The sequence below is a fragment of the Hymenobacter glacialis genome (genome assembly GCF_001816165.1).
Lineage (GTDB): Bacteria > Bacteroidota > Bacteroidia > Cytophagales > Hymenobacteraceae > Hymenobacter > Hymenobacter glacialis.
On sequence record NZ_MDZC01000101.1, the window covers coordinates 115,343 to 173,013 of the forward strand.

The 57,671-nt window shown below is 59.4% G+C and carries 47 protein-coding genes (2 of these 47 running past the window's edge); 22 read left to right on the forward strand and 25 right to left on the reverse strand.

The window, feature by feature from the left end:
- Positions 1-188: the 3' end of a hypothetical protein gene (locus BEN48_RS15280; protein ID WP_070735802.1), read on the forward strand. It extends 280 nt beyond the left edge of the window; 188 of the gene's 468 nt are visible here — the last part of the coding sequence; its start codon lies beyond the left edge, outside the window; its stop codon occupies positions 186-188.
- A gap of 260 nt (positions 189-448) precedes the next feature.
- Here the strand turns inward: BEN48_RS15280 and BEN48_RS15285 are convergent, their stop codons facing one another.
- Both BEN48_RS15285 and BEN48_RS15290 read right to left on the reverse strand, forming a co-directional pair.
- Positions 449-1,885, reverse strand: coding sequence for a RagB/SusD family nutrient uptake outer membrane protein (locus BEN48_RS15285; RefSeq protein ID WP_070735804.1), 1,437 nt, complete (start codon positions 1,883-1,885; stop codon positions 449-451).
- Positions 1,886-1,909: 24 nt separating this feature from the next.
- Complete coding sequence (locus BEN48_RS15290) at positions 1,910-4,906, reverse strand: SusC/RagA family TonB-linked outer membrane protein (RefSeq protein ID WP_070735805.1); 2,997 nt, start codon at positions 4,904-4,906, stop codon at positions 1,910-1,912.
- Positions 4,907-5,252: 346 nt separating this feature from the next.
- Here BEN48_RS15290 and BEN48_RS15295 point away from each other — a divergent pair, with 346 nt between their 5' ends.
- The 4 genes from BEN48_RS15295 (at position 5,253) to BEN48_RS15310 (ending at position 10,452) form a co-directional block, all read left to right on the forward strand.
- Positions 5,253-6,419, forward strand: a complete 1,167-nt coding sequence (locus BEN48_RS15295; RefSeq protein ID WP_070735807.1) for a ribonuclease D — start codon at positions 5,253-5,255, stop codon at positions 6,417-6,419.
- 158 nt (positions 6,420-6,577) lie between these two features.
- Positions 6,578-7,615 carry an endolytic transglycosylase MltG gene (gene mltG, locus BEN48_RS15300; RefSeq protein ID WP_070735809.1) on the forward strand — a complete coding sequence of 346 codons (1,038 nt, stop codon included), beginning with the start codon at positions 6,578-6,580 and terminating at the stop codon, positions 7,613-7,615.
- Between the two features lie 146 nt (positions 7,616-7,761).
- The gene (locus BEN48_RS15305; RefSeq protein ID WP_070735811.1) at positions 7,762-9,003 is read left to right on the forward strand and encodes an OmpP1/FadL family transporter; all 1,242 of its coding nucleotides are present in this window, start codon (positions 7,762-7,764) and stop codon (positions 9,001-9,003) included.
- Between the two features lie 30 nt (positions 9,004-9,033).
- Positions 9,034-10,452, forward strand: a complete 1,419-nt coding sequence (locus BEN48_RS15310) for a hypothetical protein (RefSeq protein WP_070735813.1) — start codon at positions 9,034-9,036, stop codon at positions 10,450-10,452.
- Between the two features lie 12 nt (positions 10,453-10,464).
- Here the strand turns inward: BEN48_RS15310 and BEN48_RS15315 are convergent, their stop codons facing one another.
- On the reverse strand, positions 10,465-11,985 hold the full coding sequence (locus tag BEN48_RS15315; protein ID WP_070735815.1) for a hypothetical protein: 1,521 nt from the start codon (positions 11,983-11,985) through the stop codon (positions 10,465-10,467).
- A gap of 89 nt (positions 11,986-12,074) precedes the next feature.
- Here BEN48_RS15315 and dtd point away from each other — a divergent pair, with 89 nt between their 5' ends.
- Both dtd and BEN48_RS15325 read left to right on the forward strand, forming a co-directional pair.
- Positions 12,075-12,521, forward strand: coding sequence for a D-aminoacyl-tRNA deacylase (dtd, locus tag BEN48_RS15320; RefSeq protein WP_070735817.1), 447 nt, complete (start codon positions 12,075-12,077; stop codon positions 12,519-12,521).
- Positions 12,522-12,542: 21 nt separating this feature from the next.
- A complete protein-coding gene (locus tag BEN48_RS15325) occupies positions 12,543-12,869 on the forward strand; it encodes a nucleotide pyrophosphohydrolase (RefSeq protein ID WP_070735819.1) in 327 nt (108 codons plus the stop codon).
- A 198-nt stretch (positions 12,870-13,067) separates the two neighbouring features.
- Here the strand turns inward: BEN48_RS15325 and BEN48_RS15330 are convergent, their stop codons facing one another.
- The 10 genes from BEN48_RS15330 to BEN48_RS15375 form a co-directional block, all read right to left on the reverse strand.
- Positions 13,068-13,790, reverse strand: coding sequence for a 2-phosphosulfolactate phosphatase (locus BEN48_RS15330; protein WP_070735821.1), 723 nt, complete (start codon positions 13,788-13,790; stop codon positions 13,068-13,070).
- Positions 13,791-13,981: 191 nt separating this feature from the next.
- Positions 13,982-15,085, reverse strand: a complete 1,104-nt coding sequence (gcvT, locus tag BEN48_RS15335; protein ID WP_193408685.1) for a glycine cleavage system aminomethyltransferase GcvT — start codon at positions 15,083-15,085, stop codon at positions 13,982-13,984.
- Positions 15,086-15,295: 210 nt separating this feature from the next.
- Positions 15,296-16,357: a branched-chain amino acid aminotransferase gene (locus BEN48_RS15340; protein WP_094122970.1), complete on the reverse strand. Its 1,062-nt coding sequence runs from the start codon at positions 16,355-16,357 to the stop codon at positions 15,296-15,298.
- A gap of 163 nt (positions 16,358-16,520) precedes the next feature.
- Positions 16,521-17,069 (reverse strand): cob(I)yrinic acid a,c-diamide adenosyltransferase, encoded by a 549-nt coding sequence (locus BEN48_RS15345; RefSeq protein WP_070735825.1) that lies wholly within the window; start codon positions 17,067-17,069, stop codon positions 16,521-16,523.
- Between the two features lie 64 nt (positions 17,070-17,133).
- Positions 17,134-17,853: an ABC transporter ATP-binding protein gene (locus BEN48_RS15350; protein ID WP_070735827.1), complete on the reverse strand. Its 720-nt coding sequence runs from the start codon at positions 17,851-17,853 to the stop codon at positions 17,134-17,136.
- Positions 17,854-17,865: 12 nt separating this feature from the next.
- Entirely contained in the window at positions 17,866-19,578 is a 1,713-nt protein-coding gene (locus BEN48_RS15355; protein WP_125932680.1) for a tetratricopeptide repeat protein, read from the reverse strand.
- A complete protein-coding gene (locus BEN48_RS15360; protein WP_125932681.1) occupies positions 19,569-20,639 on the reverse strand; it encodes a hypothetical protein in 1,071 nt (356 codons plus the stop codon). The genes BEN48_RS15355 and BEN48_RS15360 overlap by 10 nt, the downstream gene beginning before the upstream one ends.
- Before the next feature lie 12 nt (positions 20,640-20,651).
- The gene (gatC, locus tag BEN48_RS15365; protein WP_070724715.1) at positions 20,652-20,939 is read right to left on the reverse strand and encodes an Asp-tRNA(Asn)/Glu-tRNA(Gln) amidotransferase subunit GatC; all 288 of its coding nucleotides are present in this window, start codon (positions 20,937-20,939) and stop codon (positions 20,652-20,654) included.
- Positions 20,940-20,965: 26 nt separating this feature from the next.
- The gene (locus BEN48_RS15370; protein ID WP_070735832.1) at positions 20,966-21,793 is read right to left on the reverse strand and encodes a lysophospholipid acyltransferase family protein; all 828 of its coding nucleotides are present in this window, start codon (positions 21,791-21,793) and stop codon (positions 20,966-20,968) included.
- Positions 21,794-21,900: 107 nt separating this feature from the next.
- On the reverse strand, positions 21,901-22,476 hold the full coding sequence (locus BEN48_RS15375; protein WP_070735834.1) for an NUDIX domain-containing protein: 576 nt from the start codon (positions 22,474-22,476) through the stop codon (positions 21,901-21,903).
- Positions 22,477-22,921: 445 nt separating this feature from the next.
- Between BEN48_RS15375 and BEN48_RS15380 the strand changes: the two genes are divergently transcribed.
- Both BEN48_RS15380 and BEN48_RS15385 read left to right on the forward strand, forming a co-directional pair.
- Positions 22,922-23,185, forward strand: a complete 264-nt coding sequence (locus BEN48_RS15380) for a hypothetical protein (protein ID WP_070735836.1) — start codon at positions 22,922-22,924, stop codon at positions 23,183-23,185.
- A gap of 148 nt (positions 23,186-23,333) precedes the next feature.
- Positions 23,334-23,909 (forward strand): ribonuclease HII, encoded by a 576-nt coding sequence (locus BEN48_RS15385; protein WP_070735889.1) that lies wholly within the window; start codon positions 23,334-23,336, stop codon positions 23,907-23,909.
- A 21-nt stretch (positions 23,910-23,930) separates the two neighbouring features.
- On the opposite strand, the gene BEN48_RS15390 is transcribed toward BEN48_RS15385, so the two are convergent.
- From BEN48_RS15390 to BEN48_RS15405, 4 genes are read right to left on the reverse strand one after another with little or no spacing between them, the layout of a single operon-like run.
- Positions 23,931-24,374 (reverse strand): response regulator, encoded by a 444-nt coding sequence (locus tag BEN48_RS15390; protein WP_070735838.1) that lies wholly within the window; start codon positions 24,372-24,374, stop codon positions 23,931-23,933.
- 57 nt (positions 24,375-24,431) lie between these two features.
- Positions 24,432-24,830 carry a sensor histidine kinase gene (locus BEN48_RS15395; RefSeq protein WP_070735839.1) on the reverse strand — a complete coding sequence of 133 codons (399 nt, stop codon included), beginning with the start codon at positions 24,828-24,830 and terminating at the stop codon, positions 24,432-24,434.
- Complete coding sequence (locus BEN48_RS15400) at positions 24,785-25,987, reverse strand: sensor histidine kinase (RefSeq protein WP_070735840.1); 1,203 nt, start codon at positions 25,985-25,987, stop codon at positions 24,785-24,787. Before BEN48_RS15400 ends, BEN48_RS15395 begins: the two co-directional genes overlap by 46 nt.
- A gap of 23 nt (positions 25,988-26,010) precedes the next feature.
- The gene (locus tag BEN48_RS15405; protein WP_070735841.1) at positions 26,011-26,385 is read right to left on the reverse strand and encodes a CZB domain-containing protein; all 375 of its coding nucleotides are present in this window, start codon (positions 26,383-26,385) and stop codon (positions 26,011-26,013) included.
- 228 nt (positions 26,386-26,613) lie between these two features.
- Here BEN48_RS15405 and prfB point away from each other — a divergent pair.
- Positions 26,614-27,691, forward strand: a protein-coding gene (gene prfB / locus BEN48_RS15410; protein WP_125932682.1) for a peptide chain release factor 2 whose coding sequence is annotated in 2 segments (ribosomal slippage) — positions 26,614-26,673 and positions 26,675-27,691 — 1,077 coding nt in all. Because the reading frame shifts where the segments join, the coding sequence is not laid out codon by codon here.
- Between the two features lie 342 nt (positions 27,692-28,033).
- Here the strand turns inward: prfB and BEN48_RS15415 are convergent.
- Together BEN48_RS15415 and BEN48_RS15420 are read right to left on the reverse strand one after the other, a co-directional pair.
- A complete protein-coding gene (locus BEN48_RS15415; protein WP_158010213.1) occupies positions 28,034-29,368 on the reverse strand; it encodes a RagB/SusD family nutrient uptake outer membrane protein in 1,335 nt (444 codons plus the stop codon).
- 83 nt (positions 29,369-29,451) lie between these two features.
- On the reverse strand, positions 29,452-32,430 hold the full coding sequence (locus tag BEN48_RS15420) for a SusC/RagA family TonB-linked outer membrane protein (protein WP_070735847.1): 2,979 nt from the start codon (positions 32,428-32,430) through the stop codon (positions 29,452-29,454).
- On the opposite strand from BEN48_RS15420, the gene BEN48_RS19250 reads away from it, so the two are divergent.
- From BEN48_RS19250 to BEN48_RS15445, 6 genes are all read left to right on the forward strand, one after another.
- Positions 32,365-32,520 (forward strand): hypothetical protein, encoded by a 156-nt coding sequence (locus tag BEN48_RS19250; RefSeq protein ID WP_162274739.1) that lies wholly within the window; start codon positions 32,365-32,367, stop codon positions 32,518-32,520. The two genes, BEN48_RS15420 and BEN48_RS19250, sit on opposite strands and share 66 nt — an antisense overlap.
- Before the next feature lie 919 nt (positions 32,521-33,439).
- On the forward strand, positions 33,440-36,607 hold the full coding sequence (locus BEN48_RS15425; RefSeq protein ID WP_070735849.1) for a SusC/RagA family TonB-linked outer membrane protein: 3,168 nt from the start codon (positions 33,440-33,442) through the stop codon (positions 36,605-36,607).
- Positions 36,608-36,627: 20 nt separating this feature from the next.
- Positions 36,628-38,088, forward strand: coding sequence for a SusD/RagB family nutrient-binding outer membrane lipoprotein (locus tag BEN48_RS15430; RefSeq protein WP_070735851.1), 1,461 nt, complete (start codon positions 36,628-36,630; stop codon positions 38,086-38,088).
- A gap of 73 nt (positions 38,089-38,161) precedes the next feature.
- Positions 38,162-38,992, forward strand: coding sequence for a hypothetical protein (locus BEN48_RS15435; protein ID WP_070735852.1), 831 nt, complete (start codon positions 38,162-38,164; stop codon positions 38,990-38,992).
- 825 nt (positions 38,993-39,817) lie between these two features.
- Positions 39,818-42,976, forward strand: coding sequence for a SusC/RagA family TonB-linked outer membrane protein (locus tag BEN48_RS15440; protein ID WP_262490092.1), 3,159 nt, complete (start codon positions 39,818-39,820; stop codon positions 42,974-42,976).
- Between the two features lie 321 nt (positions 42,977-43,297).
- On the forward strand, positions 43,298-44,401 hold the full coding sequence (locus BEN48_RS15445; protein ID WP_206599873.1) for a RagB/SusD family nutrient uptake outer membrane protein: 1,104 nt from the start codon (positions 43,298-43,300) through the stop codon (positions 44,399-44,401).
- 349 nt (positions 44,402-44,750) lie between these two features.
- Here BEN48_RS15445 and hslU read toward each other — a convergent pair whose 3' ends face one another.
- The 3 genes from hslU to lon form a co-directional block, all read right to left on the reverse strand.
- Positions 44,751-46,157: an ATP-dependent protease ATPase subunit HslU gene (hslU, locus tag BEN48_RS15450; protein ID WP_070735855.1), complete on the reverse strand. Its 1,407-nt coding sequence runs from the start codon at positions 46,155-46,157 to the stop codon at positions 44,751-44,753.
- Positions 46,158-46,312: 155 nt separating this feature from the next.
- Complete coding sequence (porQ, locus tag BEN48_RS15455) at positions 46,313-47,374, reverse strand: type IX secretion system protein PorQ (RefSeq protein ID WP_083321111.1); 1,062 nt, start codon at positions 47,372-47,374, stop codon at positions 46,313-46,315.
- 163 nt (positions 47,375-47,537) lie between these two features.
- Complete coding sequence (gene lon, locus BEN48_RS15460) at positions 47,538-49,961, reverse strand: endopeptidase La (RefSeq protein WP_094122971.1); 2,424 nt, start codon at positions 49,959-49,961, stop codon at positions 47,538-47,540.
- A 342-nt stretch (positions 49,962-50,303) separates the two neighbouring features.
- Here lon and BEN48_RS15465 point away from each other — a divergent pair, with 342 nt between their 5' ends.
- Positions 50,304-52,421 carry an OmpA family protein gene (locus BEN48_RS15465; protein WP_241502293.1) on the forward strand — a complete coding sequence of 706 codons (2,118 nt, stop codon included), beginning with the start codon at positions 50,304-50,306 and terminating at the stop codon, positions 52,419-52,421.
- Positions 52,422-52,495: 74 nt separating this feature from the next.
- A complete protein-coding gene (locus tag BEN48_RS15470; RefSeq protein WP_070735861.1) occupies positions 52,496-52,936 on the forward strand; it encodes a hypothetical protein in 441 nt (146 codons plus the stop codon).
- 10 nt (positions 52,937-52,946) lie between these two features.
- Here the strand turns inward: BEN48_RS15470 and BEN48_RS15475 are convergent, their stop codons facing one another.
- The 3 genes from BEN48_RS15475 to BEN48_RS15485 form a co-directional block, all read right to left on the reverse strand.
- Entirely contained in the window at positions 52,947-53,396 is a 450-nt protein-coding gene (locus tag BEN48_RS15475) for a 3-oxoacyl-ACP synthase (RefSeq protein ID WP_070735863.1), read from the reverse strand.
- Between the two features lie 225 nt (positions 53,397-53,621).
- Positions 53,622-54,086, reverse strand: a complete 465-nt coding sequence (locus BEN48_RS15480; protein ID WP_070735893.1) for a nucleotidyltransferase family protein — start codon at positions 54,084-54,086, stop codon at positions 53,622-53,624.
- Positions 54,087-54,257: 171 nt separating this feature from the next.
- Entirely contained in the window at positions 54,258-55,751 is a 1,494-nt protein-coding gene (locus BEN48_RS15485) for a GH3 family domain-containing protein (RefSeq protein WP_070735865.1), read from the reverse strand.
- Positions 55,752-55,895: 144 nt separating this feature from the next.
- On the opposite strand from BEN48_RS15485, the gene BEN48_RS15490 reads away from it, so the two are divergent.
- The 4 genes from BEN48_RS15490 to BEN48_RS15495 form a co-directional block, all read left to right on the forward strand.
- Positions 55,896-56,330, forward strand: a complete 435-nt coding sequence (locus tag BEN48_RS15490) for an OsmC family peroxiredoxin (protein WP_070735867.1) — start codon at positions 55,896-55,898, stop codon at positions 56,328-56,330.
- A 178-nt stretch (positions 56,331-56,508) separates the two neighbouring features.
- Positions 56,509-56,814: a transposase gene (locus BEN48_RS18295; protein ID WP_083321112.1), complete on the forward strand. Its 306-nt coding sequence runs from the start codon at positions 56,509-56,511 to the stop codon at positions 56,812-56,814.
- A complete protein-coding gene (locus tag BEN48_RS18300; RefSeq protein ID WP_125932684.1) occupies positions 56,792-57,190 on the forward strand; it encodes a hypothetical protein in 399 nt (132 codons plus the stop codon). Before BEN48_RS18295 ends, BEN48_RS18300 begins: the two co-directional genes overlap by 23 nt.
- A 9-nt stretch (positions 57,191-57,199) precedes the next feature.
- On the forward strand, positions 57,200-57,671 hold the 5' portion of the coding sequence (locus BEN48_RS15495; protein ID WP_083321114.1) for an IS3 family transposase. The gene runs 23 nt beyond the window's last position; only the first 472 of its 495 coding nucleotides appear in the window; its start codon is at positions 57,200-57,202; the stop codon falls past the right edge of the window.

Genomic DNA, 57,671 nt, shown 5'->3' on the forward strand with positions numbered 1-57,671 from the left:
GCCGCGAAGCCCGCCTGTTTGACCGGCTCTATGAGAACCTATATGTAAACGAGGAGGGCGAAGAGTTGCTTAATCTCTTCGGCCGCACCCTCGACGCCGATGCCCCGCAGCTGCTGGAGGAGGTGGCCCAGGAAGCCGTCGACTTAGCGCGCACCCTCGACTTCAGCACCGACGAAGAAGAGGACTAAAGCACGTCCTCAGATTTAGGCAGTCTTGCGCCTTATGGGAAGTAACTAGGTTTTGGCCAGCGCGTTATGCTAAGCTTGCCGAAGCATCTCTACCGCTTCGTATGAGTCGGTAACGTAGCGGTAGAGATGCTTCGACAAGCTTAGCATCACGTTCTTTTTGCTTTCAAACAGCTTCATGCCAAGCCCACCAAACGACTCCCCCCAGACGCAAAAAAGCCGCTCCGGATACCGGAGCGGCTTTTTTGCGTCTGGGGCTGTGCTTAGTAGCCGGGGTTCTGAATGAGCACCGGATTAGCGGGGTCGTTCAGGTCGGTTTCGCGCTTGGGAATGGGCAATACCAATCGGTTATCGGTTATTAGAATGACGGTGCCATTCGAGGTAACGAGGTTGGTGCCGGTCCGCTTCAGGTCGTGGATGCGGAAGCCTTCGAAAGCCAACTCCAGCTGACGCTCGCGCAGGATGGTGGCCAACCCGTTGGCTGGGGTCAAATCGGCCAGGGTGAGCGGCGTGGCACCGGAACGCGTGCGGATGCGGTTGAGGTCGGCGAGGGCCGTGGTCAGGTCGCCGGCACGGAAGGCAGCCTCGGCCCGAATCAGGTACATCTCAGCCAGGCGAATGACCGGAATGTTCTGACCGAACGTGGTGTACTTACCAGTCCGCAGGGCAACGTTCGGAGCCGACACCCGACGGGCACCCGTGCTGTTGTACAGCAGCGGGTCTTTGCCCCGGGCATCGTTCGGTCCGTACTGAGCAGCAAATGCTGGCAGCACCAGTACGTCGCCACGGCCTACGCCGCCAAGGCTGGCGTAGTGGGTAGCCAAGCCGCTGTTGGCGGTACCGGCGTTGTTCTGGTCGTTCTGCTGAATCTCCAGCAGCGTCTCGGAACCGTTGCGGCCGCGGAACACCGCTTCCAGTGTAGGCGCCAGCGACTTGCCGCTGGTTTTGATAACTTCATCGGCCTGCACGCCGGCTTCCGCGAAGCGGTTCTGCTGCAGGTACACGCGGGCCAGCATGGCCTTGGCAGTGAAGCGAGTTGCCCGGTTGCCGTTGGTGGTGGGCAATAGGGCGATAGCCTTGGTCAGGTCGTCGATGGCCTGCGCATAAACCTGCGCCACCGTAGAACGGGCAATCTTGCGGTTGGCCTCTTCTACCGTACGCACCGGAACCAGGCTGATGGGTACGCCCAGGTCAGTAGCAGCAGTGGCAGCGTTGTACTGCTTGCCATACAAACGCACCAGTTCAAAGTACATGGTGCCCCGCACGAAGCGGGCCTCGCCTTCGAAGCGGGTTTTCGACGCAGCATTCTGCACCACTGGCAGGGCGTCAATCACCAGGTTGGTTTGGTTGATGGCCTGATAGGCTTCACGCCAGATGGTTTCCGCCGTGCTGTTTTCAGCCCGCGTATTGCGGTTTGCGATGTCACGGAAGTTACCGAACGTGCCCTGGAAGCGGATGTAGGTGTCCACGGTAGCCAAGAGCTCGGGCACCAGAATGAGGTTGGTACCGTACAGGTTGGAGTTGCCCAACTGGGCATACAAGCCTACCACGGCACTGGTCACGTTGGCCTCCGAGTTGAGGGCCGTGCCAGCATCAACCGACTGGAGCGGGTCAATGTCAAGTTGCTTGTCGCACGAGGTCAGAACCAGGGCCAGGCCCAGGGTCAAGACAGTCGCCGAACGGGAAAAGAAATTTTTCATCGATGTCGTTGCTAATGCGGATGATTAAAGGCCGAGGTTGATGCCAACCAGGAAGGTTTTGGCAAGGGGCGGCGTGTAGAAGTCGTGACCGATGAGGAAGTTGGCAGCGCCGAATGCGGCCGTGTTTACCTCTGGGTCGTAGCCTTCGTACTTGGTGAAGGTGAACAGGTTCTGGGCCGAAACATAAACCCGAGCCGACTTCAGGAAAGCCCGCTTGGCCAGATCCGAAGACAGGTTGTAGCCAAGGGTCACATTCTTCACGCGGAAGAACGAACCGTCGGTTACCCAACGCGACGACTGCGACGTGCCATTGCCGCCGTAAAGACGCAGCTGTGGAACATTGGTCATATCGCCGGGGTTCCGCCAGGCATTCAGCTGGTCAAGGGTCTGGTTGTCGAAGTAGTCACCGCTGGCCGACTGGTAGATACCGGCGGCGTTGTAGAGGTCGTTGCCCGACACAAACTGGCCGAGCACGCTCAGGTCCACGCCCTTAAAGGAGAACGTGTTGGTGATACCGCCCGTGAAGTCCGGGTTGGGGTTGCCCACCACCTGCAGCGCTGCCTGGGACACGTTGGCAGTAGTGCCTCCGTCGGCATTGAAGTAAAGAGCATCGCCGTTAGCGGGGTCTACACCGGCAAACTTGCGGCCGTAGAAAATGCCGATGGGCAAGCCTTCGCGCACGCTACCCAGGTACTGGCTCTGGATGGGCGCCGCCAGCGAAGTGATTTTGTTGCGGTTGAACGAGATGTTGAAGTTGGTGCTCCATTTGAACGCCTTGTCGAAGTTGCGCGTGTTGAGGCTAAACTCCAGACCGCGGTTGTTCAGGGTGCCCACGTTTTCGGTCACGTTGCTGTAGCCGTTCACATAAGCCAACGGACGGTTCAGCAGCAAATCGGTGGTTTTCTTCTCGTACACGTCGATTTCACCCGAAATACGGTTGTCAAAGAAGCCAAATTCCAGGCCCAGGTCGGCTTGGGCAGTGCTCTCCCAGGTCAGGTCGGGGTTGCCCACCCGGTCGCTGGGCTGAATGCCCGCCTGGTCGGCGTAAGGCAGGGCGTTGAACAGGCCGCGCGACGAGAAGTTACCGATTTCGGCGTTGCCCGTCAGGCCGTAGCTGGCGCGCAGCTTCAGGAAGTTCAGGATGCTGTTATCCTTCAGGAAGCTTTCTTCCGTGACAACCCAGCCAATGGAACCAGCCCCGAAATTGCCGTACCGGTTGTTGGCACCGAAGCGCGAAGAGCCGTCGCGGCGCACGCTACCCGAAACCAGGTACTTGTTGCGAAACGAGTAGTTGACACGGGCAAACTGCGACAGGAAGGCAAAGCCTTCCTGCGAGGAGCTGGCATTGGTCTTGATGGCCGCGCTGGCAATTTTGGTAAACTCTGGGTTGGGGAAGCCCCGTCCTTCTGCCGACGTGCGCTTGCTGTCGGAACGCTGGAAGGAGAAGCCGAGCAGGGCGTCGAAGTTGTGGTCTTCGTTGAGGGTAAAGTTGTAGTTGGCGGTGTTGTTGGTGGTGTAGTTAATAACCTGCACCTGGTTGCTGTAGCCGTAGCCGGTGTTGCCACCGGTCTGGGTACCGGCACCGCGGTAAATCTCCTCGTTCAGGTTCAGGAAGTCGGCACCGATTTCGGTACGCACCGTCAGGTTCTTGATGGGGTTGAACGAAAGGAACGCCGTGCTGAACGAGCGGTAGGTACCGGCCCGGTTCGAGCCCTTGTCCAGATCAATCAGGTTGTTGTAGTAGAGGGTGTTGTCGTTGAGCTTCGTGCCCTGGGACGGGTCATTTGGATCTACCGGAATGCGCAGTGGCTGCAGGGGCGGCAGGGCGTTGAGCTGCAAGGGGTTAGTAAAGGCGTTGTCGTTGGGCGTCCGGTCGTTTACCGAGCGGGTCAGCGACAGGTTCAGGCCCACTTTCACCCGGTCCGTAATGGAATGGTCGAGGTTGATGCGGGCACTGCCCCGGCGGTAGCGGTTGCCCACAATAATACCCGTCTGGTCGTTGAAGGTCGAGCTCAGGAAGAAGCGGGTTTTGGCATCGCCGCCGCTCACGTTGAAGTCGTACTGCTCCACGCGGCCTTTGGTGAGAGCCTCCGAAGCCCAGTCCGTATTAGAAGTCGAGTTGATGTCGATGCCGTTGCCTTCAAATTCTTCAGCGGCGTCATAGCCCTCGTTTTCGGCTGCCTCGGTAAACAGCTGCTTGTATTGCGCCGCGTTCAGAAAGTCACGCTTGCGTGTGGCGGTGCTGGTGCCCACGTAGTAACCCGCGTTCACCTTGGTCACGCCCTGGCGGCCTTTCTTGGTATTCACGAGAATTACCCCGTTGGAAGCCCGCGAACCGTAGATGGCCGCCGAAGAAGCGTCCTTCAGGATGGTGATGCTCTCAATGTCGTTCGGGTTCAGGTCGGCCAGCGGGTTCAGCGGCTCGGTGTCCGAGCCCACGTCGGTCGACGTGGCGGGGATGCCGTCAATTACATATAGGGGCTGGTTGGAAGCCGTCACCGACGACGAACCCCGCACGCGGATTTGCACGCCAGCGCCGAGCTTGCCCGAGCCCTGGTTGATTTGCACGCCGGGCGTGCGGCCCTGAATGGCCTGCTCAAAGCTGACCGTGGGCACGTTTTCCACGTCCTTGGCGGTGAGCTGGGTTACGGAGCCGGTCAAGTCAGCCTTCGACTGCGTGCCGTAGCCTACCACTACCGCCTCGCTGAGCTGGGTAGTCGAAACGGTCAGCGTCACGTTGATGGTGCTCTGGTTGCCCACGGCAATGGACTGGGCAGCGTAGCCCACCGAGCTGATGACGATGGTTGCATTGGGCTGCACCGTGAGGTTGAAGGCACCGTCGGCGTTGGTGCTCACACCGTTAGTGGTACCACGCTCCAGCACGGTAGCACCGGGCACGGCCCCGCCGTCAGAGCCCTTCACGCGGCCGCTAATGGCCTGCTGTGCCCAGGCGGGCACTGCAAACAGGCATATAGCCAGCAGCGAAAATAGTTTGAGATGAGTAAAGAATTTGTGTTCCATGGGGGAAGGAGAAAGGTTGGTGAATCGTTAAAAATGCAGCGCTCTGTTAAAAAAAGCCCTGTTGACAGGCAATGGCACCCTTAAAATTTCGGAATGGTATCCGTATTATCACATAATGCCACAGCGAAGGTAATTACACATGGCTATTTTATTCGTTTAAATTGGTGTAACCGCTTTAATTATTGCCAGTAACCGATACCAAGTATCACTTTTATAGTAATATGGCTACCCATACCCGCCACTGTGCAGGCAGTCGTTGGTAGCAGCGCCTGCTGTGCGTGCCTACCTTTACCGTGCTAACCTTGCCGCGACCATAACCGGCGCCGCTGTTTCGTCATTCGCCTCAATGCCACTCATTCAGTACCTCACCACTGCCGACGCAATTGCCACTGCGGCTGCCCATTTTGCTACCCTGCCCCGCATCGGCATCGACTTGGAGTTCGACGACATGCGCCACCGCTACGGGCGCCACCTGGCCCTGATTCAGATTTTTGATGGCAAGGAAGCATACCTAATCGACCCACTGCCACTCCCCGACATGGCTGCTGGCTTGGAGCCACTGTTTGCCGTGCTCCGCGACCCTGCCGTGGCCAAAGTGTTTCATTCGTGTAAGTCGGATATTCTCCTGCTGGATGAGGTATTCGGGGTCAACTGCCTCAATATTGTTGACACCAGTGTACAATTTACATTACTTGCGGCAGAAGACAATAACATCTCTCTGGGCCGGCTCATTCAGGCCGAGCTCGGCTTTGAAGTAGACAAAGGCGAGCAGAAATCGAACTGGTTGAAACGCCCCCTCACCGAAGCCCAGAAGGAGTACGCTGCCAACGACGTGCTCTACCTTTTTGAGCTCACCGACCGTCTCACTGCCCGCCTCACCGAGCTGGGCCGCAGCGACTGGGCTGCCCAGGAAAACCTGGCCCTGGAAGCCGTGCGCTACGGCCGCGACGACCCGCGTCCGTGGTCGCGCAACGCCGCCAAATACAAGATTTCGGCCCAGGAAATGCCCATTTTCCGGGAGCTGTACATGCTGCGCGACACCATAGCCCGCCAGCTGGACCGCCCGCCCTACCACGTGGTGAGCAACGACCGCCTGGCGGAGCTCACGCGGCAGCCCATCGAAACGCCCTTGCAGCTGCGCACCGCCAATGGCCTGCACCCCGAGCTGAAACGTTCGCCCTACGCCGAGCAGCTTTTGGCCATCGGCACCACCGACCTGGAGCCCGATGCACCGCTGGCGCCCGAGCAGCGCAAGTTTCCGTTCCGGCGCCGGCTCAACGGGCCCGCCGCTACGCGGGCCGAAGCGCGCGAAACCCTGTTGAACACGCTGAAGACCCTGCTCATAACCGACCACGGCAGCACCCTGGCCAATATGGTGCTCAGCAACCGCCTCATTGCCGAAATCATCGAGCAGGGCGCCGAGTTGGCCCTGCGGCCCTGGCAGCAGCAGCTCCTCCGCGAGTCGGCTGAGCGCCACAACGAGGATTACCGGCAGATTGCGGAGCCCTTCTAGACCAAAAATCATCCCGCCGAACACGTGAACGAAACCGGCGAGCGCTGCCCTTTTGTTAACTGTGAATCGCGGGCGGCCGCGCCGGTCAAAATTGAGCGGCAGGCTGCGCGGGAAGAATTTGAGGCCGCGGTGGCCGAATCAGTACAAACCAGTTGAGTATGCGCCAAGGTCTTTTATTGGGGGGGATACTGCTGCTATTGGTGCTGGCGGCGGGCGGCTATGCCGCCTGGCGCCTGCTGTACCGGCCCAACGTGCGGGCTTTGGCCGAAGGCCCGGCGTACCTCTACATCCGCAGTGGCACCGGCTTCGCGGCCGTGCTCGATTCGCTGCAAAAACACGAGTTGCTGCTGGAGCCCGGTAGCTTTGCCTGGGTGGCGGCGCAGCAGAAGTACCCGGCGCAGGTGAAAGCCGGGCGGTACCGGCTGGACGCCGGTATGGGGAATCTTGACCTGGTGCATATGCTGGCGGAAGGCCGGCAGGACACGATGCAATTCGAGCTGAAGCCATTTCACTACCTCGACCGGCTGCCGCGCCAGGTGAGCCGGCAGCTGGAAACGGACTCCTTTAAGCTGCAACTGCTGCTGGGCAACAACGCCGGCCTGCAGGGCCGCTATCAGCTGGACACCTGCACCATTCGCACTATGTTTATTCCCGGCCGCTACCGCTTGCTATGGAATACCGGCGCCGAAGCCTTTCTGGACACCGTGGCCGCCACCCACCGCCGCTTCTGGACCAGCGAGCGCCGCCGCCGGGCCGATTCGCTCAAGCTCACGCCCGTGCAGGTGAGCGTGCTGGCCAGCATTGTGCAGCGCGAAACTGCCCAGGCCACTGACAAGCCCCTTATTGCCGCCGTGTACCTCAACCGCCTGCGCAACGGCCAGCCTCTGCAGGCTGACCCCACGCTGCTGTGGCCCCTGCACGGCCTGGGCACCCGCAAGCGCGTGCTGAACGTGGATAAAAAGGTGGATTCACCCTACAACACCTACCGGCACAAAGGCCTGCCCCCCGGCCCCATTACCACGCCCCTGCCCAGCTCCCTGAACGCGGTGCTGCGCCCGGCCCACAACAAGAACCTGTTTTTCTGCGCCCGTTCCGACGGCAGCGGGTTCTCGGATTTTGCCGAGACTTACGCCGAGCACAAGCGCAACGCCCGCCGCTACCATCGCCGGCTCGACAGCCTTGGGGTGAAGCGGTAGGTAGCGCTTAAAGGCGACTTCGGGGGCGCTGGGATTGCGGCTGCCAAGAACAGTTTATTGCCTGCCGAACCATGCAGGCAGGCTGCTAAGGTGCTAGCGCTGGGCTGCGTACTTTTGTTTCCCCAATTTCCCGCAAAAGCGTCCGTATGCGTCCACTTCTCCTCTTTATAGTACCTGTCTTCTCTGGATTAACGGCTTCGGCCAACGGGTTTGAGACTGGCCCGCAGGGTGCCCGCGTGTTGGGCCTGGGTGGAGCCAGCACGGCCTACATCAACAGCATTGCAGGCCTGAGTACCAATCCCGGCCTGCTGGGCCAATGGGGGGATTCGCTCACCCGCATCAGCATCGGCCACCTAAGTCAGTTTCGGCGCTCATCGTTTGTGGGCCAGGACACCTACCGGCGCACCGACCAGGAGCTGACCGTGCAGCCCGGCGGCTACTTTTACGCCACCCATGGCGTGGGCAAGCGCGTGGCCGTGGGCCTGGCCGTGACCATGCCCTACGGCTATCACACCAAGTGGCCCAATACCTGGGAAGGCCGCTCGGTTATTCAGGAAAGCCAGCTATCCACCTACTTTGTGCAGCCCACGGTGGGCTTCCGGCTGAATGATAACTTCAGTGCCGGCGTGGGCTTCGTGTACGCCTACGGCAAGTACAGCCAGCGCCGCGCGCTGGGCCAATACGACGACCCGGCCGCACAGTCGAAGTTTAGCAGCAGCGGCCAGGGCTACGGCGTGAACGTGGGCCTGTATGGCCGCACCGGCGAGACCCTCGCCTTCGGCATCAGCTACCGCAGCGGCCTGAACCTAAAAATGAACAACGGCAAGCTGACCACCGCCGGCGTGCCCGAGCGCGACGACTCGCTGTACCCCAGCACGGCCGACTTCAAAACCCAGATTAACCTGCCCAGCACGTTGTCGGTGGGGGTTTCGGACCGCATCACCAAGAACCTGCTGCTCACCTTCGACTTCACCCTCAGCGGCTGGAGCTCCTTAGATTCGTTGAAGCTGGATGTGGCAGCCAGTGGCACGGCCCCGGCCCGCAGCATCAGCACCGCCCGCCGGTATGAGGACGCCCTGGCCTTCCGGGTAGGCGCCGAGTATCAGGCAACCCCCAAGTTAACCGTGCTCGGTGGGTTGCGCTACGCCGATACGCCCGTCCGCGACGAGTTCATCAACCCCGAATTTGTGGATACCAACACCCTTGGCGCCTCGGCGGGTGCCGTTTACCAGCTGGGCCGCCTGGCGCTGGAAGCCGGCTATGCCTTCGACTACGGCCAGCGCCGCACCGCCCGCGCCAATCCCGTTATTGACCGGGTGGCCAACGTGAGCGGCACCTACCGCACCGGCACGCACATGGCGTCGGTGGGCGTAGCAGTGGCTTTTTAACTCAACTCCCTGCTGATTTCGAATTTCGCGATGAATACTTTTTACTTCACTCAGTTGGGCCGCACAGGCTTGGTAGCCGTAGCTACTGCCGTGCTCAACGCCTGCGCGCCGGGCCAGGATACGCCTACGCCCACCACGAGCGTGGATGTGACCCGCTACGTGGCGGTGGGCGACAGCTATACGGCCGGAGTGAGCGCCGGGGGCCTCACCCGAGCCAGCCAGGAATATTCCTTTCCCAACCTGCTGGCCCGGCAGTTTCAGGGGGCTTCGCGCGAGGCCGTTTTTACCCAGCCGCTGTTGGAGGCAGGCACGGGCTCCGGCTTTATTGAGCTAGTGGACTTCCCGGCTACGGGACTGCCCAAAACGCGCCGGGTGGCGGGGCAGGCCGTGCGGCGCACCATCATCAATCCCGGCACTTGCGCTGGCCCCGACACCGTACGGGTCCTCACCCGCAACAACCCCAGTAGCACCCTGCCCCAGAACCTGGGCATTCCAGGCCTGGCCCTCAGCCAGATTGAAACGGCTGGGTTGGGCAACGAGGGGTCGGCCGTGGCCAGGGCTCCATTTAACCCCTATTTTGAGCGCCTGCTGCCCCCGGCTACCACCCGCACTTATCTGCAGGCGGTGACCGATGTGGCGGCTTCCGCTACTTTTTTCACCTACTTCCAGGGGCTCGACGACCTCCTGCCTTACGTGCAAAGCGGCGGCCAGTGCGGCGGCCGCTACGACAGTACCGCTTTCCGAAACCAGGCCCTGCTGACCATGCGCACCAATGCCCGCAAGGTGCTGGACCGGCTGGCGGCTGGCGGCCGGCCCGGCATTATTGCCAAGCTGCCGGCCCTCACCACGCTGCCCCTGCTGCGGCTGGGCAACGGCACGGCCCTGCTGGAACGCTTCAGCGCAGCACCCGGCGTGTTCATCACCGTGGGCAACCCCTTCCGGCCGGCGCAGGTGCGGCCCATTACGAGCCGCGACTACGTGCTGGCGCCCCTGCTCTCCCGGGTGGGCCAGCCCACGGCAGTAGTGGTAGGCGGCGCTACTCTTATGCTCCCCTATGGCCTCGACAGCCGCAACCCGCTCCGCGACGCCGATGTGCTCGACGAATCGGAGCTGACCTTCGTTTCCTTCGTGCTCAACGGCTATAATAATGAGCTGGAGACGCTGGCCCGCGACGTCTACAAAATGCCGGTAATTACCCCCGATGGCAACCAGCGGGCGCTCAACCTGGACGTGGTTCTGTTTGACCAGGTGGCGGGTCTTATATCGGTGGGCGGCGTGGTGTATTCTCCCGAACTGGTGCGAGGCAATTTTTTCTCGCTTGACTACTACACCCTCACGCCTCGCGGAAACGGGTTGCTGGCCAATGCCTTCATCACCGCCATCAACAAAGCCTACCGGGCCAACATCCCGGCCGTGGATGTGAACAGCCTGCCCACGGTAGCGCAGTAAGCGCAGCCTGCGCTACTGCAGGCGGTAGAGACGCAGGGCCAGCGTGTCGGCAGTGGCGCGCCGGGCGGCCAGTAGCGTGCGCTCGAAACCAAGGCCCATGTATTCGGAGTGCTCCAGGAATAATAGCGAGCTGTGCAGCTGCGGGGCGGGCCACGCAACCACGGGTGTCTGCTTCTGCAGCGAGTCGAACCGGTGCACGCCGGCCACTCGCCAGTAGCCATCGAGGAGAACGTATTGGTAGCCCTGGCGGCGCAGGCCGGCTAGCTCGCGCTCGTCGTACACCACGGTGAGGCACTGATTGGAAGCAAGGTAAGGCGCCACACCCAGGCCCACGGTGCTGGCTACTTTGGTGGCGCCGTGCGCCTGCAGCCAGGCGCCCACCTTAGCGTAGGGGTTGGGCAAAGGAGCGAACAGCTCCCGCTGAATCAGCCGCAGGTTCAGGCCTGCGGCCATCAGCACGCCCCCAACCAACGCCCAGCCCGACACCACGCGCCGGAAGCTCAACACGGCCAGCGCGGCGAGCGGCGTGTAGGCAAATAGCAGCCCCCGCGGGGCTTTCACTAGCAACGACATGCCCCCTACCAGGCACACGGCCCACACCAGCAGGTACGGCAGCAAGGCGGTGGGCAGCACGCGCCAATTGGTGCCCGCCCGCAGGCTGCGCCACACCTGCCAGGCAGCTACCACCAGGCCCGCCAACAACAGCAGCGACTCGTAGCGGAGCAGGTAGTGAAAGTAGTAAAACAGGTCCAGGTCGAGGGTGAGCTGGCGGCCGGCAGGGTTAGCTGCAGTTGGTACCACCACGCGCACATAAAACGCCAGCCAGCGGTACCACGGCAGCCCGGCGGCCACGCCCACGGCACCCAGCACCACAAAAGGCACCAGCAGCACCAGCAGCACCCGGCCCCAGATACCGCGCTTCCGCCACAGGCCATCGGCCTGCCACACTTCCAGCACCACCAGAATGGGCACCGCAAACAGGAACTTGTAGTCGAAGCTCAGCCCCAGTGCCAACCAGCCCGCTACCAGCAGGATAGCCGCGGCACTGGGGCGCTGCAGGCGCTGGAAGTGGCTGCGCAGCAAGCATGCGAAAACCAGCAAATCAACCGAATTCATGGTGAAATCTCGGCCGGCGAAAGTGAGTAGCAGCGACGTGCCCGCCAGCGCCACCAGGGCGGCGGTTTCGGGACCCGCCAACTGGCTGCGCCCAGACACCCACCCGCAGAAAAACCCTAGCGCTGCCACGCCCAGCAGCGCATTGATGGTTTGGAAAACGAGAAAGTCCCGGATAAAAAATGCCACCGGGGCATAGAGCAGAAAGAACCCTGGGCTGCCGTGCTGGAACATATTTGCAAAGTCGCCATGGGCTACCTGCTGCACTATCTGCCAGTTGAGTACCGAATCGAAGTCAGGCGGGCCAGCTTCGGGGAGGCGCCACAGCCGCAGGCCTGCCACGGCCAGCAGCGCCCCTACGAGCCAGAAGGAGCGGCTTGGGGCTGGCTGTTCGTTATTTGTAGCCGCAAATGGATGCATGCAAAAATCGGCACTGGTTGCCGCGAAGGTCGGGCACGGCCCTGCAACATTGGCACAAGTGCTCAACTTATTCCCTAAAATCACCTTTTATGCGTCTCGTTATTCAGCGCGTCAGCCAGGCCCAGGTCACCGTCGATGGCCAGGTTACGGGCCGGATTGGCCCGGGCCTGCTGGCCCTGGCCGGCTTCGCCCCTACTGATACCACCGCCGCGCTTACGTGGATGTGCCGCAAGCTGGTGCAGCTCCGCATTTTCGGCGACGAGAACGGGCAGATGAATCGCAGCGTGGCCGACGTAGGCGGCGAAATCCTGGTGGTGAGCCAGTTCACGCTGCTGGCCGATGCCCGCAAAGGCAACCGCCCCAGCTACATCGGGGCCGCGCCCCCACCCGTTGCCGAACCTCTTTACGAGCAGTTTGTGGCCCTGGTGGTCGCGGAGCTGGGCAAGCCCGTGCCCACCGGCATTTTCGGCGCCGACATGAAAGTCAGCCTACTCAACGACGGGCCGGTAACTATTGTGCTGGATTCGCCAGCCTAGCTTTCATATTCCCCCTTGACCATGACCATCAAAGAAGCCCAAAAGACCGTTGACACCTGGATTACGACCACGGGCGTGCGTTATTTCAACGAGCTGACCAACATGGCCATTCTCACCGAGGAAGTGGGCGAAGTGGCCCGGCTCATTTCCCGGCAGTATGGCGAGCAGTCCTTCAAGGAATCCGACAAAGGGCGCGAGTTAGGCGACGAGCTGGCCGATGTGCTGTTCGTGGTCATCTGCCTCGCCAACCAGACCGGCGTAGACTTGACCGACGCTCTCACCCGCAACCTAGCCAAAAAGACCCAACGTGACAACCAGCGCCATCAGAACAATGAGAAGCTGAGATAATAGTGGTTATGGTTAGCTAAACATCCGACGTTACGCAGGCACTTGCTGGCGCGCGTCTGCGACGCGCTGCCGACTGGCTGCGAGCCTGTGGCTCGGGTTGGGGCCGTTGATAAGGGCCCACTATCGGTTGTTCGCCCCCGCGTCGCAGACGCGAAACCAGAAGGCAGCGCGTCGCAGACGCGCGCCAGCGCGGTACAACTAACCGTTATTTATGAGCCGGTCGTGCTGCCAGCGGGGCAGCACTTGGGCGTAGGCGTCGATTTGCAGGCAAAACTCAAAGTCCTTGCTGGCCTCCAGTGAATTGAGGCGGCGCACATGCGCTGACTGCAACAGGTAATTGGACAGGTTTGGCTCACCCTGCTGCCAGAGGTGCAGCGCGGCCAGGGTAGCATCGGAGCTGCGCACGTCAAAGTCCGGCGTCAGCCGCGCCGCCAGGGCACCGCCAAATACGGTGTCTTCGAGGCAGAACTGGCCTTTCCAACCGGCACATACCACCAGCACGTCGCGGCCCTGCGCCCGGACAAAATCGGCCACGGCCGCCAGGTTTAGAAAGGAACCCACTACCACGGCATCGGCGGCCAGGGAACGACGCAGGGCCATGGTGCCATTGGTGGTGCTGATGGACAAGGCGCGGCCCTGAACCGGCCGCCGGGCATCCAGAAACCCAAACGGAGAGTTACCCAGGTCGAAGCCGGCGGCGGGCAGGCCGTCGCGCTCGGCGGCGGTCAGGCAGCCGTGTTCCTGGCCATAGGCGGTGCATTCGTCCAGCGTGGCCACCGGAAAAACATGCGTCACGCCCTCCCCCAATGCCGTGACTATGGTGCTGGAGGCCCGCAGAATATCCACGATAACGGCCACTTTCCCCCGCAGGTCATACAGGTGCAGCAGCTCCGGCGAAAAGCAAATATCTACTTTGGGCACTTTTTAGTGGTTAGGGATTAGCAAGTAATAGACTTATTCACGAGTAAAAAAGAACGTCATGCTGAGCGCCGTCGAAGCACCTCGCTTGCTGTAGGTAGTCCAATCGATTGGGTTTACTACCACACTCGAGGTGCTTCGACGGCGCTCAGCATGACGTTCTTTTATTCAGAAACAATCTGATTAATAACCGTTTATACTTCTGCTCCTTTGGTCAGGGGCAGCTTGTTCACCGTAGCGGGCAGGTTCTTGCCGCGAATCTGCACGAAAATCTGGGTGCCGGGCGCGGCAAATTCGGTTTTAACATAGCCCATGCCGATGCCTTTGCTGAGCGAAGGCGACTGGGTGCCGCTCGTCACGTCGCCAATCTTCTGGCCTTCGGCATCTACCAGTTCGTAATGACCGCGGGGGATGCCGGTGCCGTCCATGATGAAGGCGACGAGCTTTTTGTTGACGCCCGCTTCCTTCTGCTTTTTGAGGTTTTCAGCGTTGGTGAAGTCTTTGGTAAATTTCGTAATCCAGCCCAAACCAGCTTCCAGCGGCGAGGTAGTGTCGTCGATGTCGTTGCCATAGAGTGCAAAGCCCATTTCCAGGCGCAGGGTATCGCGGGCCCCGAGGCCAATGGGCTTGATGCCGTATTCTTTGCCTGCGGTCATGATTTTATCCCACACCGCCGCAGCGCTTTCGTTCGGGATGTACAGCTCAAAGCCGCCAGCGCCGGTGTAGCCCGTGGCCGAGATAATGACGTTGGGTGCCCCGGCAAAGGTGCCCTGCACGAAGGAGTAGTACGGAATGCTGCTCAGGTCCACGTCGGTGAGAGCCTGCAGTGCGGCCGAGGCTTTGGGCCCCTGCACCGCAAACAAGCTAGTGCGGTCCGAAATGTCTTCCATTTCCGCACCGTCGTGGTTGTGCTGCTGAATCCAGTTCCAGTCTTTTTCAATGTTGGAGGCGTTCACCACCAGCAAGTAGTCTTCATCGGCCAGCTTGTACACCAGCAGGTCGTCCACAATGCCGCCGTCCTGGTTAGGCAGGCAGGAATACTGGGCTTTGCCATCGGTCAGCTTGCTGGCATCGTTGCTGGTCACGCGCTGAATGAGCGGCAGGGCCTGCGGGCCGCGCACCCGGAACTCGCCCATGTGCGACACATCGAAAATGCCCACTGCGCGCCGCACGGTGTGGTGCTCGTCCAGGTCAGAAGAGTACCGCACGGGCATGTCGTAGCCGGCAAAGGGCACCATTTTAGCACCCAGCTTGCGGTGGGTTTCGTCGAGGGTAACGGTTTTCAGGGAAACGGTCATAAGAGTGACTGAGTGGCGGGTTGGCTGTGTGGGAATGTACTTGATGGTGCAAAGGTGCGGCAAAAAAGAAAAGCCGCCTCTGAGCGAAGCGGCTTTTGATTATAACCCGTCATGCTGAGCTTGTCGAAGCATCTCTACCGCAGCAGTAAATCTGATTATTTACGGGGTAGAGATGCATCGACAAGCTCAGCACGACGGCCTACTCACTCGCTACACGCGCACCATCCAGTTGTGCACGTCGGCACCTTCGCCGGAGCGAATGGCATCCAGGGCCGCTCCCACGCGCTTCGAGAAGGCATTGGGGGCCACTTCGGGCAGATGGTAGTCCTGGCCTTCGTAGCCGATGGTGGCAATGGGCGCAATGGTAGCGGCCGTGCCTACACCGAAAGCTTCTTCCAACTTGCCGGCAGCCAGCGCTTCCATTATTTCGCGGCTGCTCACTTTGCGCTCCTCTACCACTAGGCCCATGTCGCGGGCCAGCTGCAGCACGCTACGGCGCGTGATGCCATCGAGGATGGACGTGCTAAGCGCGGGCGTCACCACGCGGCCGTCAATGACAAAAACGGCGTTCATCGTGCCCGACTCTTCCACGTACTGGTGCTCCGAAGCATCGGTCCAGATGAGCTGGTTGTAGCCTTCTGCCTGGGCCAGCTTGGTAGGGTACATGGCCGCGCCGTAGTTGCCGGCGTTTTTGGCAAAGCCCGCGCCGCCTTCGGCCGAGCGCACGTACTTCTGCTCGAAGCGCACGCGCAGGGCCTTGTTGTAGTACAGGCCCACGGGGCTCGTAAAAATCATGAAGCGGTAGGACTCCGACGGCCGCACGCCGATGAAGCCATCGGTGGCAAACATAAACGGACGGATGTAGAGCGAGCTGCCCGTAGCCGTAGGCACCCAGGCGGTATCCAGGCGCAGCAATTCGAGGAGGCCCTGCATAAACAGCTCCTCGGGAATGTGCGGCATGCACATGCGCTCAGCCGAGGCATTGAACCGGGCCCAATTGTCTGAAGGACGAAACAGAGCCACCCCGCCATCGGCCTGGTGATAGGCTTTCATGCCTTCAAAAATGGCTTGGCCGTAGTGCAGCGCCGAGTTGGCGGGGCTCACGACCATGTCGCCAAACGGCAAGATTTGCGCTTCCTGCCATTCGCCATTGTGGAAATCCACAACAAACATGTGGTCAGAATACACCTTGCCGAATTCCAGCTTGGGGTCCAGTTCGGCCAGACGTGAGGTAGTGGAACGTTGCGTGCGAATGGGAAGAATGTCTATCATAATGGAGCTCTTTGGGAATACAGATGGGTGGGATTTTCTGAGTGTGAAGTTTGAGAACAGGGTGGCTAAAACTTTAAAAACCAGTAGCCGACTGGCAACAAATCAGGACGGTTCCGGTGCCGGCCTAGCGTTAACCAGCCCAGTCACAGCGGAGGCAATCGGCCTAAAGACGGGCCTTCCAGGTCACCTCCTCCACGCCCAGTTCGTGCGCCATGTACCGGCTAAGCACAAACAGGTAATCAGAGAGGCGGTTTAAATAAACGATAACGAGTTCTGCTACAAAAGATTCCTCGCTCAGGTGAATGACCATGCGCTCGGCCCGGCGGCACACGCACCGCGCCACGTGGGCGTGGCTAACGGCCGGGTGCCCACCCGGCAGAATAAACGCCCGCAGCTCCGGCAATTCGGTGTTCATGCGGTCCATTTCTTCTTCCAGCAGCGTCACATCACCCGCGTGCAGGTCGGGCAGCTTCATCTTCGATTTGTCCGGGTCGGCGGCCAGGGCCGAGCCCATGGTGAAGAGGCGGTCCTGAATTTCCTTGAGCAGCGGCCGGCGGGCAGCGTTCACGTCCTGGTCGCGCACCAGCCCGATATAGGAGTTCAGCTCGTCTACCGTGCCGTAGCACTCAATGCGCAGGCTGCTCTTCGGCACGCGCGTGCCCCCAATGAGGGAAGTAAGGCCGGTGTCGCCGGTTTTGGTGTATATTTTCATGGCTGGTAGTTGTTAATGATGCACTGCCGACTGCTTGTGGCGCAATTGTCGGCCCGCAGGGATATCAATGCTCCGCTACCGCGTGTGAATGAACGTTGTGGTTTATCTCATCGGATTCCACCAGGCCGTCGCGCAGGCGCACAATGCGGTGCGCATAGCGGGCAATGTCCTCCTCGTGCGTCACCATGATGATGGTGTTGCCTTTGGCATACAGCGCCTCAAACAAATCCATGATTTCGTGGCTGGTCTTGGAATCCAGGGCGCCCGTAGGTTCGTCGGCCAGCAGCACGCTGGGGTTGTTTACCAGGGCCCGGGCAATGGCCACGCGCTGGCGCTGGCCCCCGCTGAGCTCATTGGGCCGGTGCGAGGCGCGGTCGGCCAGGCCCACGGCCCGCAACGACTCCAGCGCCCGCTCGTTGCGTTCGCGCTTGTTGAGGCCCGCATAAATAAGCGGCAGGGCCACGTTGTCGAGGGCACTGGCGCGGGGCAGCAGGTTGAAGCTCTGGAAAACGAAGCCGATTTCCTTGTTGCGTACTTCCGCCAGCTGGTTGTCGCTCATCCGGCTCACGTCCTGCCCGTTGAGGATGTACTGGCCCTTGCTTGGCGTGTCCAGGCAGCCCACAATGTTCATCAGCGTAGACTTGCCCGAGCCCGATGGACCCATGAACGCCACGTACTCGCCACGCGGAATCTTGATGCTTACCGAGCGCAAAGCGTGAATAACCTCCGCGCCCATTACGTAAGCTTTAGCAATGTCCGTGGTTTCGATGACGTTGGGATTCATGACGCTGAGGGCTTATTGCAGAGGTGAGGCGGCCGGAGCCACAGAAAAAGAGTCGGCCTGCGCCGCGCGGGTTGCAGCGCGCGCAGCATATTCAGTAGCTAAAGTAGCATATGCCGCCGCAGGCAGCCGCTGGCGTAACTGCGCCCGGGCATCCACCGCGTACTCGGTCAGCCCGGCATCGGCGGCAGCCAGCACGTAGGCTCGCAACAACGCCAGCGACTCAGGGTTTTCGGCCAGGCCGGCCCGCAGCGCTTCATACGCCGCCGGGTAGTTGCGGCGGCGCGAGTAGTAGCGGCCAGCCACCAGCACGGCCTCTTCGTTGAAAGGCGCCTCGCGCACAATGCGTTGGTAGTTCTTAGCGGCAGCCGCGTCGTTCTTTTGCTGCTCGGCTTGTTGAGCCAGGCGCAACCAGCTGTCCCCCACGCGGGCCGGGCTTTTGTTGGCTGAAGGTGAGAGACCCGTGGCCAGCGCACGCAGGGCCTGCCGCCCCCACTGCCGCTGCCCCGAATCGGTAGCCGCCACGAGCCGGAGCGCGGCCGTGCGTGCCGAATCGGGGCGGCCGCCTAGGGCTAAGGCATACACGCGGGCCTCGCGGGCCTGGGTAGCGCCGTTGGTGGCCGCAAACTCCAGTTGGTTGGCCGCGGTGGCGTACTGCCCCTGCTGCAGCTGCCACATGCCCAGCAGCTGCTGGTAGTAGGCAGCACTGGCCGTGGTGCCGCTGGCCAAGGGCAGCAGCAGCTGCCGGGCCATTTGCTCCTCCCCGCGCGCATGGCGTGCCAGGGCCTGCAGAAAGAGCAGCTGTTCGTAATAGTTCTCATTTGCCGGCTCGTTGGCCAGGTCCGCCAGCCGCGCCAGCAATGGCGTCGTAAGCCGGTCGGGGTGCGCGGTGGCATTTAGCAGCACTATGTGATAGAGCTGCGCGAAGTTGGCATCGTCCAACGCCATTACCTGAGCGGGCCCGGCCGGTGTAGCTTCCGGCTTAGCCGATACGCCCAGTAGCTGCAGCAGCGTGTAGTTGCTGGCCAGCGCAGGCTCATTGGCCTGGGCGATATGCTTGTCGCGAAGCTTTTGGGCTTCGCTCAGCAGGTTTTGATTCAGCAAAAAGCCCAGTTGGTTGGTTTTGCTGGCGTAGCTGCCCGGCGCCAGTTCTTCGGTCTTGTCCAGGTAGAAGGCCACAGAATCGGTGAGGGCGGTCTGGGTGAAGAACTGCGCCAAATCGCCGGTGAGGGCCGCGCTTTGGGGCATGGCCCGCAGGCCCCGCCGCAGAATATCCAGGGCCTCAAACAGGTCATTAGGGTCGCGGTGCAGGGCCGCCAGCCGCAGCGACACTTTCTCGTTCGGCGCCCGCAGCAGGGTTCGGTTCAGGGCGTTGATTTCGTTCTGACGCTGCTGGCGGAAGCGGTAGAGCGCGGCCCGGCCCATCTGGGCGTGCAGGTTGCCGCGGTACAGCACGTCCCCGCTCTCGGCGTAGTAGCGTTCAGCCAGCAGGGCCAGGCTGAGGTCGTCGGGCTGCGCTTCGCTTTGCTGGCGGGTGAGGTCGCCCAGGTTGTTGTACTGGCCTGCCCGCACCTGGTCGGGCAAGGGCAGGTTTTCCCGGGTCTGCACCATGGCAATGCCGCCCAGCGCCAGTATGTACACCGTGTAGAACGGTAGTCGCCGCGGCTCAAACACCACCCGGTACACCCGCAGCCGCCGCTGAATGAGCGGCATGAAATTCACAAGCACATAAACAAAAAAACCAATACCCACCAGCAGCAGCGCCAGCCCGGTAAAGCTGCGGGCCGCCACCAGCAACGGGGTATTGTCGGTGCAAAGGCATAAGCCAACGCCCCCGCCGCCCCCATCACCAGCACCGGGTATAGCTGCGCCATGCCCTGGGCATAGGGCACCCATTGGCCATAGCTGGGTGCCCGCAGGCGCAGGCCCACCCCACTAACAAGCACGGCGGGCAGTAGCAGCACCAGCGGGTCCAGGGCCAGGCCCGGCAGCAGCTGCAGGGTGTTACCATTCCAGACGTACAGAAACAACACACCCAGATACAGCAGACTCGCCGCCACAAAAGGCCACAGCCCAAACCGGCTGCCGGGCTGCTCGGCCTGCGTATTAAACCACAGCAGGGCCCGGATATTCTCCACGCCCACCCACAGTACGAGCAGAGCAAACAGCACCGCACCGCCCGGCGTAGCGTAGGCCGCCAGCTGCAGGACCGTTTCTACGGCTGGCAGCTGGCTTTGTGCAAACAGGAGCCCGCCCACGGCCGCTACCAGCAGGCTCATTATCAGGCCACGGCGGGCCAGGGACAGGCTCTCGGCAAAGGCGTGCAGGCCAAAGGCGCCGCCGCCCACCACGCCCAGCATCAGGTAGAGAAAGTACCGTTCGCCGCTGCCGAAAATCCCCAGAGACTCCGTATTCAGCGACAGCAGGAAAAAGATAACCGGTACCATGCCCGCCACGAAAGCCGTGCGCGCAAGCGTGCTCACCACGGCGGTCCAGCCGGCCAGCACCACGGCCAGGAGCACCAGCAAACAGGCAGCGGCAACCGGCGCCGTAAAGGGTCCCACCACGTCGTGCGTGAGGGTAGTGACCAGGCCACTGGCCTGAATGGGCAGGCGCACGGGCCCGGCCGCTACGGATTCCAGCATGAGCGGAATTTCCTGCAGCTGCGGCACCAGGCGAACCGGCAGCGTGGCATCGGCCCCGGTGAAGTAGTAAAACACCACCAGCCCCACCGCCAGCGTGGCCAGTACGGCCAGCCAGCTGGGCCGCCAGGCACGGGTAGAGAGCAATTTCGTACTCAACTACTCCAGTACTTTGGGCACCCGGAAGTAGTCCGAATCCTTGCGGGGGGCGTTGCGCAGGCCGTCTTGGTGGCTCACGGTGTTGCGGGCGTCGTCGTCACGCAGCACGTTCACTTCCTGGGAAAGGTGCACCAGCGGCTCCACGCCCGTCGTGTCCACACCTTCGAGCTGGGCCACAAAATCAAGGATGTTGTTCAAATCGCCCAGCATCTGCTGCTCGCGGGTTTCGTCGAATTCGAGGCGGGCCAGATGGGCCAGGCCGCGCAGGGTACCAAGGTCAGTGCTCAAGGGAATGCAGGATAATAGAATACAAATCAGGAATTGACGGACTGCGGCTGGTCCTTTGGGGAAGCAACAGGTGTCGGTGCCCGCCACGTGCTGGGGCCGGGCTTTACGGCTCCTTCGGGCAGGAAGTCTTCGGCCAGCTGGGCCGCTACCCGCGCTTTCAGGGCCGGAATATCGGCCAAAGTCAGGCTAGTGGTTGAAATGGGCGGATGAAATACAATTTTAAGCCGATGGTAGCGCACACGCAGGTCTTTCTTCACATCGGGCATAAACATGTGGTTTAGGGGCATGCACACGGGCACCAGGGGCACCCCGGCTTCGATGGCCAACTGGAAAGCACCATCCAGCAAGGGCAGCAGCTCGCGGCCCGGACTGGGAGAAATACGGCCTTCGGCAAAGATGGCAATGCTCTTGCCCTGCGCCAGCCCGCGCCGCGCCGCCACCATGGCCCGGCCCCGGCTTACGGCACTGGTCCGGTCCACCGTCACGTACACACGTCCAAAGGTGGGGCCCCACAGCGGCACCTTGGCCAGCGAGGACTTTCCCATCATGTTCAGGAACCCGGGAATGTACTTAAACAGCATCATAATATCGACATACGAGCCGTGGTTGGCCACGTACACGCAGGGCCGCGGGGTGGGCTCCTGGCTGTGCCGCAGCACTTCCACCGGCACACCCCACATGGTAATGGACAGTGTCGACCAGAAACGGTTCAGAGCGTGTACCACGCCGCCGCCGTCTGGCCGCCGGCTGAAATACCACTGCAGCGGGTAGATGAGCACGAACGGCACCAGGAACCAGAAAACGGCCCAGGTAGTGTAAAGACGCTGGCCAATGTAACGAAGCAGGTGGCGCATAGCAACAAAGTTAGGCACTGGCCAATGAGGGGCTGGCAGTCTCAGAGGATGGAAGCAGGAACGTCCTCCCAAGCCAGCCGCGCCACCCGGCCACAAGGTTTTTGCAGCTAGCGGCTTGCCAGGAATTTCTCAGCCTTCAGCAAGCCCGCTACGCTGATGCCATCGGTAATCCGGTCGTCCATCACCATGCAGATGGCTTCGGCCAGGGGCAGTTTCCACAAGCGCAGGTCTTCGGTCTCTTCCGGCTCCAGGTCGCCTTGGGTAAGGTCTTCGGCCAGGAACACAAAGCCTTCTTCATCGGTGACGGAGTTGGAAGTGTGCAGGCGGGCAATACGGGTCCAGCGGGCAGCCGTGAGGCCGGTTTCTTCCTTCAGCTCGCGCTGCGCCGATGCCAGAATATCGTGCTCAATCAGGCCCCCGCCCATGGGGATTTCCCAACTGTACTCGTTCAGGGGGTAGCGGTACTGGCCCACCAGCCAGGTATTGCCTTCGGCATCAACGGGCACTATGCCCAGGGCCTTGTTTTTCATGCTCACCACACCATAGATACCCGCTCCCCCGCCTGGGTTCAGCACCTGGTCTTCGCGCACCGAAATCCAAGAATTATTGTATTTCACCTCCGTGCTCAGGGTTTGCCATGGGTTATGGGTTTCGTCAAATTGCAGAGTAAAAACAGTGGCCATATAATTAATAAAACAGGCAGAATGATGCCGTAAATTTAACGTTTATTGAGGAAAGGCAATTTGCTCGTTATTGACGTTGACATTACCCTCACCGGGCAATTCGCTCCGTTGGCCGGCTAAAATCACTGGTTAATCCAAATAAGATTTCGTTCGCTCGCGACTATTTACTACCTTTGAGGCATAAGTACCCCCGCACGGGCTGGAAATGTGGAAAGGAAGGACCTCTCGTGCGGCGGCGCTCTGATTGACCAGGTGGGGTAGACACCTCTAAATCAGACCCGCCACTTTAAGGCCATCGCACTCGTGCGGTGGCCTTTTTTTTTGTGCATTACCTGGCTCCATTGACTGGTTTGCTGGGGCTGGCCGCCCAACCCCACTTCCCCTATCAGCGTACTTTATTAAGGCAAGCCGACCGTTCACTTTCCGGTCATCTTGCAGCAACGCAATGGCTAATTCTCCCCAAAAACCCGATGCCGGCAAAAAAGAAGAAATTAAAACCGGCGACCCCCTTTTTACGCTGCACCATGCCCAGGCCGAAGTTGAACTAGCCAAACACAATGGCGGCCTCGGTCCCACCACCAACGTGTATACGACCAATCAGGAAGAAGAAAACATCCACGAATCCATTGCGCCCCGCGACAGCCAGGGCTTCACCCGCGGCGAAGAAGAGCCGGGCGTTATTGGCAGCAATGCCGGCGGCCACAAGTAGGATTTAGTCAGCAGCATGCAAGCTGCCTAGTTTGCCCCAGTGCCTTCGCGTCAGCTTTAACCTGCTGGGGCGAAGGCATTATTTTTTGAGGGGCAGCGAGCAGTAATGCGCATCTGTACTTTTGTGGGGTTCCTTTTTTCGCCTGTTTATGCTCCTCGCCACCTACACCGGTCATGCCCTCGAAGCCGGCCTTGACGAAGCCGGACGGGGCTGCCTCGCTGGCCCTGTATTTGCCGCGGCCGTCATTCTGCCGCACGATTTCAACCCACGCTTTCTCAACGATTCCAAGCAGCTCACGGCCAAGCGGCGCGAGGCACTGCGCCCCATAATCTGTGCCGAGGCAGTGGCCTGGGCAGTTGGCCAGGCCACGGTGGAAGAAATTGGGCGCATCAACATTGCGCAAGCCAGTTACCTGGCCATGCACCGGGCCGTGGCGGCGCTGGCAATACCCCCAGCCCACTTGCTGGTCGACGGCAACCGATTTCCTCCCCTGCCGGGTTTCACGCACACCTGCGTGGTGGGAGGCGACGGCCTGTACCGCAGCATTGCCGCCGCATCGGTTCTGGCCAAAACATTTCGCGATGAGCAGATGCAGACGCTGGCGGCAGCTTTTCCCGCCTACGGCTGGGAGCAAAATGCGGGATACCCCACCCAAAGCCACCGCGCTGCCATTCGGGCACACGGCCCTAGTCCGCACCACCGCATGGGGTTCCGGTTGCTGTAAAAGGACTGCTATTGACGGCGTTTAAGACTTCAGCCTCAGCAAATCGAGGAACAGGCTAAAGCCGTCGACGCTGGTGCCCCCTTCTCCGAAGGTATCGAAGCTCAGGGGCTTGATGATGTAGCCGCTCACGGCAAGCTGCTGCGCTTTCAGCCGGTCAGATTCCAGGTCCGAAGTCGTCATGATGAAGACGTTCAGGTCGGAGAACTCGGGGTCAGCGCGAAGGTTTTCGAGCAGCTCTAGGCCGTTCATGCGGGGCATGTTGATGTCGAGCATCACCAGGCTGGGCTTCTGTATCTTGGCTTCATCGCCTTCGCCACGCAACATTTTGAGGGCGTCGCGGCCGTTGCGGGCGTGCACAAGGGGCACGTCAATGTTTTGGCGTCGCAGCTCGCGCTGCACATTCATGACGTCCATCTGGTCGTCTTCCACGAGCAAAATGCTGGGCGTGGGATGGTCGGAGGACATAGGCTTAGCAATTTTTCAACAACGGGAATATGCCCGCAAAAAGCAGTAAGAACTGCTTTAGGTAGTGAGTGGTACGGCAGAATTGGGCGCCTTGGCTACAGTAGTACTCAAATTTTTGACTTTAGCCGACTGCTTGGGCCAGGTGAAAAGGAACTTAGCCCCCTGACCCTCGGCCGATTTGATGCTAATACGCCCACCTTGGCGCTCTACTATTTTTTTAACAATAGCCAGGCCTACGCCCGTGCTTTCCAGGGTGTCGCGTTCGGTCAGGGTCTGGAAAATGACAAAAACCCGTTCATGGTATTCCGGGTCGATGCCCGGCCCGTCATCGGCCACCGAAAACAGGTAGAAATCTCCGGCATCGTCGCAGCCTATTTCCACAGTGCCGGTGGCAGGGTGGTCGTGGTACTTCAGCGCGTTGCTGATGAGGTTGGTGAACACCTGCTGCAGCTGCACTGCATTGGTGGTAAGGGTAGGCAGGAAAAACGGCAGCTCCACTTTGAAGCCCGCCGGCGGTTGAGCGAGTCGATTATTTCGCGCAGCAGGGTGCGCACAAACACCGTTTCATCAGCCTGCGAAGTCCGCCCTACCCGGGCCAGGTCCAGGATACCGGTAATGAGCTTCTCCATGCGACGAACCCGCTGGCGCATCAGGGCCAGAAACTCCCGGATGTGGGGTGGTAAATTTTCTTGGCCCATGTCTTCTTCTATCCAGCGCGACGCGCTTTCGATGCCGCGCAGTGGGGCTTTCAGGTCGTGAGATACCACGTAGGCAAACTGGTCCAGCTCCTGGTTACGGCTTTCGAGCTGGCCAATGTTGGCACCCACTGTCAGGGCCATCGTGTTCAGGGCTGCCGTCAACTCGCTCACCTCGTCTTGCTGCGTGTCCACTATCTGGCTGCTGTAGTCGCCGTCGGCCATGCGCCGGGCCAGGTCCAGCATGCTGCGCAAGCGCCGGGCAAAAATCCGCACTATATAAATGGACCAGAGCAAGCCCAGCAACAAGGCCGCCACGGCCAGCCCGGCCGCCAGCCACTGCGCCCGGATAATGCTTTCGTCGAGGTGCTGGCGCAGCTGGCCTCGGGTCTGTGCCTCTCTTTCTTCAAAGGAGTCCAGGCGCATGCGAATACTGTCCATCATCCGTTTGCCGCTCAGGTTCTCTATTACCCCGCGGTGCGCCATTCCCTCGAGGCCACTTTGTTGGGCATCGCGCAGGAGGGCAGCTCGTTTTTCAGCCACCAGCATGTGGCTGTAATCCGACCATTGCCTGAACAGCCGCTCGGTTTGGTCGACCAACTCCACTTGAAGGGGGTGTTCGGCCACTAGGCCTCGTAATTCGGCAAATCGGCCGATGAGTTGCCGCTCGCCGTTATAGTAAGGGGCCAGGGTTTGCTCGTTACCAATCAGTAGATAGCCCCGAAACCCCGTTTGCATGTCAATGACATGGCGCAACAACGTGGCCCCGCGGTTGGAAATGCGTTGCGAGGTGTCCACGCGTTGTGCGCTTTGCACTACTTGTCCGGCTAGCTGGTAGAAGAATACCACCACCACCGAAAACAGGGCGAGCAGCATTACAAACCCAGCAAACAGCTTTGTGGTAAGGTTAATTTTCATGAAATAGCGCCACCGTGCTTTCTTTAGGCCTCACTACGCAGCTTGGCCTCTATGGTTCGGAGCAGGCCTGCCATCTCATCGGTAATAACCCGTAGCGGCACCATGCCCGCCATAGCCGCTTCTTCCTTACCGGTCTGGTGCATATCCATCAGACGGTTGGCCTCCTTATGGATAAGCTTATGCTGCTGGTCAAAGAGCCGGGATTCGGGCAGGTGGGCATAAGGACCACTGCCCCGCATGCGGGCCGCAACCCACACGCCAAGGCTGCACTGCTCCGGGTCGCGCAAGGGGCCTTCTACGCCACCGTTGCCAAACAGGAAAGAACGCAGCTTGCTCTTGAAATGCACGTGCTTTATGTGGGCCGACTCAAAGTCGCGCTTTATTTCTTCGTTTGACATACGAAATGCTACTCTCCCAGAACATTGCTCCTGGGTGGCATATTCTTATACGGTGGTGGTTGCAAAAAAACCAGCTGCATCTGCTCACAAAGGTCGTGAATTACGCTCCTGTTTTACCGTTATTAATGACACGAGCCAGAAATAGGTACTTTCGTGCTTCGACAACCCAATGGGTGCGGCCGTATGGCCCCTGCGGCACTTTGGCCGCCCCTTCACCTATCCCCCACCATGACCCAAGACCAGATAAAGGACTTGAAGGGCCGCGCCGAGGCCCTGAGGAGGTATCTTTGACTACGATGCCCGCAAAGAACAAATAGCTGCCGCCGAGGCACAAACCACCGCCCCGGGCTTCTGGGACGACTCCAAAGCCGCCGAAGCCACGCTGCGCGAGGTGAAGGCCATTAAGACCTGGACCGACGACTACGAGGCTGTGCAGCATGCCCTGGCCGATACGGAGGTGCTCTATGATTTCTACAAAGAAGGCGACGTGCCGGAAGCCGAAATGCTGGCCGACTACGACGCCAGCATGAAGAAGGTAGAAGACCTGGAGTTCAAGCGCATGCTCTCCGACGAGGAGGACCAGCTGTCGGCCATCATCGACATCAACCCCGGCGCCGGGGGCACCGAAAGCCAGGACTGGGCCGAAATGCTCATGCGCATGTACATCATGTGGGCCGAGAGCCACGGCTTTGGCGTGCGCCAAATCAGCTACCAGCCGGGCGAGGGCGCGGGCATCAAGTCGGCGTCGTTGGAAATCGACGGTGATTTTGCCTATGGTTACCTCAAAAGCGAAATTGGCGTGCACCGGCTGGTGCGCATGTCGCCGTTCGACAGCAGCGGCCGGCGCCACACGTCGTTTGCCTCCGTGTTTGCCTACCCGGTCATCGATGACACCATTACCATCGACATCAACCCGGCCGATATCTCCTGGGATACCTTCCGGGCCGGTGGCGCCGGTGGGCAGAACGTGAACAAGGTGGAAACCGCCGTGCGCCTGACCCACGCGCCGTCCGGTATCATCATCGCCGTGCAGATTGAGCGGAGCCAGCTCATGAACAAGGAGCACGCCCTGCGCATGCTTAAGTCGCGCCTCTACCAGATTGAGATGGACAAGCGCCACGCCGAGCGCGACAAAGTGGAAGCGACCAAAAAGCGCATCGACTTTGGCTCGCAGATTCGCAACTACGTGCTGCACCCGTATAAGCTCATCAAGGACCTGCGCACGGGCATCGAGCGCACCGACGTGCAGAACGTGCTCGACGGCGACCTGGATGAATACATCAAGGGTTTCTTGATGCAGAGCTAAGTACTCGTGCAGAAGTAAGCGTACTGCATTTAGAACATCATGCTCATCTGGCGTCCGCGCAGCCGAAGCAGCTCTACCGCAGTAGTAAACTGATTGCTTACGCGGTAGAGATGCTTCGGCAAGCTCAGCATGACCGCCTTTTTTGCTACGGTTAAGTACGAATGCAGAAGTAAGCGTATGCTTTGGTCAGACCGCTTAGGGCGGTCTGACCAGTAGGCCCGAATCGAATACGGCTACTTATGCGCCAGTACTTACTTTTGCGCGACTACTTAAGGATTGGCTGCCACAAAAAAAAGCCCTCCGCAAATGCGGAGGGCTTTTTTTTGTGACACTAAACGCACCTTAGGGGTTAGAAACGTCCCACTGCACTTCAGCGAAGGGCAGGGGCATTTGCTTAAGCACGGTGGTTTTCTTGCCATCGGAAGTCGTCTCGGGAGTAATGTCACCCAAGCGGTTCAGACGACGCAGGTCAACCCACCGCTGGCCTTCATAGAAGAGCGAGTAGCGGCGGTGGTAGAGAATCTCATTCAGGAGTTTGGCGTCCGAATCAGCAATAGTAACAGGAGCTACTTTGTAGAAATTGGCCAACACATTGATTGCCTCTACTGCCTTAGCCTTGTCTTTGGTAGTGGTACCAAGCAGGTATGCTTCCGCAGCAATCAGGATGAGTTCCTCGTTTTTGATAACCGGAATCGGAGCCGTGTTGCTGGCGTAGATAGCGGGCTCATACTCCGAGCTCAAACCCGTGGTAGAGCGCAGGTCACGCTTGCGGACTTTGCTCACGCGGGTGTCGGTGGGGCGAATGTCCGTGATAAACGAAGGGTGCGCTACCACTACAGTAGAACCTTTGCTGTTAGGAACCTGGAAAAGGGAGTTGAACACGTCGGGGTTTGCGCCGCCGTAGTTAAACAACGGGCCCGCCGTGGGAGAAGCTGTCAGGCTGAAAAAGCTTGCCTGCACGGCTGCCAGTGCGTCTGCGTAATTGTTGGTCCGAATTGCCGTCCGGGCAGCCAGTGCACGGTTGAAGCGCAGCATGGTGGCTGGGGTGTTGAAGCTGGCAAAACCGGAGGGAACCGGGAATGGCAACGTAGCGCCCGCTTTTGCGAACTGAGTAGCAGCGAGGTCAAGCTTGGCTTTGATGGCAGCTATTACCTGCGGGTAGGGCTGAATCTTACCCGGCTTTAGCGGGTCAGACACGTCAATGCGCAGGCCGTTTTCGTACTGCAAATCCGACAGAATCAGCATGGCATAAGCTTCAGCCGTGTTGGCGAAGCCCAGGTAGCCATTGCGCTGCTCCTCGGTAATCTGGGGGCTGTTGGTAGCTGCGTCGGCCAGGGTGCGGGCCGTGCGGCGAGCCGAAGAGTAAGCGCCGAAGTAACCGCTCAGGTAGTTGGCGTTATCAATAGGGTTGATGCCCAACAGCTCGGTCACGTAGCGGTTATCCGACGTCGAAAGCACGTAGATTTCCCGGCCTATCACGCCCGGAACCTGGTAGGCCAGCAGGATGCCCTGGCCGGTGCCGCTACCGTTGGTACGCAGGTCGGAGAAAGTACCCGTAGCCAGAAAGTCCAGCTGCGACTTGGTAGGGTTGGCTAGAAAGGCCGTGCGGTCCGGAAAGTTGGGGTCCGATACATCTTCCAGTTCGAAGAAACTGCAAGAGCCCAAGGAAAGCACCATACCGCCTAGGCATAGGGCTTTGGTTAAGTGTTTATACATCTTTATAATTGAAATGAAGCGAGGAATGAGTTACCAAGGAAGGCTTAAAAATCCAGGGCCAAGTGGAAGAACATACGACGGGCGCTAGGGAAAGCAGCCAGGTCGATGTTGCCTCCAACCGGACGGCTACCAAAAGCCGAAACTTCAGGGTCGTAGCCTCCTTTGTAAGGTGTAATGAGGAAAAGATTGTTCCCGGAAACACCAACTTTTACGCGCTCCAATGCGCGGCCGAAGGTTTCACCCAAAGCTGCTTTCTGGAACGTGTAGTACAGGGAAACCTCACGCAGCTTCATGTAGCTGGCGTTCTGAATGAAACCGGCAGTCTCCTGGTTGTAACGACGCTCGCCGAGCGTGGTCAGGGAGCCATCGGCGGCAGTCTGAGGGTCGTTGCTGTAATCCTTGGTTGTACCCCCTTCGTCGTAGAGCAGCTGCGTGAGCGTGCTGTTGTAGCCGCCTTCTTTCACGTGGATGAGGAACGAGAAGTCGATGTTCTTCATGATGGTGAAGTTGTTGGCAAACGTCATCTGGAACTTAGGCTGCGACTCCTGGTAAGGGGTCAGCTGGCCGTTCACCAGTGGCGCACCAAACCAACGGGTCGGCGATTCGTTCAGCTTCAGCTGGTTGCGGCCGAAGAAGTTACCGAAGCCTGGGCCCACAATCTGGGTGGCCACGTCCAACTTGGTTACTTCGGTGCGGTTCAGCCAAAACTGGGTGCGGTTGTTGTAACGGAAGTTAGGACGGTCGATGGCCGTAACGGCCAGGCCCAGTTCAATGCCTTTGTTAACCATGTCGCCGATGGGGAAACCGGTCACGCTGGCAGCGCCAGTAGAAGGAGCCAGCGGGCGAGTAAGAATGAGGTCTTTCACGTTCTTACGGTACACCGTAGCCTCCAGGGTAATGCGGTTGTTCAAGAAACCCAGGTCCACGCCGGCTTCCAATTCCGTAGCACGCTCAGGAGCCACTTTGTCGTAGCCAATGAGGGTGGAGTTGCGCAGGCCCAGACGGTTGTCAACGCTCACGCTCAACAGGCGGCTGAAGTAGTCACCAAAGCCAGCGGCGCCACCGGTTTCGCCGTACGCAGCACGCACCTTGAACTGGCTCACTTTGTCAATCGTCCAGAAGTCAAATTTGGCGATGTTGAGAGCCAACGAAGCCTTGGGGAAGAAATACATCTTGTTCTCATCCGAGTTCAAGGTGCTTTTGTCTGCCCGGATGCCCAATGCTGCAATCACCTTGTCGTCGAAGTTGGCTTCCTGCTGCGCGAAGTAGCCAATGTCAGTTACCCGCGTGAAAGCCTGGCCCAGCGTTTGAATCTTGGCAAGCGCAGGGTTGCGGGTGCCGGGAATCAGGCCTTCGCCCTGGGTGAAGGAACCGTCGAAGTTCTGCGACAGGCGCACGAAACCAGCCTGCGACGTCAAGCCTACTTTACCAACCTGGTGGTTGAGGACGAGGATGGTGTTAAGGTTGGTGTTGAGCTGGCGGTTCTTCGAAAAGCGCGAGGCACCGGGGTTGGCGTTGGCACGCTGCGACTGCAAATCGTCGGGCAGGTAAAGCTCCTGCTCGGTGAGGGTGTAGTCTACACCGCCTTGCACGTTCAGGCGCAGGGTGGTGAGCTCCTTGCGTAGGAGGTAGTAGTTCAGCGTTCCCGTCTGAATGAAACGGTTGGTCTTCTCATCGTTCACGGCCCGGTCACGAATAGCCAGGGGGTTTTCGCCAGCATATTCGTTGTCGGGGTACACGCCGTTCACGGGGAACAGGTTGGCGTAGCTCGGCAGGTACGGCAGGGCGTAGCTCACCGAAGCGTCGTTGTTGGCGTTGTTGGTGAAACCACGCTGGTTAGAAGCGTTGGTGTAGTTGGTCTGCGTGCCGATTTCTAAGTTCTTGCTGATGTCCGAGTTGATGTTGGCCCGAACGGAGCTGCGGCGGAAGCCCAGGTTTTTCACAATGCTTCCTTCGTCGGCGTTCGAACCGGAGATGTAGTAGCGAACTTTTTCGCTGCCGCCCGAAACGTTGAGGTTGGTGTTGCTCAGGAAACCGGTGTTGCCGAAAATCTCGTCTTCGTAGTCGTAAATCTGCCCGGCAGCCTGTGCAGCATTCAGGCGCGCAATCTCACCGGCAACAGTGCCGGTGCCACGCAGGCGACCAAAGTTGCGGATTTTGTCGGCAGTCCAGTCTTCCTGGCCCAAGCGACGCAGAATGGTGGTCACGCCCACGTCCTGGCGGAAGCCAACCTGGGTACGACCCGTTTTGCCACGCTTGGTGGTGATGATGATAACACCGTTGTTGGCACGCGTACCGTAGATGGCAGCTGCCGAAGAACCTTTCAGTACTTCGATGGTCTCGATGTCGTCGGGGTTGATGTCCGACATGCGGTTGGTTGCACCGTCCTGACGGCTACCACCGGCTGCCGTAAAGGCACTGGCACCACGACCGGAGTCGTATGAGGAGTTGTTGGCGTATACACCATCAATGATGTAGAGGGGCTCCGTGCTGTTCGAAATCGAGGATGGACCCCGCAGCTGCACCGAAAGACCTCCACCGGGGGCACCGCTGTTCTGGGTGATAACGGCGCCCGAGAGCTTGCCATACATGGCGGCGTCTACCGTGGCGGGGCGGGTGTTGCCCACCAGCTCGGCAGCCGAGATGGATGCCACGTTGTTGGCCGAGTTGGAACGAGCTACGCTCGTGCCCAGACCGGTTACTACCACTTCGTCTAGGCTACGAACCTCAACGGCGAGGGCAACGTCGACCGTGGCCGTGGAAGTGATGTCGCGCTCCGTGGTTTTGTACCCAATGGAGCTGAACTGGAGGGTGGTGGTGGCAGCAGGCACGGAAAGCGTGAACTGACCATCGGAATTGGTAGCAGTACCAACCTTAGTGCCTTTGGCGAGTACCGTTACACCGGGCACGCCCGAACCATTGGTACCGTCAGTGACCCTTCCGGATACTGACTTGTCTTGGGCAACCGCCTGCTGCAACAGGCAAGTCATCAGGAAGACGACCATGAAAAAAAAGTGTTTCATGTAGGGATGAAAGTGGTGAGTGAAAAAGTGAAAAATGAGAAAAGTGAAGGTGGGAAAAAAGTAAAAAGTGCTTTTAAAAGGTCAATGTAGCGGCAAGGTATTACAAGTTTATTTGTTAATCCAACAATGCCGCAAGTGCATTGAGCAGCTCCTGGGGCAATCTAAACCAGGCAGTAGGCCTTCTATACTGCCTGCGCAGTTGAGCCAGCACCCCATACTTTCCAGAAAAATGCAACTCCTATTTAATAAAGGTTGACGGCCAAAACGATGGAAGGAGTAGTTGGCCTGACTCAACGGCCATTTTAGCGCACCCATCAGCATCTATTATCAAAGGCCCCGTACTCACCAGCCAGGGCCATTTCAACCCTACCGGCCAACCACTATTCGTCTCTAAAAAGCCGCACTAAAGCACTTATTGCAGCTCTATCGTCACGAACTATTTCCCGACACCATCCTGCGCTCCTTTGCCTCTGTGAGAAGTAGCCTTCTTGGCTTATAACCCTTCCCTCCTGCCGCATAATTGGCCTTGTAGCCGATTGGCGAGTAATGGCGCATTCTCCATAACCGGTTGCCGGGCTTATGGCAATGGACTATAACACTTTGGACAGCTGGCAAACCTCACGTTTTAACCCCAGCAACATTGACGGTTCCCGTACCCCAAATAAGCAGCTTTAAGGCAGGCAGGCAGGCAATCGCCTGCATTCCTCTGGCTTTAAGCAAGCTGGTGGCCACATAATGGCGAAATATTGCTAGTTACGCCGTCCTGGCCCCGAGCAGCTATGTAACCGGAGCGTACTAAGCTGTAATTCTGGGATTAAGCCTCACCTCCAAAAGCACCAGCGGGCATAAATTGAACATTCAGAATATCCAGACTTGCCTGCATTTTTTAAATTTATTGCTTTTAGGGCTATGTAAACTCAACAATTAGCTTACAGTGTGGCCTACGCTCCCTATTTTTGAGAAGTAAAGTCGATACTTCTTTTTTTTCTTTCACCCATTTTATTTCTCCATGAAAAAAATTCTATTCATGAGCCTCGTGCTCATGTTTACTTTCCTCCAGGGGGCCTTGGCGCAGACAAGGACCATTTCGGGGCGAGTAACCGACCAAAAAACCGGTGATGGCCTACCCGGCGTGACCATCCTGGAAAAAGGTACCACCAACGGGGTATCCAGTAACGCAGATGGTACGTTTACCCTGACGGTGCCGGCTACCGGTGGGTCATTGGTAATCAGCTCGGTTGGCATGGCTACGCAGGAGCGCCCCATTGGCGCCGATTCGAAGTTCACTATTGCGTTGGCGCAGGACGCCAAACAACTCAGCGAAGTGGTGGTAACGGCCTTCGGCCGTGAGCAGGAAAAGAAGGCAGTGGGTTTCTCGGTTTCCGAGGTGAAGAACCAGGAGCTGACTCAGGCCCGTGCTACCAACATCTCTAACTCGCTGACGGCTAAAGTAGCTGGCGTGCGCGTGCAGGGTGCCAGCGGCATGGTGGGCGCTTCGTCCAGCATCTTCATTCGCGGCATGACTACGTTCACCGGCAGCAACCAGCCACTATTCGTAGTTGACGGTATTCCGATTGACAACGGCGGCGGCGGAAACGCCCTGCAAAACGGCGTGGCCAACTCGAACCGTGCCATCGACATCAACCAGGACGACGTGGAAAGCATTTCGGTGCTGAAAGGCCCGGCTGCTGCCGTGCTCTACGGCTCGCGGGCGGCTTCGGGCGCCATCCTCATCACCACCAAGAAAGGCGCTACGCTGGGTTCCAAGAAGCAAAGCGTTTCGGTGAGCTCCAACTACAACATCGTGAAGGTGGGCCGCCTGCCCGAGTACCAGAACACCTACGGCCAGGGCAACCTGGGTCAGTTCAACCCCCTGAGCAACGGCTCGTGGGGCCCCCTCGTAACGGGCCAGACGGTGAAGAACTTCCGCGGCGAAGACGAAGTGCTGACCATTCAGCCCGACAACGTTAAGGACATCTTCAAAACCGGCTCTAACTTCCAGAACAACATTGCCCTGTCGGGAGCTACCGACAAGACTCGTTACTACGCTGCTTATGGCAACCTGAACGAGAGCGGCATTCTGGACAACAACAACCTGCAGCGCAACACGCTTACCTTTAACGGTACCGCTCAGCTCACCAACAAGCTGCGGTCGGGTGTGAACATGGTGTACACCAACAACCGCTCGGAGCGTACGCCCCAGGGCAACGCACTGGTGAACCCGTTCTTTCGTACGTACTTCCTGCCCCGCACCTTCGACCTGAAGCGCTACCCCTTCGAGCTGCCCAACGGTGGCCAGCAGGGTGCTGCGGTGTTTGGCATTCGTCCCGACAACACGTGGTACAGCAACGATGACAACCCCTTGTGGACCATCAAAAACAACACCTACAACGACAAAATCAACCGCATAGTAGGCAACGCCAGCATTGGCTACGACTTCACGGATTGGTTGTCGGTTGACTACAAAATCGGTACGGACACCTACAACCAAATCATTAAGTCGGTGAACGCCCGCGACAGCCGCGGCTCGAACATCGCCGGTGGTGCCGGTGGTGCCGTGGGCAACATTCTCGACGAATCGTTCAGCCGCACCGAAACCAGCTCTTACCTCAACCTGACCCTGAAGCGCAACATCACCGAAGACTTCGGTGCCCGTCTGTTGGTGGGCAACGAAATCAACCAGCGCTCTTCAAACGACATCGGTATCGTAGGTACCGACATTCAGGTGCGTGGCTTTGACAACATCACCAACACCAAAACCTACCAGCCTTTCGCTACCCAGAACAAGCGCCGCCTGATTGGCTTCTACGGCGACCTGGGATTGAACTTCCGCGAGTTTGCCTTTCTGAACCTGACGGGCCGGAACGACTACTCATCGACCTTCGGCAAGAGCAAGCGCAGCTACTTCTACCCCGGCGTTTCGACCAGCGTAGTGCTCAGCGACGCGCTGCCCACGCTGAAAGAAAGCACCGTTATCAACCTGGTGAAGCTGCGTGCCGCTGCCGCAACGGTAGGCCGCGAGGCTCCTGAGTACGTAACCGACACCTACTTCGATGCCACCAACGTACCGGTAGACGGCTTTGGCCCTCGCCTGACATTCCCCTTCCGGGGGCAGCTTGGCCAGTCGCTGGACAACACCGGTGGCAATCCTAACTTGGGCCCAGAGTTCACGACCAGCTATGAAGGCGGCGTGGACCTGAGCTTCTTTGGTGGCCGCGTGGCCCTGGAAGCTACCTACTACGAGCAAAAGAGCTCCGACATCATCTTCGCCGTACCAGTGGCGGCGGCATCGGGCTTCACCAATGCTTTCCAGAACATCGGTAAGTCGGAGGCGAAGGGCGTTGAACTGATGCTTAGCACCATTCCGGTTAAGCTGAGCAACTTCACCTACAGCAACTCCTTCAACTTTTCGCGCGTGCGCAACAAAGTATTGGAGCTGGCTCCCGGCGTAACCCAAATCACCCTGGGTGGTTTTGTAACGCCCAGCACCCGTCTGATTGCCGGCCAGCCTTACGGTGTCATTTTCGGCAGCGTGTTCCAGCGCGAAAGCGTGGACGAGAAAGGCCGTCCTACCGGCCGCTTGCTGCTCACCGACAGAGGCCGTGCCGTATTGGCTCAAGACAACCAGATTGTGGGCAACCCCAATCCTCAGTGGACCGGTGGCTTCACCAACAACTTCACTTTCAAAGGCCTCACGCTGAGTTCGCTGCTGGACATCCGTTATGGTGGCGACATCATTTCGCGTAACATCAGCGACGTTCGTCGCCAGGGCGCGGCCGTTGAGACCGGCAACCGCGACAAGACCTACATCATTGACGGGGTGATTCGCAATCCTGACGGCACGTTCCGCACCAACAACGTGCAGATTACGGCGGAGAACTATTTTGACGACTTGTACGGTTTTGGCCGTGCTGAATTCGTGGTGTTCGACGGCTCATGGGTTCGTCTGCGCGAATTGGCGCTGTCCTATGCCTTGCCCAAGACGCTGACCGAAAAAACTTTCCTGGGCGGTGTAGAACTGGGCCTCAATGCCCGTAACGTATTCCTCTACGCTCCGAACATCCCGCACATTGACCCCGAGGTGAACGCCCAGGGCCAGAGCAACTCGCAGGGCCTGGAGTTCAACTCCCTGCCCCAGTCGCGCACATACGGCGGTTCGATTCGGCTTACTTTCTAATTTCTACTTTCTTCTATATCATGAAAGTTCACAACCGGACCACTTCGTTCGCACTGGTAGCAAGCCTGCTTGCCCTGAGCTCGTGCGACAAATTTTTGGATATCAACCAAAACCCCAACTCAGTTCTGCAAGCACCACCTGCCAACGTTCTCGTAGCAGGCCAGTCGCACCTGGGTTTCCTGATGGGGTCTGACCTGCACCGCTATACCTCCCTCATTGCCCAGCAGTTTGCCGGGCAGGGCGGTTCGGGCATTCAGACGGCCGAATACGACCGCTACAACATCTCGGCCACGGACCTCAACAACGCGTGGCGGGGTGGCATCTACGGTGGCGCGCAGGCCGACTTGCAAAAGCTGGCGGACCAAGCCCAGGATGCCAGCCCTGCTTACTCGGGCGTGGCCAAGATTATGCAAGGCTTCCTGTTCTCCGTGACCACGGATTCCTTTGGCGATATTCCAATTACGGAAGCCCTCAAGTTCGACCAGAACCTGCAGCCGAAATACGACCCTTCGAGCGAGGTGTACGCCAGCATCATCACGATGCTGAACTCGGGCATTGCAGACTTGAAGAAGCCCTCGGCTTTCAAACCAGCGGCCGATGACCTCATTTATGCCGGCGACCTGGCTAAGTGGGAGAAGTTTGCCAACACGCTGAAGCTGCGCCTGTACCTGCACTCCTTCCCCAAGCTGTCGACAACGTCCAATGCAAGCTTCGCAGCTGTACTGGCAGCGGGCCCGGTAATGGCCAGCAACGCCGACAACTTCCAAATGGATTTTGAGCCTGCAGCCAACAAGAACAACCCCATCGACCAGTTCGAGAAGTCGCGTCCCAGCACTTTCTTCCCCAGCGCCACGCTGGTGAACCTGATGAATGCCAAAGCCGACCCCCGTCGCACTACCTTCCTGACTCCCTTCCCAGCGGGTAGCACTACCTATGTAGGGGCTCAAAACGGAACCGGTGCCGCCGGTGCTCCCAACATCAGCTTCTCGCGCATGGGTACCTACCTGCGGGGCGCTCGTACCGGTACGGGCATCAACGACTACGACGGCTCGGCACCCATCCGGATGCTGACTTTCGCTGAGCACAACTTCATCTTGGCCGAGTACTACGCCCGCACCGGCAACCTGACCCTTGCCCGGACGTCGTTCAACGCTGGCATCACGGCTTCGATGACTTCGGCCAACGTAGCGGCTGCCGACATTACCGCTTACATCGCGGCCCGCCCGGTGTTCACGGCCGGTAACGCCATTCAGCAGATTATTGAAGAGAAATTCATAGCAAACTTCGGTGTAGCCGTAGAGCCTTGGACGGACTACCGCCGCACGGGCTTCCCGGTGCTGCCGTTGCCCGTGGGTGCCCTGCAGCCCCAGATACTGCGCATACTCCCCTACCCCGACCTGGAGCGCGTGGCTAACCCTGTCAACACGCCAGCCCGGCCCAACCTGACGACCCCTTCCGTTTTCTGGGACCCAGGCCGCTAGCCGATAATTTCCGGAGGCGGAAAAGCTTGGCTGCCGCCTCCGGATTTATTTCTCCTTTTTAATTTTCCCGTTTATGAAAAAAAGCTCTTTTAACCTGTTGTTTTTGCTGCTGGCCTTGTTTACGCTGGCCAGCTGCGAAAAAGATGAGCCCAACCTCAACGTTGGACCCAAGATGAGCATCGTGTTTGATGACGCCATCGACAAAACCACTGCCGACTACAAAATAGGCAGCACCCTGACGCTGAAGATTCGCGCTGAGGGCGCCAGCACGGTGAGCATCATCACGAACTACACCACCGGCACGGTTAGAACCGCCAATCTGGGCACCTTCCCGGTAACCAATGGCGTGGCAACGGTAACCATCCCCGCCAACAGCCTGCGCGCTGCGGCTGACGGGGCTCCCGTGGGCGCGCGCGCTACAGCTGATGGGGCTCCCGTGGGCGCGCCGGCTACTGCAGCGACGCGTCCGGCCAATACCTACACCCTCACCGTGGATGCTACCGGCAACGGCGTAACCGAGCGGCGCTTCTTCACCGCAGTGCTGGTTCAACCCAAGATAAACATCGTATTCGATGACGCCTTCGACAAAACCACTGCCGATTATAAAATAGGCAGCACCCTGACGCTGAAAATCAGCGCCGCGGGCGCCACCACGGTGAGCATCGTTTCGAACTACACCACGGGTACGGTCAGAACCGTCAACTTGGGCACCTTCCCGGTTACCAACGGCGTGGCTACGGTAACCATCCCCGCCAACAGCCTGCGCGCTGCAGCTGATGGGGCTCCCGTAGGCGCGACGTCGACTGCGTCGACGCGTCCGGACAACACTTACACGCTTACTGTTGAGGCTACCGGCAACGGCGAAACCGAGCGGCGCTTCTTCACCGCCGTGTTAGTTCAATAGTTTTCGTTCGGCGACTCCGGTTGCCCACAGTTGAAAAGCCTTCCTGACCACATGGTCGGGAAGGCTTTTTTGTGGGGTTTGTTCTACCGCCCTGCGATTAAGAATGCATTCCTCGCTACTTGAGTAGTCGGACAAGAGTGCCCGCAGCAACCAAGGCAGTTATACTCATGTGGCGTCTGCGCAGCCGAAGCAGCTCTACCGCAGCAGTAAACTGATTCGTTACGCGGTAGAGCTGCTTCGGCTGCGCGGACGCCAGATGAGCATGACGTTCTAAATGCAGTACGCTTACTTCTGCACGAGTGCTTACACGAGTCCTTAGAAATGCTTCCATTATAAGGGACTCGATAGAATTTGGGGAATTTTGCAACCTACTTGCCTGCTACTTCAGCAGGAAACAGGATGGATTCAGGAAGATGGAGGCTTCCTCTCGAGGGCATCCGCCTGCACCTTACAACTCAGTTAAGAGTGTAGGTGGGTTGCGACTGGAAACTTGACACATGAAAACGTCACGATGTACCGTTTCAATCAACGCAATGTTGTGCATATAAATACTATATATAGTATGTGGAATGCAATTTGTCAAAAGCGCGGTCTGCACTTCTCGTATTAGATTATTCCATTACGATAATTGCATTATCTGGGTCGTTTATTGAAGATGTATGTAATTTTTGGTAAAACAAGGGTGGTTTATTGCCCAGTTTCAAGTCTTTTGCCTTATTTTTGGTAGTACAATGCTCACCTAACTTTTTTTACTTTAACGTTTTGTCCATGAAAAAAATCATACTCATGAGTCTTGTGCTCATGTTTACTCTCCTTCAGGGGGCGATGGCACAAACCCGGACTATAACCGGGCGTGTGACCGACCAATCTACGGGCAGCGGTTTACCAGGCGTGACCGTTCTGCTGAAAGGCACCACCAACGGTGTTTCTTCTAACGCTGACGGTGCTTTCAGCCTATCAGTACCAGAAGCCGGCGGCACGCTGGTGTTCAGCTCGATAGGCATGACCACGCAAGAGCGGGTTATTGGCTCAAATTCTCAGTTCGCTGTTGCTTTGGCCACCGACACCAAGCAACTGAACGAAGTAGTGGTAACCGGCTACGGTGCTCAGCAAGAGCGTCGGGACGTTATCGGCTCCATTGCCTCGGTAAAAGCTTCCGATTTTAAGGACCAGCCCATCATTGGTGTAGACCAGGCCCTGCAGGGCCGGGCAGCCGGTGTGCAGGTAACCCAGAGCTCGGGTACGCCCGGTTCGGGTATCAGCGTACGGGTGCGTGGCGCAGCTTCTATTGGCGCCAGCAACGAGCCTTTGTACGTAGTTGACGGCTTGCCAGTAAACACGGGCAACACCTCGCAGCTGGGTGCTGGCAACCAGGGCACCAACGGCCTGAACGACATCAACCCCAACGACATTGAATCCATCGAAGTCCTGAAAGATGCTGCCTCGGCTGCTATCTACGGCTCGCGGGCTTCCAATGGCGTGGTACTCATCACCACCAAGCGTGGTAAGTCTGGCAAAGCCCGGATTGATGTAGACTACTATACCGGTGCGCAATCGGTATGGAAGCGCCCCGAAATCATCACGGGCGAGCAGCAAACGCAGCTCTTCCTTGATGCCGTTGCCAACCGCTTTCCAGCCAACGCCAACGGTAACTTTCCCGTGGGCAGCAGGGTTTTCCGCACCAACGCCGATGCCGCTGCTTTCATCTACAATGGCCAAGCAGCTTCCCGTGTCACGACCGTCAACGGCATATCTTCCTATAATGACCCAGCAGGCAACTTCATCCGCCCGCTCAGCCAATTCCAGGACCCCAGCACTGCTACCAACACCGACTACGTGAAAGAGGTATTGCGCACGGCTCCAATCAGCAACTACGGTCTTACCTTCTCGGGTGGTACCGATGCCAACCGCTACCGGGTGGCCGTGAACTACTTTGACCAGGAAGGCACCATCGTGGGCTCGGGCTTTGCCCGCGGCAGCGCGCGGTTGACCCTGGACAACAAAGTGACTGACAAGGTACGGATGGGTACTTCCATGGGCCTGACCCAGAGCGTGAACAACCGTATCAACAACGACAACAGCATCTTCGGGGTATTGACGACGGCTCGCCTGTATGCCCGCGACCTGCCCATCTTCCGCCCAGATGGTACTTACTACAAAGACGGCTCCCTGGAGAACCCCGTTGCCGCAGCAAAAGAGCCGTTTATCCGGAGCGTTAACAACCGCCTCATCGGCAGCCAGTTCGCTGAATTCGAATTCATCAAGAACCTGAAGTACCGCGCCACTTTTGGCCTCGATTTCACCTACGGCCGCGATGACCGTTTCTACTCGACCCTGACCAACGCAGGTGCTTCCGTAAGCGGTGAAGCTACCGTAGGCACTCTGCAGGATTTGAACTACAACCACATCAGCGCCTTCACCTACTCGAAGACGTTTGCTGATGACCACAACGTTAGCGGTCTGCTCGTAGCCGAGTTCCAGCGCGACAAGGAAAGCACCACGTTTGCGCAAGCCACGGGCTTCCCCAGCAACGCCATTCGTGAGCTTTCGGCTGGCGCCAACAAAACGATTGCAACAACCAGCTCGACTGGCAACGCATTGTTTGGCACCCTGGCAAAGCTTGACTACTCGTTCAAGGGTCGCTACCTGCTCGGTGCTTCTATTCGCCGCGACCAGTCGTCGCGTTTTGGTAAGGACAACCAGGTTGGCTACTTCCCGGCAGTATCGGCCGGCTGGCGTGTACTGGACGAATCTTTCCTGAAAGACCAGACGGTGATGAGCGAGTTGAAGGTGCGCGGTAGCTACGGCGAAACCGGCAACCAGCCCACTGCCAACTTCGGTTCGCGCGGTCTGATTGGCCCCGGTGCTAACTACCTCGACCAAGGCGGTCTGGCCCTCACGCAGCTGGCCAATCCCGACCTGAAGTGGGAGCGCACCCGGCAGGCCAACGCTGGTATTGACTTCGGCTTCCTACAGAACCGTTTCTATGTTTCGGCTGATATCTACCAGCGCAAGACCGACGACCTGCTGCTGAATCAGCGCCTCGGTGCTGATACCGGCTTCACGGGCTACAGCGCCAACATTGGTAACATCGAGAACAAAGGCATAGAATTCGCTCTGACGACCCTGAACTTCCGCAACGAAGGCACCGGTTTCAACTGGGAAACTAACTTCAATATCAGCTTCAATCGCAACAAGGTGACCAAGCTGTCAGACCTGGCCGCTACGGGTCAGGCGGCAGGTTTTGCCAGCCGTCTGATTGTTGGCCAGCCACTGGGTGCCTTCTATGGCTACCGCGTTGACCGCATTTTCCAGACGCAGGAGGAAATCAACCAGCTGGATACCGAAGCCCAGGCTAAAACCAACACTACAACTGCTCGCTACCAGTCGGTCAACACCCGCCCCGGCGACATTAAGTTCAAGGACCTCAACGGTGACGGCCGCATTACTGCCGACGACCAGGAAATCATGGGCAATGCCCAGCCAAAGTTCCTAGGTGGCCTCACCAACACCTTCCGGTACATGGGCTTCGACCTGAGCGCGTTCCTGCAGTACAACGTAGGCAACAAGGTTTACAACAACTCGAAGGCCTTCACCCAAGGTATGAGCACCACGTACAGCCAGGACGTAGAAGTGTTGAACCGCTGGACTCCCACCAACACCAACACCGATATTCCCCGTGCCGTATTCGGCGACCCGAACCAGAACAACCGTACCTCGGACCGTTTCCTGGAAGATGGCTCGTATGCCCGCCTGAAGAGCCTCACCCTGGGCTACACCCTGCCTACGGCGCTGGCCACCCGTGCCCACATCCGCACGATTCGCATCTACGCCCAGGCGCAGAACTTGGTAACCTTCACCAACTATTCGGGTCTCGACCCCGAAGTGAGCACCTTTAGCGGCACCAACACCTCGCTGGGTACCGACTTCTTCACCTACCCCCAGGCCCGCACCATCACCGGTGGCGTTACGCTCGGCTTCTAATCTTTTTGACTCTATATAATCATGCAAATAATGAATTTTCGTCAGCTGGCTACCCGTTCAGCCCTGCTTTTAAGCTTGGGTCTGGCGGTAGGAGCATGTGATAAAGCGGTCAACGTAGAGCCGTTCAACAGCGTGAGCTCCGAAACTGGCTTCTCAACTAAAGAGGATGCTGCTGCCGGCTTGCTGGGCACCTATGACGCACTTCAGGCCGGTAATTACTACGGCCTGTCGTTCCCCTCAATCTCTGATTTGATATCCGGAGACATGCTTCACGTAGGAACTTTTGTTACTACCTACGGGGTCATCAATCAGAACCAAACTTTGCCTGACAACATCCAAGTAGGCAATACCTGGAACGCCATCTATCAGGCCATCAGCCGGGCTAACTATCTGATTCAGCAAAGCGAGAAAATTTCGGACCCTGCTTTTCCGCAAGCAGCAACGATAGCCCAGGCACGTGGTATCCGCGCCTTGGCTTACATGGACCTGCTGGCCTTGTGGGGTGGCAGCACCCAGGGCTACGGGTTCACCGGTGGCCGTGGGGTGCCGTTGCGCCTGGCTCCTACTACTGCCATTGGCCCAGAAACCGCAGCCATTGCACGCGCTTCGGAAGCCGAAGTGGCTGCCGCTATTCGGGCAGACCTCGATTTCGCCATCGCCAACCTGCAGCCCGGTGCCGGCAGCAACCGCATCACCAAATCGTCGGCCCTGGCCCTGCGTGCTCGATTTGAGCTACGGGAGCGCAAGTTTGCCGAAGCTCTGTCGTTTGCGAAGCAAGTGCCCGCAGTTGCAGGCTTTGCTACCTCTGCTCCCACTGGCACAACAACGCCCGATGCTCTCTGGCAGCTGTTTTTCTCGAACACGGACCAGAACTCGTACGCCTTCTTTTGGTACCCTGCTCCCGGTGGTCGCAACGAGTTTGACCCAGGCACCACCATCGCCGCGGCTCACCCAGCTGGTGACCTGCGCCGTGCCATTAACGTAGTAACCGCCACTACCTCTATCACCGTGGCAGGTGCGCCGTTTACCCTGTCTCCTGGCACTACCCAGAAGTACTACCGTACGTCGACCCGCGATGACCGTTTCAACATAATTCGCTATGCTGAGGTAGTACTTACCATTGCTGAGGCTGCTGCTCAGACCGGTGCTCTGGCTGAGGCTACCACCAACCTGAACATGATTCGCACCCGGGCCGGCCTGGCTCCAACCACAGCCACTACTGCTGCAGCCCTCATCACTGATATCCTGCTACAGCGCCGCTTGGAATTTGCTTACGAAGGCATCTACTGGATGGACCTGCGCCGCACTAACAGAATACAGACGGCTTTGCCGACTTATGCTGAAACGTTCCGGAACCTCTTCCCCATTCCGTTGCGCGAGGTACAGCTCACCAACAATCTGATTGAGCAGAACCCTGGTTACTAGGTTACTGCAGAAGTCAATTGAACAAAAAAACCCCCGGCCATTACTGGTCGGGGATTTTTTTGTTCAATTGACTTCTACAAAAGGTATCGCAGTACAAAAATTGGTCGTGCTTATCTAGCGGCCTGAATTAAGCATCCGTGCAGATGCAAGCATACTGCATTTAGAGCGTCATGCTCATCTGGCGTCCGCGCAGCCGAAGCATGACCGGTCTTTTTCGATTCGGGCCTACTGGTCTGACCGCCCCAGGCGGTCTGACCGGTTGAAGCACCAGCAGTTTCGGTCTGACGACAACCGGTCAGACCGCCCTAGGCGGTCTGACCAGCGCATACGCTTACTTCTGCATTCGTACTTAAAGAATGTACTGGCTCAAATCCCGGTTTTTTACCATGTCGGTTAGCCGCGCGTTTACCAGCTCGGCAGTGATAAGGATGCGGGCATTGGGGCCAATCTTGTCGGGCACGTCGTAGAGGATGTCGTTCAGCAGCCGGCTCATCACCGTGTGCAGGCGGCGCGCACCGATGTTCTCAACCTCGGCGTTTACTTCAGAAGCAATTTCGGCTACCCGCTCCAGCGCGGCATCGTCGAAGGTGAGTTCTACTTCCTCGGCTTTTAGCAGGGCCTCATATTGCTTGGTAAGGGCATTTTTGGGGTCCTTGAGGATGCGGAAAAAGTCTTCTTTGGTGAGGCTCTGCAGCTCCACACGAATGGGGAAGCGGCCTTGCAGCTCCGGAATCAGGTCAGAGGGCTTGCTAACGTGGAAGGCACCGGCGGCAATGAACAGGATGTGGTCGGTGTTGACGATGCCGTACTTCGTGCTCACGGCCGAGCCTTCTACGATGGGCAGCAGGTCGCGCTGCACGCCCTGGCGGCTCACATCGGGTCCGCCGCCACCGCTTTTGCCGCCGCTGCTGGCCACTTTGTCTATTTCATCGATGAAGATGATGCCGGCATTTTCGCACTGGCGAATGGCTTCGTCCTTCACCTCGTCCATGTCAATGAGCTTGGCTGCTTCCTCGTCGAGCAAGAGCTTGCGGGCTTCGGCCACGGTCACTTTGCGCTTGCGGGTTTTCTTGGGCATCATGTTGCCCAGCATGTCCTGCAGGCCCGAGAGCGTGCTTTCGTCCATGCCGGGAGGGGCGCCCATCAGGCCCACGCTGGGCCCGGCCTGCGCCACCTGAATCTCAATTTTGCGGTCTTCCAGCTCGCCATCCTTAATCTTCTGCCGGAACCGCTCGCGGGTGCGCTCGTTGAGTTCAGAGTCGGACTGCGGCACGTCGTCGGGGCCGCTGCTGCCGAACCCCACGCCCGGCTTGGCGCCCGCGGGCCGGGGCATGGCCGGAATCAGGGCGTCCAGAATCAGCTCTTCCACGGCGTCGGCGGCCTGGGCTTTCACGGCTTCCTGGCGGCGGGCCTTCACGCGGCTAAAGCTCTGCTCGGCCAGGTCGCGCACCATGCTTTCCACGTCGCGACCCACATAGCCCACTTCCGTGAATTTGCTGGCCTCCACCTTCACAAACGGGGCATCGGCGAGGTGCGCCAGGCGGCGGGCTATTTCAGTTTTGCCCACGCCAGTGGCCCCAATCATGAGGATGTTATTCGGCACAATCTCAGCCTGCATATCGAGGGGAGCATGCAGGCGGCGCCAGCGGTTGCGTAGCGCAATGGCCACGTGCCGCTTGGCCTCGTGCTGGCCAATGATGTATTTATCGAGCTCGGCCACGATTTGGGCCGGGGTAAGGAAGTCCTGATTGAGCATGGGGAATGGGGAAAGCGAACAAAAAACTGTCATCCTGAGCGCAGCGAAGGACCTTGCCACGGTAGTACGGCTTGCAGCTACTACAATCGTTCTACGGCCCTAAGGTCCTTCGCTGCGCTCAGGATGACAGTTTTTTTCAAATAGGCAAGTGGTAGCTACTCTTTCTTTTTAAACAACGAATCCAGGTTGCGGGCCAGGGTAAAATACTCGCTGGAGCCCGCGGCCTGCAGCGTGGCGTGGGTATAATCAATTTGAAAGCCCGCAAGTTTCAGCATGACGCCAAAACTGAGGCCCGCGCCGCCGCCGGTATTTTCCAGGCGCAGCTCGCGGCGCTGCAGGTGGTTGTAGCCGGCGCGCAGCTGCAGCCCCTTGCCCAGCACCAGCGCGGCGCTCACCGTAAAGTGCCGGGCCAGGTTGTCGCCGAAGCTTCGGCCGGGCTGTTTCCGGGTCGTGTCGGCATTCAGGGGGGTACGCTGGTTGGGGTCGAGGTACTGGATATCCCACTGGTGCAGGTGGTGCGCGGTGAGCGAAAAGCGCAGCGGCATGTGCTCGGGCTTGATGGTGGCGCCCAGCTGCACGTCCAGCGGCAGGGGGCCTCGCCTGGTGCCGGGGTAGGGCGAGAACTGGAGTCCCGCGTTTTTCACGGCCAGGCCCGCCGTAAAGTCCTGCGTGGGGTGCTTGAACACCACGCCCACATCGGCCACGCCCGCAAAGGAGCGATTGCCGGCAATGCTGGAAACCGCCAGCTTGGTGGTGGCGCCAAACGTATAGTTGCCGGTGGTGTAGGAGTCCGATACGCCCAACGTGTACTCATTGACGCCAAACGTGCCCAGGCTGTTGCCGGCCGCGTCGTAGCTCTCCAGGCTGCCGTAGTTGAGGTAGGTGATGCCCACGCCCAGGCGCCCATACTTCTGGGTGTTGAACACGTAGGCCGCCGTGCTCTGCTTGATATCGGCCAGGTAGGACACGTAGCTCAGCGCCAGGCGGCCGTCCATGTCCGCGTTCAGCAGGGCCGGATTGGCAAAAAGCATGGTGGGGTCGTCGTTGCGGTTCGACACGTTGTGGCCGCCCAGCGCCGCTTGCTGTGCCCCCGTGGGCAGGTCCAGAAACGGAAACACCTTGCCCCCACCCAGCTGCTGCGCGGCAGCCGGCGAGAGCGCCGTCGCCATCCAAAACAAGCCTAAACCGGCAACCCGGCCCGCACAAAAATGCTTCATGTAGCGAAGGTAACGAGTGGAGAACGGGCTTCAGGCTGTTGCAAACGGGAATTGATGCAGAACACGCTTCAGCCTGTGGCCAACGGCTCCGGCGGGCCTCAAGGCAATACCTAAAGCATCCGCGCCGTGCCGCCTGCCACGAGTTAAAACGTGTTCTGCTGCTTTACTGCACTTCCACGCTGGGCCCAACCACGGGCACGGGTTCGTCGCGCACGGGCAGCTTTTGCGGGCGCGGCACCAGCTCATCGAGCAGGGCCACGCGCAGCACATCGTCCACACGGTCGGCGTAGTGAATGGTGAGGCCCTTGAGGTATTCCTCCTGAATCTCATCAATGTCCTTGCGGTTTTTGGGGCACAGGATGATGTCCTTCATGCCGGCGCGGCGGGCCGCCAGCAGCTTCTCCTTGATGCCGCCCACCGGCAGCACCTTACCCCGCAGCGTGATTTCGCCGGTCATGGCCAGGTGGGCGCGCACCCGGCGCTGCGTGAAGGCCGAAGCCATGCTGGTGAAAATGGCAATGCCCGCGCTGGGACCGTCCTTGGGCACGGCGCCCTCGGGGAAGTGAATGTGCAGGTCGTACTGCTCAAACAGGCGGTAATCAATGCCAATTTCATCGGCCCGGCTTCGCAGGTAAGAAAGGGCTGTGATGGCCGATTCCTTCATCACGTCGCCCAGCTGGCCGCTCAGCGTGAGCTTGCCCCGGCCGCGGCTCAGCAGGCTTTCCACGAAAAGAATATCGCCGCCTACGCTGGTCCAGGCCAGGCCCGTGACCACGCCGGCGGTGTCGTTGTCCTGGTACTGGTCGCGGTCGAAAATAGCAGCCCCGAGGATTTTGCGGATTTCGGCGGGCTCCATCACGGCGGGGAGCGGCTCTTTGCCGGCCTTGCGGCGGGCCAGGTTGCGCGTTACGGCGGCCAGTTTGCGCTCCAGGCCGCGCACGCCGCTTTCCCGGGTGTAGTCGTCGGCCACGCGGTGCAGGGCAGCGTCGGTTATCTTCACTTCGGCTTCGCCCAGGCCGTGGTCTTTCAGCTGCTTGGGCCAGAGGTGCTTGCGGGCAATTTGCACCTTTTCTTCCTGGGTGTAGCCAGTCAGGTCGATGATTTCCATCCGGTCGCGCAGGGCGGGCTGGATGGTGTCGAGCGAGTTGGCCGTGGCAATGAACAGGACCTTGCTCAGGTCGTATTCCACCTCCAGGTAGTTGTCGGTGAAGGTGGCGTTCTGCTCCGGGTCCAGCACTTCGAGCAGGGCCGAGCTGGGGTCGCCGCGGAAGTCGCTGCTCACCTTGTCAATCTCATCGAGAATAATAACCGGGTTCGACGACCCAGACTTCTTAATCTGCGCAATGATGCGGCCGGGCATGGCCCCCACGTAGGTTTTGCGGTGCCCGCGAATCTCGGCTTCGTCGCGCACGCCGCCCAGGCTCATGCGGATGTATTTGCGGCCCATGGCGGCCGCAATGCTGCGGCCCAGCGAGGTCTTGCCCACGCCGGGAGGCCCGTAGAGGCACAAAATGGGCGCCTTCAGGTCCTGTTTCAGCTTGAGCACGGCGATGTACTCCAGAATCCGTTCCTTCACTTTTTCGAGGCCGAAATGGTCGGCGTCGAGGATTTTCTTGGTTTGCTTGAGGTTGAATTTGTCTTTGGTGTACTCGCCCCAGGGCAGGTCGAGCAGGAACTCCACGTAGTTCATGCTCACCGAGTAGTCGGGCGCCATGGGATTGGTGCGGGACAGCTTCTCCATTTCTTTTTTGAAATGAAGCGCGACGTTTTCGGGCCACTTTTTGGTTTCGGCGCGGGCGCGCAGGCGGTTTACGTCCTCGTCGGGGCCGTCCTGGCCCAACTCGTCCTGCAGGGTTTTGAGCTGCTGGCGCAGGAAGTACTCGCGCTGCTGGGCATCAATGCCGGTGTGGGTTTTCGAGCGAATGTCCTGCTTGATTTCCAGCAGCTCGGCCTGGCTGAGCAGGGCCTCCAGCAGCTGGCGGGCCTGCTGCTCGGGGTCGGCCAGCTCCAGCAGCTTCTGCTTGGCCGGCAGGTCGAGCTGCACGTTGGAAGACAGAAAGTGCGTGAGGAAAGCCGGCGACTGGATGCCGTCGAGCATGGCCCGGGCTTCCATAGGTATTTCGGGGGTGAGCTCCAGCACTTTGGTGGCGGCATCGCGCAGGGCCTGCAACAGGCCAAACTCGCCCGGAATGTCCACGTTCAGCGCTACTTCGGCAAAGTAGCTCACCCGCGCCGTGAGCTGGGGCGCGAAGGTGAGCTGCTCTTCAATGGTGAAACGCACCTGGCCTTGCAGGATGATGGTGATTTGGCCATCGGGCTGCTCCAGCAACTTCAGAATGCGGGCCAGCGTGCCCACGGAGTGCAGCTCGTCGGTGGTGGGCTCGGCGTCGTCAGGGCTTTTTTGGGCCACTACGCCCAGCAGCTTGTCGGCCGCGTAGGCCTTACGCACCAGCTTAATGCTCTTTTTGCGCGTGACCGTGACCGGCAGCACCACGCCCGGAAACAGCACGGTGTTGCGCACCGGCAGCAGGGGCAGCGTGGGCGGCGCGTCGTCGCCACGCAACAGGTGGTCGGGGTCGGCAGCCATTATTGCAATGGCTTCGGGTTGGGAATTATTATCGTTAAACGTCCGAACCGGGGACGTTAGGGAAGGAAGAACAGATGCCAGACGCATGGGCGGGAATAAAGCCAGAAACAACAGCCGCAGGTGCCAGATTGGCAGCCCGGCGCTTCGGGAAAGAGGACACACAAGATACGGTTCCCCGACGCCTTTGGGTCTCAAGGGCCGTGCCAGGAGGAGCCTTCCGCCAAAGCGGCGCACCCACGGGCCTGCTTCCGCTTGGTTGCGGTACATTAATCGCTAAATTGTTGGCAACTTGCGCGAATTATTATTTTTTATTACTCCTCCAATGTCCCGTTTATTGCGTCGGTGCCAATTTCTTTTCCTGCTTCTCGCGGGAATGGCCGCCGCTCCCCAGGCCCAGGCGCAACGCCGGGCTCCCCAAAGAACGCGGCCCGCCGCTTCCCCCTCTACCGATACCACCAGCGGCGGCGCTCGGCAGCCCCAGCCAGCCGCAAGCCCGGGCTGCCGCCAGCCGCCGGCAGCCCGGCCATAGCGCCCGGCACCTACCGCACGGCGGCCCTCACCAGCCGCAACAGCCGCAAGCTGCGCCTGCGCCCCGACGGCACCCCGGATTTTGCCAACATCAACCGCTACCCATTCTACGAGAACAAGAAGGCCCTGCGCGCCCTGGCCAAGGCCGAGAAACGCCGCGACTACCGCACGGCCCGCACCATTCTGGAGGCCTACGTGGCCCAGTTTGGGCCCACCAACTTTGCCCGGAACACCGACATGCTCTGGCGCCTGGGCCAGCTGCTGGAGCGCGACAACCAACCGGCCAAAGCCACGGCCTACTATCGGCTGGCCCTCAAGCACCACCGCACCGACATCCGCAAAGTGCAGCTCTACTACGACTCGCTGGAGAGGAAAAACCAGGACCTGTACGTGCCCCTGAAAACCTACTACGACCTGGTGGAGTACCGCAAGAACATCAGCACGTTTCGCCCCCCCAAGGGCGTGTACACGAGCATGGGCGATGCCATCAACAGCAAAATGCCGGACTATGGACCGGCGCTGGGCGGCAACGACTCGATGATGCTCTTCAGCAGCAAACGCAAGCGCCGCGGCCTCACCGAAGTCCCCGACGAGGACCTGTACATCTCGCGCCGCGAGGGCATCAGCTGGACCGATGCCGAGCCGCTGCCCAAGCCCATCAACTCCCCCAACAACGAGGGCTCGGCTTGCTTGAGCAAAGACGGCCGCACCATCTACTTTGCTCGCTGCGAGTGCGCCACCTGTAGCGGCAACTGCGACCTGTTTACCGCCACCAAGGGCAAAGACGGCAAGTGGAGCACCCCCAAGAGCCTGGGTCCCGCTGTGAACTCGCCGGCCTGGGACTCGCAGCCCACCCTTTCGCAAAACGAAGACACGCTGTACTTCGCCTCCGACCGCCTGGGTGGCTTCGGCTTGTCGGATATATACTTCACCCACAAGCTGAAAAACGGCCAGTGGAGCCCCGCCGAAAACGCCGGCCCGGTGGTGAATACCCGCGAGAGCGAGGTGAGCCCTTTCTACCATCCACTCTACCACGTGCTGTACTTCAGCTCGCGGGGCCAGCTGCTGAACTTCGGCGACTTCGACATCTACAAAACCTACCGGGTGCGCGGCCATTGGCAGGAGCCCAAAAACATTGGCCCGCTGGTGAACGGCAAGGGCTCGGAATACTACTTCACCATCGACCGCGACAGCCGGAACCTCTACTACGCCCGCTCCGAAGCCACCGACCTCAACAACCTCGACCTCTACTCTTTCCCGCTGCCCATGGAGGCCCAGCCGCTGGCCACCACCCACGTGGAAGGCACGTTGCTCGACTCTGTTTCGAGCCAGCCGCTTAAGGGCATTGTGAGCATCATGGACCTGGATAACGGCATTGAAGTAGCCAGCAAGTTTATTCGGCCCGACGGCACGTTTGACTTTGAGCTGATGGAGGGCTCGCGCTACGCCATGCTCATTCAGAGCACCGATTTTTTCAGCGTCGAAAAGCAGTTTGTTCTAAAGGGCGACACCGTAATGGCGCTGCTCACGAACAGCATCGATTACAAGCTGCCGCTAATTTTCAAGAACATTGAGTTTCAGCAGGGCAAGTCGGCCATCCTGCCGGGCATGCACGCCACCCTCGACCGCATTGCCATTTTCCTGGTCGACCACCCCACGTTCCGGCTCAGCATCGGCGGCCACACCGACACCAGCGGCGACCCCGACGTGAACGAGCAACTCTCGCAAAACCGGGCCGAGGAAATCCGCAAATACATCGAGCGCAAGGGCAAAATCAAGCCCGACCGCATCGAAAGCCTGGGCTACGGCTCGTCTCGTCCCCTCAAAGACGAACTCACCGACGCCGACGCCCGGGTGAACCGACGCGTCGAATTCCGCCTCCTCAAGCCCGAAGGCGACAAGCCCGCCGACGGTGGCGGGGAGTGGAAATAGGCCGCCGAAGTAGCCGTTGCCCACTTAAATCCAAAGCCTGCTTTCCCAGTACAAGTCCCTGAGGCCGCGTTGTTTTGATAATCAGCAGCATCCCCGATTTCCGTTTGCAGTACGACGAAGTGCTGGGCTTGCTGCGCCTGGAATGGATTACTGCCATTGGCACCGATTCGCTTCGGGCCAGTGCCACGAAGCTGCTGGAACTGGCCCGCCAGCTGGGCGTGCGCGTTCTGCTGCTGGATATGAACACCGTACCGAACATCTCGGTGGCCGACGAGCTGTGGCTGGGCACCCACTGGATGCCCGGCATTGTGCAGCTGCCGCTGCAGCACCTGGTACTGGCCATCGACGGCAGCCGCGTCCACAACCAGTTGGCCATCGACGCGCTACACGATTTGGTGCAGCCCGCCATTCGGTTCGAGTCGCACTATTTCTCCGATGCAGACTCGGCCATGCACTGGCTTGCCCAGGATTCGGGCCGGCTGCCGGGGCTCAAGGCCGAATGGGACGCCCGGTAGCCCCAGCGCCCTACTCCACCGCCAGCACCTGCACCACTTTGCCGTTGAACACGGCCTGCTCGCCCGCCCGCAGCCCCTTGAGCGCCACCGCCACCGGCGCCGCCGCTGATACCGCGAACACCTCCGGCCCCTCCCCCGCCAGCTTGCCGGCACTCACACTGATGTAGAACCGGCCCATGCTGGTGGCTACCAGCGCGCCGGGCCGCACCGTGTCGCAGGCGGCTTCGGGGTTGATGCGGGCCAGCTCGGCCTGCAGCTGCTGGGCCTGCTGCATGTGGGCGGCGTTGCGGTCGCGCTCGGCGTTGGCCATTTCGCGGCCGGTTTCATACTTGTCGCCCGCGCTGCTCTTGGTTTCGGAGGATGAAGATTCCTGCGCCGCCTGCATGGCGGTGCGCGCGGCGCTGATGCGCTGCTCAATGAAAGTGTGGCAGAGGGCGTGGAGGGCGGGTTTTGGGGTCATTGGGACGCTATGATACTGTTGCAACTGCTGCGTTTGAGATTCAGCTAAAAGTCCAGTCAATATGCCAATCCGGGAATCAAAGAGGTTAAGCCGAGGATAAATGCACCCGCTGCCATGCTAATGACTAGCAAATTCCAGCATTCTAAAATGGGTCGATGCTGCCGGATAGTAAAAGCCAGCAGCTGAAAAGGCTGAGAAACTTGAGCACAGGACTGGATTACTAGCTTACTTCCGTTTCACCTTGTTGAGATTGCGCAAGTCGGCGGCGTCTTTGCGGCGGCCGGTACTGGCTTTGTTCTTGCGCAAGTCGGCCAGACTGATGAAGTTAATGGCTACTCCGTCCCAAACTGTTGGCTCACAAGCTGGGAAACAATCAGCGAAGGTGACGCCATCTACCTCGTTCAGAATATCAATCCGAACGGGTGCAACGCCGAGTTGAATAAAATCACCCGAACTCAGGAAGTCTGCTTCCTGGTACAAACTCCCAAAACCGAACGCTTGCATCACTCGCACCAAACGAGCGGCGTTTTCTTCGGAAATTTCTACCCACACATCAATGTCGCCAGTTTGGCGAATGTATCCGTGGTAAGCAACAGCATAGCCGCCAACCACCATGTACCTAACGCCGTGCGCGTTTAACAACTCGATAAACTCTTTGTAGTCTTGGTCCAGGGAATTGGCTAGGGTCATGGCGATAATAAAACCATAATGAGTGAGCACGCAGATATTCGAGCGCATTAAGGCGTTCCTGGGGCGTTTTAGTGAGCCAATACGCTACGTCATCCGCATCTTGGTCGTGGCGCAACGGAACTTTGCGAGTGACAGTTTTATCGAGGCGAAGCATGCTACAAGATAAGGACTCTATGGTCTCAACAGCCCATCCGCCACCTTCCGGTCGTTCCCCAGGCGCGGCACCTTGTTCTGCCCGCCCAGTCGGCCCAGGCTTTTCATGTAGCGCTGGAAGGCGCCGCCCGGCAGCGCCGTGAGCTGCAATGGCACCAGAATGTTGCCGCGCCGTAAGTCGTCGTAATAGCTGTTGCGGGTGCGCAGCGTGGTATCCAGCGCGGCGGCAAAAGCAGACGCATCCTGTGGAGGCCGCGCAAACTCCACCAGCCACTCGTGGCGCGAGGGTGTGGCGGGGTCGTCGCTCACCAGCGGGGCCACGGTGAATTCGGTGACTTCCACTTCCGGGAACTGGGCCATGGCTGCGCGCAGGGCCTGCTCTACTTCCTCGCCAATCACATGTTCGCCGAAGGCCGAGAGGAAGTGCTTGATGCGGCCCGTGACCACCACGCGGTGCGGCGCCAGGCTCACAAACCGCACCGTGTCGCCGAGGGAATACCCCCACAGGCCGGCATTGGAGGTGAGCACCACGGCGTACTGCCGGTCCAGCTCCACGTCGGCGATGGTGAGGCGGGGCGCGCCGGGCTCGAAGAACCGCTCGGCGGGCACGAACTCGAAGAAAATGCCGCTATTCAGGAGCAAGAGTAGCCCCGGGTTGCCGGGCTCGTCCTGAAAAGCCAGGAAGCCTTCGGAAGCGGGAAAAAGCTCGATGCTATCCACCGGCCGGCCGATGCTTTCGAAGAGCTTGGCGCGGTAGGGCTCGAAGTTGACGCCGCCGTACACAAACAGGTTGAAGTCGGGAAAAATGTCCTTTATGGGCCGGCCGGTGCGGGCCACGAGGCGGTCAAAATACATCTGCACCCACGGCGGAATGCCCGAAATCAGCGTCATCTGCTCCCCCAGCGTTTCGTCTACGGTGCGCTCCAGCTTGGTTTCCCAGTCTTCGATGATGTTGGTCTGGTAGCTCGGCAGCTGGTTGCGGCGCAGGTAGGCAGGCACGTGGTGGTTGGCAATGCCCGAGAGCCGGCCCGTGCGAATGCCGTGGTGCATTTCCAGCTCTGGCGAGCCGGACAGAAATATCAGCTTGCCATCCAGAAACTGGCTGCGGCCGGTGCGATGGATGTAGTGCAGCAGCGCATCCTTGGCCCCGTTGATGTGGTTGGGGATGCTGTCTTTCGTTATCGGAATGTACTTGGTGCCGGAGGTGGTGCCGCTGGTTTTGGCCAGGTACAGCGGGTGGCCGGGCCAAAGCACGTTGGCCTCGCCGGCCTGGGTCCGGTCGAAATATGGCTTTAGAGCCTCGTAGTCGCGCACGGGCACCTGGCGGGCCAGGTCCGCAGGGGTTTGCACCCGGCCCAACTCGTGCGCCTGGCCAAAGGCGGTGCCGGCCGCCGTGGCAGTGAGCTGGCGGAGCAGCGCCTGCTGGGTGGCCACGGGGCGCTGCTGCCAGCGCTGATAGCGCCGGGCAATGTAACGGGCCAGCGGGCGGCTCAGCGCTGATTTCAATCCCATAATTCAGATAAAAACACCGTTGAAAGGGCTGCGAAGGTACGTTCGCCGAGTTGGCCGGGGTGCTGGCCCGGCAACCCCGCTAACTTGCCGCCGTTAGCACGGTTTCAATCCCTCATCCCTTACTCAACCCATTCCTTAAATACCATGGCAGACCACAAAGGAACCGCCGCCTGGACCGGCGACATCAAAGGCAGCGGCACGCTCACCACCGAAAGCGGTGCGCTCAACGCCCCCTACTCCGTTGGCAGCCGCTTCGAGGGCAAGCAGGGCACCAACCCCGAAGAGCTCATCGGCGCAGCCCACGCCGGCTGCTACACCATGTACCTGACCGGCGCACTTACCAGAAACGGCTACCAGGTAGAAAGCATCACCACGTCGTCGACCGTGACGATGAACCCCAACAACGGCCACCCCGTCATCGAGCGCATCCACGTGAGCACCGAGGGCCGCGTGAGCGGCAACAACATCACTGCTGAGGACTTCCAAAAGCACGCCGAAGACGCCAAGGCCAACTGCCCGGTATCCAAAGCCCTGAGCGCCGTGCCGGAGATGACTTTGGACGCTAAGTTTATGGAGTAAACGGATTTGTATCGATAAAAAAGCACCCCAGAAATTGGGGTGGCTTTTTTATTTACCTTTCACTGATGGCCTCCGTTTCCTTTGTATCAATTTGATACAAACCCTTCTTTCATTTTAAGAAGATATCTGAGGTGGTCGGGTAAACCAGGAGAGAATTGGGTGGTAACTTCCCAATCTGATGGAAAAAGCTCCTCCGACAAAACGGCCGCGCTATGATACGGCCTTACGCGCCGAAGCCCTGCGGCTGGCCAGCGAAAGCCGTTCCACGCTGGCCGCCGCCCGTGCGCTAAACATCGACGCCAAGCGCATTTATGCCTGGCAAAAAGCGGCCCAGCCGCCTTTGCCGGCCGACCCGGGCGAGGCCGCCGAAGTGCGGGCGTTGCGGGCAGCCAACAAACGCTTGGCGCAGGAGCTGGGGATTTTAAAAAAGCCATCGCCATCTTCTCGCATCCCCCGACCCTGTGATCACACTGCAATTCATTAACCATCAGGGCACTTACCACCCCATTCAACAGCTCTGCCGCGCGTTGGACGTGGTGCCTAGCCGCTACTACGCGTGGCGGGCGGCGCAAGCGGCGGCCGCAGCGGGGAAGGCCGGGCCGGCCTGGGAAACGGAAATGCTCGCCGTGTTTGACTTCCACAAACACCGCTACGGGACGCGCCGGCTGCGGGTCGAATTGCAGGAAATAGGCCACCGGGTGGGCCGTCAGGCGCTGCGCACGGGGCTGCGCCGGCACGAACGCCAGGCGTTGCAGCCCAAGTCGTTCGTGCCGCGCGCCACCGATTCGACCCACGGGCAGCGCTGCGCGCCCAATTTGCTGCTGGACCAGCCAAAGCCCACCAAAGCCAACCGGGTCTGAGTCAGGGACATCACGTACCTGCCCTTGGCCAACGGCGACTGGGCCTATCTGTGCGCGTTTCAGGACCGGTGCACCAAGCACGTGGTCGGCTGGCAAGTACGGGCCGACATGCCCGAAGCATTGGTCACCAGCGCCTTGCATCGGGCGCTACTGGCCCAACGGCCCGCCCCAGGCCTCATCGTTCATTCCGACCGGGGCGGTCAATACGTGGGCAACGCCTACAAGGCCCTGCTGCGCGAGGCCGGCGCCCAGCTTTACCACAGCCGGCGCGGCGAGTGCTACGACAACGCCCAAGCCGAGAGCTTGTGGTCGCGGCTCAAAACCGAGGAACTCGAAGCCCGCGACTGGCCCGTTTTTGCCGACCTAGCCGATGCCCAGGCCAGCGTGGCCGACTATTTTGACTATTACAATCACGAGCGTCGCCACTCCAGCATTGCCTATCAGAAGCCATATCAATTTCACCAACAACATCTTAACAACA

What these genes read in the sequence shown, in the direction of transcription:
- BEN48_RS15285 (WP_070735804.1), bottom strand. Translation starts at nt 1,885, where the DNA reads ATGAAAAATTTCTTTTCCCGTTCGGCGACTGTCTTGACCCTGGGCCTG.
- BEN48_RS15290 (WP_070735805.1), bottom strand. Translation starts at nt 4,906, where the DNA reads ATGGAACACAAATTCTTTACTCATCTCAAACTATTTTCGCTGCTGGCT.
- BEN48_RS15295 (WP_070735807.1), top strand. Translation starts at nt 5,253, where the DNA reads ATGCCACTCATTCAGTACCTCACCACTGCCGACGCAATTGCCACTGCG.
- mltG (WP_070735809.1), top strand. Translation starts at nt 6,578, where the DNA reads ATGCGCCAAGGTCTTTTATTGGGGGGGATACTGCTGCTATTGGTGCTG.
- BEN48_RS15305 (WP_070735811.1), top strand. Translation starts at nt 7,762, where the DNA reads ATGCGTCCACTTCTCCTCTTTATAGTACCTGTCTTCTCTGGATTAACG.
- BEN48_RS15310 (WP_070735813.1), top strand. Translation starts at nt 9,034, where the DNA reads ATGAATACTTTTTACTTCACTCAGTTGGGCCGCACAGGCTTGGTAGCC.
- BEN48_RS15315 (WP_070735815.1), bottom strand. Translation starts at nt 11,985, where the DNA reads ATGCATCCATTTGCGGCTACAAATAACGAACAGCCAGCCCCAAGCCGC.
- dtd (WP_070735817.1), top strand. Translation starts at nt 12,075, where the DNA reads ATGCGTCTCGTTATTCAGCGCGTCAGCCAGGCCCAGGTCACCGTCGAT.
- BEN48_RS15325 (WP_070735819.1), top strand. Translation starts at nt 12,543, where the DNA reads ATGACCATCAAAGAAGCCCAAAAGACCGTTGACACCTGGATTACGACC.
- gcvT (WP_193408685.1), bottom strand. Translation starts at nt 15,085, where the DNA reads ATGACCGTTTCCCTGAAAACCGTTACCCTCGACGAAACCCACCGCAAG.
- BEN48_RS15340 (WP_094122970.1), bottom strand. Translation starts at nt 16,357, where the DNA reads ATGATAGACATTCTTCCCATTCGCACGCAACGTTCCACTACCTCACGT.
- BEN48_RS15345 (WP_070735825.1), bottom strand. Translation starts at nt 17,069, where the DNA reads ATGAAAATATACACCAAAACCGGCGACACCGGCCTTACTTCCCTCATT.
- BEN48_RS15350 (WP_070735827.1), bottom strand. Translation starts at nt 17,853, where the DNA reads ATGAATCCCAACGTCATCGAAACCACGGACATTGCTAAAGCTTACGTA.
- BEN48_RS15370 (WP_070735832.1), bottom strand. Translation starts at nt 21,793, where the DNA reads ATGCGCCACCTGCTTCGTTACATTGGCCAGCGTCTTTACACTACCTGG.
- BEN48_RS15375 (WP_070735834.1), bottom strand. Translation starts at nt 22,476, where the DNA reads ATGGCCACTGTTTTTACTCTGCAATTTGACGAAACCCATAACCCATGG.
- BEN48_RS15380 (WP_070735836.1), top strand. Translation starts at nt 22,922, where the DNA reads ATGGCTAATTCTCCCCAAAAACCCGATGCCGGCAAAAAAGAAGAAATT.
- BEN48_RS15385 (WP_070735889.1), top strand. Translation starts at nt 23,334, where the DNA reads ATGCTCCTCGCCACCTACACCGGTCATGCCCTCGAAGCCGGCCTTGAC.
- BEN48_RS15390 (WP_070735838.1), bottom strand. Translation starts at nt 24,374, where the DNA reads ATGTCCTCCGACCATCCCACGCCCAGCATTTTGCTCGTGGAAGACGAC.
- BEN48_RS15400 (WP_070735840.1), bottom strand. Translation starts at nt 25,987, where the DNA reads ATGAAAATTAACCTTACCACAAAGCTGTTTGCTGGGTTTGTAATGCTG.
- BEN48_RS15405 (WP_070735841.1), bottom strand. Translation starts at nt 26,385, where the DNA reads ATGTCAAACGAAGAAATAAAGCGCGACTTTGAGTCGGCCCACATAAAG.
- BEN48_RS15415 (WP_158010213.1), bottom strand. Translation starts at nt 29,368, where the DNA reads ATGGTGCTTTCCTTGGGCTCTTGCAGTTTCTTCGAACTGGAAGATGTA.
- BEN48_RS15420 (WP_070735847.1), bottom strand. Translation starts at nt 32,430, where the DNA reads ATGAAACACTTTTTTTTCATGGTCGTCTTCCTGATGACTTGCCTGTTG.
- BEN48_RS15425 (WP_070735849.1), top strand. Translation starts at nt 33,440, where the DNA reads ATGAAAAAAATTCTATTCATGAGCCTCGTGCTCATGTTTACTTTCCTC.
- BEN48_RS15430 (WP_070735851.1), top strand. Translation starts at nt 36,628, where the DNA reads ATGAAAGTTCACAACCGGACCACTTCGTTCGCACTGGTAGCAAGCCTG.
- BEN48_RS15435 (WP_070735852.1), top strand. Translation starts at nt 38,162, where the DNA reads ATGAAAAAAAGCTCTTTTAACCTGTTGTTTTTGCTGCTGGCCTTGTTT.
- BEN48_RS15440 (WP_262490092.1), top strand. Translation starts at nt 39,818, where the DNA reads ATGGCACAAACCCGGACTATAACCGGGCGTGTGACCGACCAATCTACG.
- hslU (WP_070735855.1), bottom strand. Translation starts at nt 46,157, where the DNA reads ATGCTCAATCAGGACTTCCTTACCCCGGCCCAAATCGTGGCCGAGCTC.
- porQ (WP_083321111.1), bottom strand. Translation starts at nt 47,374, where the DNA reads ATGAAGCATTTTTGTGCGGGCCGGGTTGCCGGTTTAGGCTTGTTTTGG.
- lon (WP_094122971.1), bottom strand. Translation starts at nt 49,961, where the DNA reads ATGGCTGCCGACCCCGACCACCTGTTGCGTGGCGACGACGCGCCGCCC.
- BEN48_RS15475 (WP_070735863.1), bottom strand. Translation starts at nt 53,396, where the DNA reads ATGACCCCAAAACCCGCCCTCCACGCCCTCTGCCACACTTTCATTGAG.
- BEN48_RS15480 (WP_070735893.1), bottom strand. Translation starts at nt 54,086, where the DNA reads ATGACCCTAGCCAATTCCCTGGACCAAGACTACAAAGAGTTTATCGAG.
- BEN48_RS15485 (WP_070735865.1), bottom strand. Translation starts at nt 55,751, where the DNA reads ATGGGATTGAAATCAGCGCTGAGCCGCCCGCTGGCCCGTTACATTGCC.
- BEN48_RS15490 (WP_070735867.1), top strand. Translation starts at nt 55,896, where the DNA reads ATGGCAGACCACAAAGGAACCGCCGCCTGGACCGGCGACATCAAAGGC.
- BEN48_RS18295 (WP_083321112.1), top strand. Translation starts at nt 56,509, where the DNA reads ATGGAAAAAGCTCCTCCGACAAAACGGCCGCGCTATGATACGGCCTTA.